Origin of the sequence: Phenylobacterium sp. (assembly GCF_030680185.1) — a bacterium.
In the GTDB taxonomy this organism is placed as follows: domain Bacteria; phylum Pseudomonadota; class Alphaproteobacteria; order Caulobacterales; family Caulobacteraceae; genus Phenylobacterium.
Map to the genome: position 1 here is coordinate 221,728 of NZ_JAUXVZ010000055.1, position 57,671 is coordinate 279,398.

General features: G+C 68.6%; 48 protein-coding genes (2 of these 48 only partly in view). 20 read left to right on the plus strand and 28 right to left on the minus strand.

Annotated elements, in window-relative coordinates:
* The 4 genes from cysW to Q8L83_RS15545 all read left to right on the plus strand — a co-directional run.
* Positions 1-23, plus strand: partial view of a sulfate ABC transporter permease subunit CysW gene (gene cysW / locus Q8L83_RS15530; RefSeq protein ID WP_305288483.1) — the 3' portion only. It extends 811 nt beyond the left edge of the window; the window shows 23 of its 834 coding nt (coding positions 812-834); its start codon lies off the left edge, out of view; the stop codon is at positions 21-23.
* A gap of 7 nt (positions 24-30) precedes the next feature.
* Positions 31-1,056 carry a sulfate/molybdate ABC transporter ATP-binding protein gene (locus Q8L83_RS15535; protein ID WP_305288485.1) on the plus strand — a complete coding sequence of 342 codons (1,026 nt, stop codon included), beginning with the start codon at positions 31-33 and terminating at the stop codon, positions 1,054-1,056.
* A gap of 90 nt (positions 1,057-1,146) precedes the next feature.
* Positions 1,147-2,547, plus strand: coding sequence for an alginate export family protein (locus tag Q8L83_RS15540; protein WP_305288487.1), 1,401 nt, complete (start codon positions 1,147-1,149; stop codon positions 2,545-2,547).
* A 161-nt stretch (positions 2,548-2,708) separates the two neighbouring features.
* Positions 2,709-3,221 (plus strand): DUF1993 family protein, encoded by a 513-nt coding sequence (locus Q8L83_RS15545; protein WP_305288489.1) that lies wholly within the window; start codon positions 2,709-2,711, stop codon positions 3,219-3,221.
* 24 nt (positions 3,222-3,245) lie between these two features.
* Here Q8L83_RS15545 and Q8L83_RS15550 read toward each other — a convergent pair whose 3' ends face one another.
* The 4 genes from Q8L83_RS15550 to gltB form a co-directional block, all read right to left on the minus strand.
* Entirely contained in the window at positions 3,246-3,929 is a 684-nt protein-coding gene (locus Q8L83_RS15550; RefSeq protein WP_305288491.1) for a Fe2+-dependent dioxygenase, read from the minus strand.
* 91 nt (positions 3,930-4,020) lie between these two features.
* Positions 4,021-6,258 carry a TonB-dependent siderophore receptor gene (locus Q8L83_RS15555; protein WP_305288493.1) on the minus strand — a complete coding sequence of 746 codons (2,238 nt, stop codon included), beginning with the start codon at positions 6,256-6,258 and terminating at the stop codon, positions 4,021-4,023.
* A 197-nt stretch (positions 6,259-6,455) separates the two neighbouring features.
* The gene (locus Q8L83_RS15560; protein WP_305288495.1) at positions 6,456-7,907 is read right to left on the minus strand and encodes a glutamate synthase subunit beta; all 1,452 of its coding nucleotides are present in this window, start codon (positions 7,905-7,907) and stop codon (positions 6,456-6,458) included.
* A gap of 22 nt (positions 7,908-7,929) precedes the next feature.
* Complete coding sequence (gltB, locus tag Q8L83_RS15565; RefSeq protein ID WP_305288497.1) at positions 7,930-12,573, minus strand: glutamate synthase large subunit; 4,644 nt, start codon at positions 12,571-12,573, stop codon at positions 7,930-7,932.
* 379 nt (positions 12,574-12,952) lie between these two features.
* Here gltB and Q8L83_RS15570 point away from each other — a divergent pair, with 379 nt between their 5' ends.
* A complete protein-coding gene (locus tag Q8L83_RS15570; protein ID WP_300573079.1) occupies positions 12,953-13,291 on the plus strand; it encodes a hypothetical protein in 339 nt (112 codons plus the stop codon).
* Positions 13,292-13,365: 74 nt separating this feature from the next.
* On the opposite strand, the gene Q8L83_RS15575 is transcribed toward Q8L83_RS15570, so the two are convergent.
* The 5 genes from Q8L83_RS15575 to rlmJ form a co-directional block, all read right to left on the minus strand.
* The gene (locus Q8L83_RS15575; protein ID WP_305288500.1) at positions 13,366-13,845 is read right to left on the minus strand and encodes a cytochrome c; all 480 of its coding nucleotides are present in this window, start codon (positions 13,843-13,845) and stop codon (positions 13,366-13,368) included.
* A 58-nt stretch (positions 13,846-13,903) separates the two neighbouring features.
* A complete protein-coding gene (locus tag Q8L83_RS15580) occupies positions 13,904-16,000 on the minus strand; it encodes an AsmA family protein (RefSeq protein WP_305288503.1) in 2,097 nt (698 codons plus the stop codon).
* Between the two features lie 54 nt (positions 16,001-16,054).
* Positions 16,055-16,615, minus strand: a complete 561-nt coding sequence (locus tag Q8L83_RS15585) for a sugar transferase (protein ID WP_305288593.1) — start codon at positions 16,613-16,615, stop codon at positions 16,055-16,057.
* A gap of 134 nt (positions 16,616-16,749) precedes the next feature.
* On the minus strand, positions 16,750-17,787 hold the full coding sequence (locus Q8L83_RS15590) for a MerR family transcriptional regulator (protein WP_305288505.1): 1,038 nt from the start codon (positions 17,785-17,787) through the stop codon (positions 16,750-16,752).
* 89 nt (positions 17,788-17,876) lie between these two features.
* Positions 17,877-18,698, minus strand: a complete 822-nt coding sequence (gene rlmJ, locus Q8L83_RS15595) for a 23S rRNA (adenine(2030)-N(6))-methyltransferase RlmJ (RefSeq protein WP_305288507.1) — start codon at positions 18,696-18,698, stop codon at positions 17,877-17,879.
* Between the two features lie 96 nt (positions 18,699-18,794).
* On the opposite strand from rlmJ, the gene Q8L83_RS15600 reads away from it, so the two are divergent.
* From Q8L83_RS15600 to Q8L83_RS15610, 3 genes are all read left to right on the plus strand, one after another.
* Entirely contained in the window at positions 18,795-19,829 is a 1,035-nt protein-coding gene (locus Q8L83_RS15600; protein ID WP_305288509.1) for a DNA topoisomerase IB, read from the plus strand.
* 194 nt (positions 19,830-20,023) lie between these two features.
* Positions 20,024-20,422 (plus strand): DUF4168 domain-containing protein, encoded by a 399-nt coding sequence (locus Q8L83_RS15605; RefSeq protein WP_305288511.1) that lies wholly within the window; start codon positions 20,024-20,026, stop codon positions 20,420-20,422.
* Positions 20,423-20,575: 153 nt separating this feature from the next.
* Positions 20,576-21,298: a glutathione S-transferase family protein gene (locus Q8L83_RS15610; RefSeq protein ID WP_305288513.1), complete on the plus strand. Its 723-nt coding sequence runs from the start codon at positions 20,576-20,578 to the stop codon at positions 21,296-21,298.
* 19 nt (positions 21,299-21,317) lie between these two features.
* Here Q8L83_RS15610 and Q8L83_RS15615 read toward each other — a convergent pair whose 3' ends face one another.
* Entirely contained in the window at positions 21,318-23,309 is a 1,992-nt protein-coding gene (locus Q8L83_RS15615; RefSeq protein WP_305288514.1) for a TonB-dependent receptor, read from the minus strand.
* 135 nt (positions 23,310-23,444) lie between these two features.
* Between Q8L83_RS15615 and Q8L83_RS15620 the strand changes: the two genes are divergently transcribed.
* From Q8L83_RS15620 to Q8L83_RS15630, 3 genes are read left to right on the plus strand one after another with little or no spacing between them, the layout of a single operon-like run.
* Positions 23,445-25,025: a M10 family metallopeptidase gene (locus tag Q8L83_RS15620; protein WP_305288516.1), complete on the plus strand. Its 1,581-nt coding sequence runs from the start codon at positions 23,445-23,447 to the stop codon at positions 25,023-25,025.
* A gap of 52 nt (positions 25,026-25,077) precedes the next feature.
* Positions 25,078-25,782: an SOS response-associated peptidase gene (locus tag Q8L83_RS15625; RefSeq protein WP_305288518.1), complete on the plus strand. Its 705-nt coding sequence runs from the start codon at positions 25,078-25,080 to the stop codon at positions 25,780-25,782.
* Positions 25,783-25,833: 51 nt separating this feature from the next.
* On the plus strand, positions 25,834-28,197 hold the full coding sequence (locus Q8L83_RS15630) for a UvrD-helicase domain-containing protein (protein WP_305288520.1): 2,364 nt from the start codon (positions 25,834-25,836) through the stop codon (positions 28,195-28,197).
* On the opposite strand, the gene Q8L83_RS15635 is transcribed toward Q8L83_RS15630, so the two are convergent.
* Positions 28,194-28,619: a hypothetical protein gene (locus tag Q8L83_RS15635; protein WP_305288522.1), complete on the minus strand. Its 426-nt coding sequence runs from the start codon at positions 28,617-28,619 to the stop codon at positions 28,194-28,196. The two genes, Q8L83_RS15630 and Q8L83_RS15635, sit on opposite strands and share 4 nt — an antisense overlap.
* 146 nt (positions 28,620-28,765) lie before the next feature.
* On the opposite strand from Q8L83_RS15635, the gene Q8L83_RS15640 reads away from it, so the two are divergent.
* The 7 genes from Q8L83_RS15640 to Q8L83_RS15670 all read left to right on the plus strand — a co-directional run bounded on the left by Q8L83_RS15640 (position 28,766) and on the right by Q8L83_RS15670 (position 34,248).
* Positions 28,766-29,266, plus strand: coding sequence for a hypothetical protein (locus Q8L83_RS15640; RefSeq protein WP_305288524.1), 501 nt, complete (start codon positions 28,766-28,768; stop codon positions 29,264-29,266).
* Between the two features lie 46 nt (positions 29,267-29,312).
* On the plus strand, positions 29,313-30,179 hold the full coding sequence (locus Q8L83_RS15645) for a 50S ribosomal protein L11 methyltransferase (RefSeq protein WP_305288526.1): 867 nt from the start codon (positions 29,313-29,315) through the stop codon (positions 30,177-30,179).
* A gap of 82 nt (positions 30,180-30,261) precedes the next feature.
* The gene (locus Q8L83_RS15650) at positions 30,262-30,654 is read left to right on the plus strand and encodes a hypothetical protein (RefSeq protein WP_305288528.1); all 393 of its coding nucleotides are present in this window, start codon (positions 30,262-30,264) and stop codon (positions 30,652-30,654) included.
* A gap of 156 nt (positions 30,655-30,810) precedes the next feature.
* Complete coding sequence (locus Q8L83_RS15655) at positions 30,811-31,473, plus strand: DUF6134 family protein (RefSeq protein ID WP_305288529.1); 663 nt, start codon at positions 30,811-30,813, stop codon at positions 31,471-31,473.
* A 73-nt stretch (positions 31,474-31,546) separates the two neighbouring features.
* The gene (locus Q8L83_RS15660) at positions 31,547-31,903 is read left to right on the plus strand and encodes a DUF6152 family protein (RefSeq protein WP_305288531.1); all 357 of its coding nucleotides are present in this window, start codon (positions 31,547-31,549) and stop codon (positions 31,901-31,903) included.
* Positions 31,904-31,906: 3 nt separating this feature from the next.
* Positions 31,907-32,380, plus strand: coding sequence for a DUF6644 family protein (locus Q8L83_RS15665; protein ID WP_305288533.1), 474 nt, complete (start codon positions 31,907-31,909; stop codon positions 32,378-32,380).
* Between the two features lie 53 nt (positions 32,381-32,433).
* A complete protein-coding gene (locus Q8L83_RS15670; protein WP_305288535.1) occupies positions 32,434-34,248 on the plus strand; it encodes an aminopeptidase P family protein in 1,815 nt (604 codons plus the stop codon).
* 125 nt (positions 34,249-34,373) lie between these two features.
* Here Q8L83_RS15670 and ligA read toward each other — a convergent pair whose 3' ends face one another.
* The 12 genes from ligA to Q8L83_RS15730 form a co-directional block, all read right to left on the minus strand.
* Positions 34,374-36,728, minus strand: a complete 2,355-nt coding sequence (gene ligA, locus Q8L83_RS15675; protein ID WP_305288537.1) for an NAD-dependent DNA ligase LigA — start codon at positions 36,726-36,728, stop codon at positions 34,374-34,376.
* Positions 36,721-38,418, minus strand: a complete 1,698-nt coding sequence (recN, locus tag Q8L83_RS15680; protein ID WP_305288539.1) for a DNA repair protein RecN — start codon at positions 38,416-38,418, stop codon at positions 36,721-36,723. The genes ligA and recN overlap by 8 nt, the downstream gene beginning before the upstream one ends.
* Before the next feature lie 58 nt (positions 38,419-38,476).
* Complete coding sequence (locus Q8L83_RS15685; protein WP_305288595.1) at positions 38,477-39,382, minus strand: outer membrane protein assembly factor BamD; 906 nt, start codon at positions 39,380-39,382, stop codon at positions 38,477-38,479.
* Positions 39,383-39,468: 86 nt separating this feature from the next.
* Positions 39,469-40,368 (minus strand): UDP-3-O-acyl-N-acetylglucosamine deacetylase, encoded by a 900-nt coding sequence (gene lpxC / locus Q8L83_RS15690; RefSeq protein WP_305288596.1) that lies wholly within the window; start codon positions 40,366-40,368, stop codon positions 39,469-39,471.
* Between the two features lie 270 nt (positions 40,369-40,638).
* Positions 40,639-42,237, minus strand: a complete 1,599-nt coding sequence (gene ftsZ / locus Q8L83_RS15695) for a cell division protein FtsZ (protein WP_305288541.1) — start codon at positions 42,235-42,237, stop codon at positions 40,639-40,641.
* A 300-nt stretch (positions 42,238-42,537) separates the two neighbouring features.
* Positions 42,538-43,872, minus strand: coding sequence for a cell division protein FtsA (gene ftsA, locus Q8L83_RS15700; protein WP_305288543.1), 1,335 nt, complete (start codon positions 43,870-43,872; stop codon positions 42,538-42,540).
* An 18-nt stretch (positions 43,873-43,890) separates the two neighbouring features.
* On the minus strand, positions 43,891-44,805 hold the full coding sequence (locus Q8L83_RS15705) for a cell division protein FtsQ/DivIB (protein ID WP_305288545.1): 915 nt from the start codon (positions 44,803-44,805) through the stop codon (positions 43,891-43,893).
* A complete protein-coding gene (locus Q8L83_RS15710; protein WP_305288548.1) occupies positions 44,771-45,718 on the minus strand; it encodes a D-alanine--D-alanine ligase in 948 nt (315 codons plus the stop codon). Before Q8L83_RS15710 ends, Q8L83_RS15705 begins: the two co-directional genes overlap by 35 nt.
* A gap of 76 nt (positions 45,719-45,794) precedes the next feature.
* Positions 45,795-48,890, minus strand: coding sequence for an efflux RND transporter permease subunit (locus Q8L83_RS15715; protein WP_305288550.1), 3,096 nt, complete (start codon positions 48,888-48,890; stop codon positions 45,795-45,797).
* Positions 48,887-49,942, minus strand: coding sequence for an efflux RND transporter periplasmic adaptor subunit (locus Q8L83_RS15720; RefSeq protein WP_305288553.1), 1,056 nt, complete (start codon positions 49,940-49,942; stop codon positions 48,887-48,889). Before Q8L83_RS15720 ends, Q8L83_RS15715 begins: the two co-directional genes overlap by 4 nt.
* Positions 49,943-50,141: 199 nt before the next feature.
* Complete coding sequence (locus Q8L83_RS15725) at positions 50,142-50,540, minus strand: hypothetical protein (RefSeq protein ID WP_305288555.1); 399 nt, start codon at positions 50,538-50,540, stop codon at positions 50,142-50,144.
* A gap of 21 nt (positions 50,541-50,561) precedes the next feature.
* Positions 50,562-50,861, minus strand: a complete 300-nt coding sequence (locus Q8L83_RS15730; RefSeq protein ID WP_305288557.1) for a class I SAM-dependent methyltransferase — start codon at positions 50,859-50,861, stop codon at positions 50,562-50,564.
* Positions 50,862-51,079: 218 nt separating this feature from the next.
* Between Q8L83_RS15730 and Q8L83_RS15735 the strand changes: the two genes are divergently transcribed.
* Together Q8L83_RS15735 and Q8L83_RS15740 are read left to right on the plus strand one after the other, a co-directional pair.
* Positions 51,080-51,334: a plasmid stabilization protein gene (locus tag Q8L83_RS15735; protein WP_304714519.1), complete on the plus strand. Its 255-nt coding sequence runs from the start codon at positions 51,080-51,082 to the stop codon at positions 51,332-51,334.
* Positions 51,331-51,768 carry a type II toxin-antitoxin system VapC family toxin gene (locus tag Q8L83_RS15740; RefSeq protein WP_305288560.1) on the plus strand — a complete coding sequence of 146 codons (438 nt, stop codon included), beginning with the start codon at positions 51,331-51,333 and terminating at the stop codon, positions 51,766-51,768. Before Q8L83_RS15735 ends, Q8L83_RS15740 begins: the two co-directional genes overlap by 4 nt.
* Positions 51,769-51,771: 3 nt before the next feature.
* Here Q8L83_RS15740 and murB read toward each other — a convergent pair whose 3' ends face one another.
* The 5 genes in view from murB to murD are tightly spaced (at most 30 nt apart) and all read right to left on the minus strand, a layout consistent with a single transcriptional unit that may run on beyond the window.
* On the minus strand, positions 51,772-52,671 hold the full coding sequence (murB, locus tag Q8L83_RS15745; RefSeq protein WP_305288561.1) for a UDP-N-acetylmuramate dehydrogenase: 900 nt from the start codon (positions 52,669-52,671) through the stop codon (positions 51,772-51,774).
* A complete protein-coding gene (gene murC, locus Q8L83_RS15750; RefSeq protein ID WP_305288563.1) occupies positions 52,668-54,092 on the minus strand; it encodes a UDP-N-acetylmuramate--L-alanine ligase in 1,425 nt (474 codons plus the stop codon). Before murC ends, murB begins: the two co-directional genes overlap by 4 nt.
* A 30-nt stretch (positions 54,093-54,122) precedes the next feature.
* Positions 54,123-55,223: an undecaprenyldiphospho-muramoylpentapeptide beta-N-acetylglucosaminyltransferase gene (gene murG, locus Q8L83_RS15755; RefSeq protein WP_305288565.1), complete on the minus strand. Its 1,101-nt coding sequence runs from the start codon at positions 55,221-55,223 to the stop codon at positions 54,123-54,125.
* A 9-nt stretch (positions 55,224-55,232) separates the two neighbouring features.
* On the minus strand, positions 55,233-56,426 hold the full coding sequence (gene ftsW, locus Q8L83_RS15760) for a putative lipid II flippase FtsW (RefSeq protein ID WP_305288567.1): 1,194 nt from the start codon (positions 56,424-56,426) through the stop codon (positions 55,233-55,235).
* Positions 56,423-57,671 carry the 3' portion of a UDP-N-acetylmuramoyl-L-alanine--D-glutamate ligase gene (gene murD, locus Q8L83_RS15765; protein ID WP_305288569.1) on the minus strand. 167 nt of this gene lie beyond the right edge of the window, so the window shows 1,249 of its 1,416 coding nt (coding positions 168-1,416); its start codon lies off the right edge, out of view; its stop codon occupies positions 56,423-56,425. Before murD ends, ftsW begins: the two co-directional genes overlap by 4 nt.

Consider the following 57,671-nt stretch of genomic DNA (forward strand, 5'->3'; position numbering starts at 1 on the left):
TTGCGGCCGTCCGGCGCCACTGAGCCGGGCATGCCGCTGATCGTCGCAAACATCGCCAAGCGCTTCGGCGACCACATCGCCCTGGATGGGGTTTCCCTCGAAGCCCGCCAGGGCGAGTTCCTGGCCCTGCTTGGGCCGTCCGGCTCCGGCAAGACCACCCTGCTTCGCGTCCTGGCGGGCCTGGAGCGACCAGACGAGGGCGCGGTCAGCTTTGGCGGCGAGGACCTCCTGGCCATGGACGCCCGGGCCCGGCGGATCGGCATGGTCTTCCAGCACTACGCCCTCTTCCGCCACATGAGCGTGGCGCAGAATATCGCCTTTGGCCTGGAGGTGAGACCGGCCAGGGCCCGGCCCTCGCCGGCGGAAATCCGCAAGCGCGTCGACCGCCTTCTGGAACTGGTCCAGCTCGAGGGCCTGGGCGGGCGCTATCCGGCCCAGCTTTCCGGCGGCCAGCGGCAGAGGGTCGCCCTGGCCCGCGCCCTGGCCATCGAGCCGCGCATGCTGCTGCTGGATGAGCCCTTTGGCGCGCTCGACGCCCGGGTCCGCCGCGACCTGCGCGCCTGGCTGCGGCAGATCCACGACGAGACCGGCCTGACCACCATCTTCGTCACTCACGACCAGGAAGAGGCCATGGACCTCGCCGACCGGGTCGCCATCCTGCGCGATGGCCGCCTGGAACAGGTCGACACCCCCGAGAAAATCTATGAATCGCCAGCCTCGGCCTTCGTTTTCAGCTTCGTGGGCGAAGGGGTACAACTCACCGGCGACGTGGCCGATGGCGTCCTCTCTGTGGCCGGCTGGCGCACCCCTGCCCCGGCTGGAACACCCGCCGGCCCGGTCATGGTCAGCTTCCGGGGGGAATGCGCCGACATGCTTCCGGCGGCCGCAGATGGCCTGCCAGCACGCATCCTGACCGTGTCACGACGCGGCGGATCGTCGCGCGTGACCTGTGAGATCGGGGGTCAGATCTTCACCCTGGAGGCCCCAAAATCCCTTACCACGCCAGGGGTTGAGGTCCGTCTCGCCCCCCACGCCGTTATCCTTCACCCACGGTGAAGCTTAAGCCTCAAGCAATCTTTGCGCTCTAGCTCGCTCCTTGCGGAACGACATCGAACGTCGTTGTCCGAACAGAGAGAATTCTGAACCATGACGCTGAAGACCTCGCGCGCCATCGGCGCTTCCCTGATCGTGCTGGCGAGCGCTATCGCCGCCAGCCCGGCCGCCGCCCAGGCAGCGCCCTGGACCCTTCACGAGGCGATCGGCGCGCCGGACAACCTCAAGCTCTCCGGCACGGTGCGGGCGCGCTATGAGACCCTGGAAGGCCAGTACCGTCCCGCCTACGGGGACGGCTCGGACCAGGGCCTGGTTCTGCGCTCCAACCTGTTCGCCGAACTCGATCTGGCGCCGATCCGCATCGGCGGCGAGATCATCGACGCCCGGGTCTATCTGAACGACAGCGGCTCGCCGACGGGCACAGGGGACGTCAACGCCCTGGAGCTGATCCAGGCCTATGTGGCGCTCGACGCCAATGATCTGTTCCTGACCGGCTCCGAGGCTTCGGTCACCGCCGGCCGTTTCACCATGGACCTCGGCTCGCGTCGCCTGGTGGGGCGTTCGTCCTACGGTAACGCCACCAACGCCTTCGCGGGTCTGCGCGCCGACTGGAGCGCCGATGCGGCGGGCGATGTGACGCTGTTCTACACCTACCCGCTTCAGAAGCTGCCCAGCGACCGGGCGGGCATTCTGGACAACGAGATCGAGGCCGACCGCCAGAATGACGACCTGATCTTCTGGGGCGGCATCTACACCACGCCCAAGTTCGCCGGCGGAAGCAAGCTGGAGACCTTCGTCTTCCGCCTGGAAGAAGAAGACTCCCCCCGGCTCGCCACCCGCAATCGCCGCCTGACCACAGTGGGGGGCCGCTTCTTCCGAAACCCGGCCGCCGGCAAGTGGGACTATGAGATGGAGGGCGGCTGGCAGACCGGCGAGGCCCGCAACTCCACCAGCGCCGCCGACCGGCGCGACCTGGATGTCGACGCCCAGTATCTGCACCTGGAAGTGGGCAAGACCTTCGCCGCGGCCTGGTCGCCGCGGGTGTCGTTCGAATACGACTTCGCCAGCGGCGACAAGAGTTCGACCGACGGTGAATACAACCGCTTCGACGGCCTGTTCGGCCCCCGCCGTCCCGACTTCGGCCCGCCTGGCGCCTATGGCCCGCTGGGCCGCTCCAACCTCAACTCGCCAGGCGTCCGCCTGGAGGTTGCGCCCAACAAGCGCTGGGACGCCATGGCCTTCTACCGCGCCCTCTATCTGGATGAAGCGACCGACTCCTTCGCCAGCACCGGCGTGCGCGACGCCACCGGCCGCTCGGGCGACTTCGCCGGCCATCAGCTGGAGGCCCGCGCCCGCTACTGGATCGTGCCCAAGGCCACCCGCCTGGAGTTCGGCGTGGCCAAGCTCTTCAACGGCGAGTTCCTGGAGGACGCGCCCAACGCCACCGGCGCCGAAACCCTGTTCGGCTATGTCGAGCTGAGCCAGACCTTCTAAGGCGTCCCCCAACCCCACGCCTCAGATGGGCGGGGTCGGCGGTTCTCGTGGAACCGGTCGACCCCGCCATTTTGTTATGCGGCGCCTATTGTGGCTCCGCCGCTGGCGCGCCGGCCCAGGCCTCCCCATCTGCCAACAAGCCTGACCATTTGGAGAGACCCGTGCCCCTCACCCTCTATGACGCCTCGATCCCGGTCTATGCGCAGATGCTGCGCAACCTGGCGGCCCTGCTGGACAAGGCTGAGGCCCACGCCAAGGCCACCGGCCTGCCGCTCTCGGACCTGACCGAAGCGCGTCTGGCGCCGGACATGCATTCCCTGATCGGCCAGGTTCAGTTGGCCAGCGATGCGGCCAAGGGCGGCGCGGCCCGTCTGGCTGGCGTCACTCCGCCCAGCATGCCCGACACCGAGGCCACCTATGAGGACCTGAAGGCCCGCATCGCCAAGACCCTGGCCTTCGTCGAAAGCATCACCCCCGACCAGATCAGCGAGGACCTGGAGCGCACCATCGAGCTGCCCATGCCCAAGGGCGCGATGACCTTCACGGCCAAGGACTTTCTGCTCACCTTCTCGCTGCCGAACTTCATGTTCCACGTCACCACGGCCTACGCCCTGCTGCGCCACAAGGGCGCGCCGATCGGCAAACGGGACTTCCTGGCCGGCGCTCGCGGCTGAGGATTGCGTAATCGGGGCGGCCGGCTAAAGGTCGCCCCACATCCGCAGCAGATTGTGATAGGCGCCGGTGAGCGAAACCAGCTCCGGCGCGCCCGCCCCCACCTTGCCGGCCAATTGCTGGATGGCGATGTCCATCTGGAACAGCAGGCTGCGCTGGGCGTCGTCGCGCACCATGCTTTGGATCCAGAAAAAGCTGGAGACCCGCGCGCCGCGGGTCACCGCGCTCACCTGATGCAGGCTTGAGGCCGGATAGAGGATCATGTCGCCAGCCGGCAGCTTGACCTCGTGGACCCCATAGGTGTCCTCCACCAGCAGCTCCCCGCCCTCATAGTCGTCCGGCTCGGTCAGAAAGACGGTGGCCGACAGGTCGCTGCGGATACGCACCCGGCCATCGGGACTTTGCCGCACGGCGTTGTCCACATGCAGGCCAAAGGTCTGGCCGCCCCCGTAGCGGTTGAACAGCGGCGGAAACACCGTCTGCGGCAAGGCCGCGGTGACGAACAGCGGGTTGCGCGACAGAGCGTCCAGGATGCGCTCGCCGGCCTCGCGGGCCTGGGGCGAAGCTTCCGGCAACTGCTCATTGCGCTTGGCCAGCGCCGACTGCGTGCCCGAGGTGACATTGCCATCGACCCAGGATCCGCCGTCGATCAGACGCCGCAGGTCGGCGACCTCGGCCTTGGTCAGCACCTCTGGGATATGCAGCATCATGGCGAAGCTCCTGGCCAGCCCCTTTTAAGCCGAACAGGCCCTGCGAGCGAACTCGCAGGGCCTGACGTCGAATGCTTCGTTCCGTGTGGCGCTAGAACTTGGCGTTCAGCGTCAGCATGGCTTGGCGCGCCGGGCCGTAGTCGGCGTGGTGAACCCCATTGGTCCGGGCGATGTAGTCCTCGTCCGTCACGTTCTGCACGTTGAGCTGCAGGTTCAGGCGCGGATTGATCTGGTAGCTGGCGAAGGCGTCGAAGCGCCAGTATTCCGGGGCGTAGACCCCATTGGCGCCGCCGCCGGCGCCGCCCTGATTGCCGCCAAAGCTGTCGGAGACATAGTAGGCGCCGCCGCCCAGGCTGATCGCCTGGGTGACCTGGTAGGTCGAGAACAGGCTGAAGCTGTGCTCTGGCGTATTGGCCAGGGGATCGCCCACATTGACGTTGTTGTAGGCGCCCTTGGTGAGCTCGCTGTCCATATAGGTGTAGCCGCCGAACACCGACCAGGCCGGGGTCACCTGACCCGCGACCGAGAGTTCGAGGCCGCGGACCTCGGTCTCGCCAGCCTGGGCGTAGACGCCAGGCTCGATCTGGATCTGGGCGTTCTCGCGGACCACCTGGAAGATCGCCGCCGAGGTCGTCAGACGCTCGCCGAAGAAGGCCCACTTCACACCGATCTCGGCCGAGGTGGTCTCCTCAGGGTCCAGCACGTCGTTGGCGAGGTTGCCCGTCCCCGGCGCCGGGGCTGCGTTCTGGTCGCCGCCGGCAATGGTCGGCGGGGTGGAGGCCGTGCCGTACGACACATAGATGCTGCCATTGGCCGTCGGCTTGTAGACCAGGCCGGCCTGGTAGTTGGTGAAGCTCCAGTCGCCTTCGGTGGCGGTGATGGCGGTGGCCGTCACGTTGCGGCCCGTGACCGAATACTCGTCGTGCCGCAGGCCGAGATTCAGCATCCAGCGCTCGCCGAAGGACAGGGTGTCGAAGGCGTAGAAGCCGGCCGTCTTGGAGACGGTCGAGGAGACCGGGCCCTTGACGATCGTGCCCTCCCACGGATCGGAGGGATTGGGCGCATAGACCAGGGTGCAGTCGCCCGTGCCGGCGCCGGTGAAGCCCGTCGGACAGGGCGAGCCGGCGATCGTCGTGACCGTATAGGAGGCGTTCTCGTTCTTCTCCCGGGAGAGTTCGAGCCCGACATCATAGCTGTGCTCGATCGCGCCAGTGGTGAACCGGCCATAGATGTCGGCCACCGCCGCCACGGTCGTGGCCGGATTCCAGCGGGACTTGAGCCCGCGCTTCATCCACCACTGGCCATCCACGAACTGAGCGTTTCCGCCGTCGCCGGGATTGGTGACCACATAGTCGTTGACCGTCTTCGAATAGCGGAAGACGCCGCGGAAGGTCATGGCCTGGTTGATGTCGTGCTCGCCGGTCAGGGTGGCGATGTCGGCCGTGGTTTCCTGGTAGTCCCGGGCGGTGAGCCCGTAGAAGGAGTCCCGCGGCACATCGAGGACTCCCGTCTCCGTCGGGGTGACGCCCGGCAGCTTGCGCGACAGGGGCACGCCATAGTCGGGCATGTCGTTGCGGGTCAGGTGATAGTAGCTGAACGTCATGCGGCTGTCGGTCCCGAGACCGAGGGCGGCCGCAACGGCTGCGCCCCAGGTGTCGAAGTCCACTGCGTCGCGCTGAGGGACGTCGCCCTGCGCGCCCATCAAATTGATCCGCACCGCGCTGGTGTCGCCCAGCACATAGTTGGCGTCCGCAGCGGCCCGGACGTAGGAGTCGGTCCCGACGCGAAGGCTGGCGCTGGTGGCGTCCACGAGCTTGGGCTGCTTGCTCGTCAGGTTGATGCTGCCGCCGCCCGAGCCGCGGCCGTTATAGGCGGAGTCCGGGCCCTTGATGACCTCGACCTGCTCCAGATTGAAGATATCGCGGACCTGACCGCCACTGTCGCGGATGCCATCGACGAAGACGTTGTTGCCCGAAGCTTGGCCGCGGATGAAAGGACGGTCGGCCAGGGGCTGACCACCCTCGCCTGCCCCGAAGGTGATGCCCGGCGAGGTGCGCAGGATGTCCTGCAGCGAGGTCGCCGCCGTCTGCTCGATGACCACCTGCGGAATGACCGTCACGCTGCGCGGCGTGTCGATCAGATCCGTGGTGAACTTGGGCGACATGGGCTCGGGCGTCAGGTGGCCTTCCACCTCGACACCCGCCACCTCGTGGGGGGCGTCGTCGGCCAGGACCTGCGGCGCCAGGGCCAGCCCGGCCAGACCGGCGACCGCCGCCGGCGTCCAAGCACGTCGTGAATAGGCGCGTACGCCGGATGTCCGCTTCAGCATTTTTGGAGCCCCCAAGACTCGGGTGAGATTGCGAGGCATTCCTAGGTCCGAAGTTTGCAAACGACAATGCGAATCTTTCGCATTTTTGTTGCAATCTTCGTAACGTCGTTTCGCGAACGCTTGGGCAGGCTCTCAAGGTCGGCCCGTTTGGGGGCGACGGCGGCCGGCCTGGACCGACCGCCGCCGACACCAATCCCCTACCGAGGCAGCTTGCTCGCGCCCATCAGATAGGCGTCCACCGCCTGCGCGGCCTGACGGCCTTCGCGGATCGCCCAGACCACCAGGGACTGACCCCGGCGCATGTCGCCGCAGGCGAAGATGCGGGGCTCGGTGGTGCGATAGTCGTCCACCGACGCCTTCACATTGCCGCGGGGGTCGAGGTCGACCTTGGCCTGATCCACGAAGCCCTCGCGGCGGGGGCTGACAAAGCCCATGGCCAGCAGGACCAGGTCGGCCTTGAGCTGGAAGGTGCTGCCTTCGATCTCGCGCATCACCATGCGGCCGTCGTCGCCCTTGACCCACTCCAGGCGGGCGCATTCCAGGGCTTCGATCTTGCCGTCCTTGCCGATGGCCCGCTTGGTGGCGACGGCGAAGTCGCGCTCGCAGCCTTCCTCGTGGCTCGACGAGGTGCGCAACTTCAGCGGCCAGTCCGGCCAGGTCATCAGCTTGTTCTCGCGGGCCGGCGGCTGGGGCATGATTTCCAGCTGGGTGACCGAGGCCGCGCCATGGCGGTTCGAGGTGCCGATGCAGTCCGAGCCGGTGTCCCCGCCCCCGATGACCACCACATGCTTGCCCTTGGCCGACAGGGTGCCGTTCGGGGCGGCGACCTCTTCGGGATCCCCGGCCACGCGGCGGTTCTGCTGGGTGAGGAAGTCCATCGCGAAATGGATGCCCTCCAGATCGCGGTTCTCAACCTCGAGGTCGCGGGGCTTCTCGGCGCCGCCGGCCATGACCAGGACGTCGTAATCATCCAGCAGGCGCTGGACCGAGACGTTCACACCCACCTCGAAATTGGTGCGGAAGATGACGCCTTCGGCCTCCATCTGGCGCACCCGACGATCGATCAGGTGCTTCTCCATCTTGAAGTCCGGAATGCCGTAGCGCAGCAGGCCGCCGATCCGGTCGCTCTTCTCGAACACGGTCGGCGCATGGCCGGCGCGGGCCAGCTGCTGGGCGCAGGCCAGCCCGGCCGGGCCAGAGCCCACCACGGCCACACGCTTGCCGGTGCCCCGCGGCGAGGGCTGCGGCGTGATCCAGCCTTCATCCCACCCCTTGTCGACGATCTGGCATTCGATCGTCTTGATGGTGACCGGGGTGTCGACGATGTTCAGGGTGCAAGCCGCTTCGCAGGGCGCGGGGCAGACCCGACCGGTGAACTCGGGGAAGTTGTTGGTCGACTGCAGGTTCTCGAGCGCCGCCAGCCACTGCTCGCGATAGACGAGATTGTTGAAGTCCGGGATCTGGTTGTTCACCGGACAGCCGTTGTGACAGTACGGAATCCCGCAATCCATGCAACGGGAGGCCTGTTTGGTCAGGTCCGGCTGCGCCAGCGGGCGCACGAACTCGTTCCAGGTCTTCAGGCGCGACTCGGGCTTTTCGTAGCCGCGGTCCTGACGTTCGATCTCAAGGAAGCCTGTGGGCTTTCCCATGGCGGTGCTCCGATCTTCAGTCTTATTCGGCGGCGACGGCGGCGGCGGCCTTGCGTTCCTGGGCCAGGTCCAGCAGGGCGCGACGGTAGTCGGTCGGCATCACCTTGCGGAAATTGGCCAGCTCGGCGTCCCAGTTTTCCAGGATCATCCGGGCGCGCGCGCTGCCGGTATAGAGCAGGTGGCGCTCGATCAGGATACGCAGCCGTTCGGCGTCATGGGCGAGCACGTCGCCCATGCCGTTGTCGTCCACCGACGGCGACTTCTGCCGCGGGCGCTGAGCCTCGTCGGCCGGGTCCACGACGCCGGCTGGCGCAACGGAGTCCAGTTCGACCATGGCCATATTGCACAGGGGCGCGAAGCGGTTCTTGGGGTCATAGACATAGGCGACCCCGCCGGACATGCCGGCCGCAAAGTTGCGCCCGGTATCGCCCAGCACCACCACCACGCCGCCGGTCATGTATTCGCAGCCGTGGTCGCCCAGGCCCTCGACCACCGCCACGGCGCCGGAGTTGCGGACGGCGAAACGTTCGCCAGCCACCCCTTCGAAATAGGCCTCGCCGGCGATGGCGCCATAGAGGACCGTATTGCCGACGATGATGTTCTGGGTCGGCTCACGCTTGGAGTTCGGCGGCTGGCGCACGATGACGCGACCGCCCGACAGGCCTTTGCCCACATAGTCGTTGCTGTCGCCGATCAGCTCCAGGGTCACGCCCCGGGCCGCAAACGCGCCGAAGCTCTGGCCGCCGGTGCCGCGGAAGGTCAGCGAGATCGTGCCGTCCGGAAGGCCGGCATGGCCATGGGCCATGGCCACCTCGCCCGACAGCATGGCGCCGACCGTGCGGTTGATGTTGCGGATCTCGAACTCGCCGCGGACAGCTTCGCCCTTTTCGATGGCGGGCTTGGCCACGGCGATCAGCTGGTGATCGAGCGCGGCGTCCAGACCATGATCCTGACGCTCGGTGTTCCACAGACCCTTCGGGTTCTCCAGCGGGGCTTGGTAGAGCAGGCGCGAGAGATCGACGCCGCGGGCCTTCCAGTGATCCACCGCGGGCGCGGCGTCCAGCAGGTCGACCCGACCGACCATCTCGTCCACCGTCCTGAAGCCGAGCTGGGCCATGATCTCCCGCAGCTCTTCGGCCACGAAGAAGAAGTAGTTGATCACGTGCTCGGGCTGGCCGTTGAACCGGGCCCTAAGGACAGGGTCCTGGGTGGCCACGCCCACCGGGCAGGTGTTGAGGTGGCACTTGCGCATCATGATGCAGCCGGCCGCGATCAGCGGCGCGGTGGCGAAGCCGAACTCCTCGGCGCCCAGCAGAGCGCCGATGGCCACGTCGCGGCCGGTGCGCAGGCCGCCGTCCACCTGCACGGCGATGCGGGTACGCAGACCATTCAGCAGTAGGGTCTGCTGGGTCTCGGCCAGGCCGATCTCCCAGGGCGAGCCGGCATGCGTCAGCGAGGTCAGCGGCGAGGCGCCGGTGCCGCCCTCGAAGCCCGAAATGGTCACATGGTCGGCACGGGCCTTGGAGACCCCGGCGGCGACCGTGCCCACGCCGACTTCCGAGACCAGCTTCACCGAGATGCGGGCCTTGGGATTGACGTTCTTCAGGTCGTGGATCAGCTGGGCCAGATCCTCGATCGAATAGATGTCGTGGTGCGGCGGCGGGCTGATCAGGCCCACGCCCGGCGTCGAGTGACGCACCTTGGCGATGTTCTTGTCGACCTTGTGCCCGGGCAGCTGGCCGCCCTCGCCGGGCTTTGCGCCCTGGGCCATCTTGATCTGGATGTCGTCGGCGTTGACCAGATACTCCGCCGTGACCCCGAAGCGGCCCGAGGCCACCTGCTTGATCTTGGAGCGCATGGAATCGCCGTTCGGCAGGGGCGTGAAGCGATCGGGCTCCTCGCCGCCTTCGCCGGTGTTCGACCGGCCGCCGATGCGGTTCATGGCCATGGCCAGCGTGGTATGCGCCTCACGGCTGATGGAGCCGAAGCTCATCGCGCCGGTGGAGAAGCGCTTGACGATCTCGCTGGCCGGTTCGACCTCGTCCAGCGGGATAGCCTTGTCGGCCAGCTTGAAGCGCATCAGGCCACGGATGGTCAGCAGCCGCTCGCTCTGCTCGTTGATGCTGGCGGCGAAGGCCTTGTACTCGTCAGGCAGGTTGCCGCGCACGGCGTGCTGCAGCCGAGCCACCGAATCCGGCGTCCAGGCATGGGCCTCGCCTCGCAGGCGATAGGCGTATGAGCCGCCGACATCGAGCATGTGGCGATAGATCGGGTTGTCGCCATAGGCGTCGCGGTGACGCCGCACGGCTTCCTCGGCGATCTCGCCCAGGCCGACGCCTTCGATGGTCGAGGCGGTGCCGGTGAAGTACTTCTCGATCAGTTCGGAGTTCAGGCCGACCGCGTCGAAGATCTGCGCGCCGCAATAGGACTGGTAGGTCGAGATGCCCATCTTGGACATGACCTTCAGAATGCCCTTGCCGACAGCCTTGATGTAGTTCTTGCGGGCCTGCTTGGCTGTGATGTCGAGCTTGTTCTGCACCCGCAGCTGCTCGATGGTCTCGAACGCCAGATAGGGGTTCACCGCCTCAGCGCCATAGCCGGCCAGGACGCAGAAGTGGTGCACTTCGCGGGCTTCGCCGGTCTCGATGACGAGGCCGGTCTGCATGCGCAGGCCCTGGCGGATCAGGTGGTGGTGCACCGCCGCGGTGGCGAGCGCCGCGGGGATCGGGATCCGGTCGGCGCTGACGGCCCGATCCGACAGGATCAGAATGTTCATGCCGGCCAGGACCTCGTCGGTGGCCTCACGGCACAGACGCTCCAGCGCGCGCTCCAATCCGCCCGCGCCCTCGTCGGCCGCCCAGGTGGCGTCCAGCGTGGCGGTGCGGAAGGCGCCGTCCAGCAGCTCGTTGATCGAGCGGATCTTGGCCAGGGCCTCGTTGGTGAGGATCGGCTGGGCGACTTCCAGGCGCTTGTGCGAGCCGGCCTGACGACCGAGCAGGTTCGGGCGCGGCCCGATCATCGACACCAGGCTCATGACCAGCTCCTCGCGGATCGGGTCGATCGGCGGGTTGGTGACCTGGGCGAAGTTCTGCTTGAAGTATTCGTAGATCAGTTTCGAGCGCTGGGAGAGCACGGCGATCGGCGTATCGACGCCCATGGAGCCGATGGGATCATCCCCCATGCGAGCCATCGGCTCGAGGAAGAACTGCTGGTCTTCCTGCGTGTAGCCAAAGGCCTGCTGGCGGTCGAGCAGCACCGGATCGTCGGCCAGGACGGGCTCGACCTCTTCGGCGTCGTCGAGATCTTCCAGCTTGAACTGGGTCTCGGCCAGCCACTCCTCATAGGGCTTGGCGCCGGCGAGAGAGGCCTTGATCTCCTCGTCCTCGATGATGCGCCCCTCCTCCATGTCGATGAGGAGCATCTTGCCCGGCTGCAGCCGCCACTTGCGGACGATGCGCTCGTCCTCGACCGGCAGCACGCCGACCTCCGAGGCCATGATCACATGGTCCTGGTCGGTGATGACGAAGCGGGCCGGGCGCAGGCCGTTGCGGTCCAGGGTGGCGCCGATCTGGCGGCCATCGGTGAAGGCCACGGCGGCGGGGCCGTCCCACGGCTCCATCAGGGCCGCGTGATATTCGTAGAAAGCCTTGCGCTTGGAATCCATCAGCGGATTGCCGGCCCAGGCTTCGGGGATCAGCATCATCACCGCATGGGCCAGCGAATAGCCGCCGGCGATCAGCAGTTCGAGGGCGTTGTCCAGGCAGGCGGTGTCCGACTGGCCGTGCGGAATCAGCGGCCACATCTTGTCGAGGTCGGCGCCCAGCAGGTCGGATTCCATCCCGCGACGCCGCGCGTTCATCCAGTTCACATTGCCGCGGACGGTGTTGATCTCACCGTTGTGGGCCATGAACCGATAGGGGTGGGCCAGCCGCCAGGACGGGAAGGTGTTGGTCGAGAACCGCTGGTGGACCAGGGCCAGGGCGGATTCCGCCAGGGGATTGGCCAGGTCTTCGTAGAAGGTCCCCACCTGTCCGGCCAGCAGCAGGCCCTTATAGACCACGGTGCGGGTCGACAGGGACGGCAGATAGAGGTCCTTCAGGCCCGGCAGGCCCTTCTTCTCGGCCAGCTGGGCGATCGGGTTCTGGATCTGCTTGCGCACGGCCAGCAGCTTCCGTTCGTGGGCGTCCTGGTCCTTGATGGTCGGGCCGCGGCCGATGAAGGCCTGGCGGATCATCGGCATGGCTTCGAGCACGGCCTGGCCGATGCCGTCCAGGTTCACCGGCACGTCGCGCCAGCCGAGGACCGGCTGCTTCTCGACCTTCATGAAGTGTTCGAACTGGGCCACGGCGACCTCGCGCGCAGCCTCATCGGCCGGCAGGAAGCACATGGCCACGGCGTACTCGCCGGCCGGCGGTAGGTCGACGCCGTTATCCTTGGCCCAGGCGCGATAGAGCGCATCGGGAATCTGAATCAGAATCCCGGCTCCGTCGCCGACCAGCGGGTCGGCCCCCACCGCGCCGCGGTGGTCCAGATTGACCAGAATCTGCAGACCCGCCTGCACGACCTCGTGCGATTTGCGGCCTTTGATATTGGCTACAAACCCAACGCCGCATGCATCATGCTCGTTACGCGGATCATACAATCCCTGCCGCTCTGGCGCCCCCATATGGACTCCCTTCCACTCGCTACGGGCGTGCGTTGACGCGGCCCCGAGGGGCCGTTCCGGACGCACGTTTGAACCGCGCATTTACCCGGCAAGAACATCCCTTGTCGATGGGGCAGAAGCGGCTGAATTGAAATGATCTTCCAATTTGCGGCTCCCAAAGGCGCGAGATCGCCCTTGAACGACCCATCAGGCTGGATTGCGGCCACTTTTTTGGCGGTTCCGACCGCATGGGCGCAGCGATCACGATCTGGCGACATCGCTCCCGAAGGCCCATCGATCACACGGACGCGCCGAGCGCCTTGCAATTCATCTGCGGATGCGATTGGAGACCGGCGCGTTACTGCGCTATTTTCCCGCCACCGGATTCGAGGAGAGCCTGATGACCGACCAGATCGAACGGCCCTGGGCCCTGATGCGCCATCACGCCGGATGGGCCGACGTCTTCCACATCGAGAAGGAAGCGGGTGACTCCGTGACGGGCTTCTATCCCGACCGTGAAACGGTCGGCCCGCCCGTCAGCTATTCCGTGCGCGCAGTCCTGGCCCGTTTCCCGACCATGGAAGCCGCCCGCGCCGCCCGCGAAGGCGCGGTGGCCGAATGGCGCAAGCACGACGCTGGCGTCCAGGAAGCTGAAGAAAAGCTCCGCGCCGCCGAAAAGGCCCGCGAGGACGCCTGGCTGGGTTGCCTGCGCGAGGCGGCCGACCGCTCGGTCGGCTGAAGCCCACGCAAATCTATTGGAAATGACCCCGTCGCCCTCAGGCGGCGGGGTTTTTCTTTGAGCCGCGCCCGCGTCTAGTCGGCTTCGCGATATTTGGTGTGGCAGGTCTTGCACGCCGCGCCGACCTGCGTCGCCTGCTTGCGGACCGCCGCAACGTCGCCTTCGGCCGCCAGGGCGGCAAGCCGATCGGTCTGCGCCCGCAGATTGGCCGCCGCATCGGCGAAGCCGGCGGCGTCGCTCCAGACTTCGGCCCTGGCTGCGGTCTTGGCGCCCGACTCCACGCCGCTGCCACGGGGGAACCAGGTGGGGACCTGTCCGGCATGGGTCTTCAGCCGGTTGGCGGCGGTCGCGACGGCGGCCATGTCCGGCTTGCCGCGCTTGAGCTCGTCATTGACCGCCTTGAAGCTGGCGCCGATCTGCTTGAACCCGGCCTGGCGGGCGCTGACGGCCTTTTCGGCGGCGCCGCCTTGCGCAACGGCTGCGCCCGAAAGGGTCAAGCTGGCGCATAGCGCGAGGCCCAGGGCCAGGCTTCGCCGGGTGTTTCGCAACATCATCTGGTCAATCCCCGACCGTGAACTCTGAACCGACATTGGAGGGCATGGCGGCCTGTCGTCAATTGGCCGGCGCGCCACGACGCTGCGCCTCAGCGATCAGCGCGCCACAGGCGGCGTCTTCCCCCAGGCCCGGATCGACGAAGGGCAGCAAGGCGGCCAGGGGCGCCGCGATGGCCGCCAGGGCGATGGCGACGCCCCCTTGGGCGATGGCGCCGCCTGCCTCCACTCCGACCTTGGGCGACAGCATGGGGCCGCTGACCGTCACCGGCGCCATGAGGCGGACCAGCCGCGGCTCCTTGGCCTGGCCGTCGAGGCGCAGGTCGAGGCGCTCGCGGCCCAGATCGATCTCCGCTTCGCCGTGGCCGATCACGGGCTCGGTGTCGAAGACGATCTGATTGGATCTCAACACCCCATCGCTGGCCCGGAAGTGGGCGACCGCGCAGCGGACCGGCGTGCGGGTCTGGTCATCGGCCAGCAGGAGCCCCAGGCCCCGCGTCACATTGATGCCGATCAGTTCGGCGAAGGCTTCGCGGATCTCGCCCCGGGGGACCACCAGCAGCAATTCGCCGTCGGCGTCGGCCATGGTCCGGTGCACCGAGGCCCCTGCGCCGCGCAGCTTGACCCGGCCAACGAGATCGCCGCTCAGGGGCGCGATCCCGCCGTCGGCGACCGGCAGCAGTTGTTCCAGGCGCGCGCCGCTGAGGCGCATGTCTAGTTCCGTCACCGGCGTGTCGTTCCGGGCGTCGAGCTTGATCTGACCAGCGAAGGTTCCCTGCGGCAGGGAGAAGACCACCTCGTCGGCGTCCAGCACCCCGTCCTTCAAGGTAAGGTGCACCCGTGCGCCGCGCAGAGGCAGGTGCGGCGCCTCGATGGCCGCCGCCCGATAGGTGAGCTCGGCGTCCATGGCCCGGATACGCTCGACCTGCAGGGTGGAGTCCGGGAAGATGCGTTGCTGTGCGCGAAGCTGCTGCGCGACAGCCAGCTGGCGCTCCGAAACCGTCTCGCCCTGGGCCGTGGACGGGGCGCCGCCGAACACCGTGGCGAGGTCGTCGAAGTCCAGCATTTCCGAGCGCAGGTCGGCGGACAGGAACGGGCGCTCGTTACTTACATCCACGCGGATGTCGCCGGCCAGATCGCTGTCGCCAAGGCGTCCGCCCAGGCCATCCAGCCGATAGATCTGTCCCTCGCGCACCAGGCGCCCCGACAGACGGTAGGGTGGCGTATTGGGCAGGGCCAGACCCGTCAGGCCATAGAGGTCCGAGAGATCGGGCCCCTCCGCCGTCAGGTCGAGGCCAAAGCGGCCCAGGTCGAAGGGCTCCGGCAAGGCGCCCTTGGCGGTGACGTGCGTGGCGCCGGCCCGGATATCGGCGTCGAAGGGATAGGGCTCGCCGGGATCGATATTGATCAAGGGGCCGCCCTCGACCCGCAGGCGGAAGGTCTCGCCGTTCAGATCGCCGTCCCCGGCCAGACGAAATCCGCCATCGCCGCCGCGGATTTCCCGGGCCGAGACCTGTCCGGCGAACTGGATACCCCGCTGCTCATCGCGCATCTCGATCCGGCCATCCTCGATGATGAACCGGCGGATGGCGGGCAGGTCCAGGGGCTCGCTCGGGCGGCCGTCGTCCTTCGAAAAGTCCCAGGTGGCCCTGCCCTCGGCGTCGCGGCGCAGACGCACCACCGGCCGCGTGGCCTCCAGGCGGCTGAGGATGGTGCGACCGCGAAACAGCGGCAGGATTTCCATCTGGATGGTCAGCCGTTCAATCTCGACCGTCTTGCCGTCGCCGGCCCACTCGGGATCGCCGATACTGAGGCCATTGACCGTCGCCGTGGGCTTCAGGGACCAGGGCTTGGCCTCGAGGTCCCCGGCCAGGATAACCTCGCGACCGGTCCGCGCCGAGGCGAAGGCGCCGATGGGACCGCGCAGCATGTTCCAGTCGAACAACAGCAGGAACAGCGCCATCACCAGCACCAGCCCCCCGATCACCCCGCCGAAGATGGCCAGGCCACGCTTCTGGCTCCGGCGCGCCTCAGGCGTCGAATGGCGTCGGCGAGCCTCGGCGGCCCAGGCGCGCAGGGCCGCCGTGCGCGCCGCGGACCGCTCGCGAAGACGAGCCAGCCGGGGGCCGAGCGGATGATTGGGGTTCGGTCGGGGCAATGGGGGCTCCAGGGGGCGTCAGCAACAACGCGCCAGATCCCCTTCGGTCTCCCCTCAGTGCGAAACCCCCCGCGCTGCAACCGCGGCGCGCAGGGTGATCAGGATGATCCGGATGTCGAGGATCAGGCTTCGCCGGGCCATGTAGTCGGCGTCGAACCGCACCTTCTCGGCGATCGGCAGGTCGTCGCGGCCATTGATCTGCGCCCATCCCGTCACGCCAGGGCGCAAGCGGTGCACGCCGGCCTGCGTGCGCAACGCCACCAGATCGTCCTGGTTGAACAGGGCCGGGCGCGGCCCCACCAGGCTCATATGACCGACGAGCACGCTCCAGAGCTGGGGAAACTCATCGAGGCTGGTCCGCCGCAGCAGGCGACCCAGCGGCGTGATCCACTGTTGCGGATTCTCCAGCAGGTGCGTGGCGACATCAGGGGTGTCGATCCGCATGGAGCGGAACTTGGGCATCAGGAAAATCTCATTGCCCCGCCCCACCCGCCGCGACCAGTGGATCGCTGGCCCCGGCGAATCCAGACGCACGGCCACGGCGATGACCAGCAGCACGGGCCACAGGACCAACAGCCCCGCCAGCGCCGCCGTGATGTCGAAGAGCCGCTTGATCAAGGCGGTGGTCCCTCAGGCTTTCGAATTGGAAGGCCGCCCGCGCCCAGGCGCCCCGATGCGCGGGCGGCCAAGACGCGCGGGGGGCTAAAATGTCCGATCCGCGCGCCGGGACCAATGCGTATCTTCGTGGCTCAGCCTTGAGCTTCACGGCGCGTGGCGACCATCCCTTCGGTCCGGGCGCGGACGGCGGGCGACGCCAGGCATGTCGCGACCGCCTCGAAGCCCGGCGCGCCGGGGATGGGCGTCACCACCATCGGCGGATTGTGATTGGCGGGGCAGAGCAGGATCTGCTCGTCAGGGCCCACCGCGCTCAGGTCCAGCAAGGCGCTCGATCGGGTCATCGCAAAGACAGGGCGAGCCAGGGCGCCGCGCCGACGAAGGTGCGCGATCACCGCGCGCTGGGCCGTCTCATCCAGACCCTGTTCGATCATGTCGATCACCAGAGGTCCTGAGCCCTCCTGCTCCAAGGCGATCACCAGGGCCGTCAGGGCGTCGGACGGGGCGGCGCCGTCTTCCTCCAGCCAGGCGATGGTGGTCGCAACCCGGCCGCCAAGGCCGGCGTCATCATTGATCTGCTGCGCCATCGCGCCAGGGGGCGCCTGTAGTCGCTCAAGGTCGACAAACACACCGCCAGGCAGCGCCTCAGCCAGCTGCTTCGCCAGTCGGGTCTTGCCGCTGCCAAGCGACCCGATGATGTAGTTGAGCGCTCGAACCTCCCGCAGCTCGAAGCGCTCTCCGCCCCACGGCCATGGCAGGTCGAAGGCGACCACCGGCTCCAGACTGGGCAGGCTCAGCCGGCCGAGCTCGGCGGCGCTCGGGGCCCTCCCCTGGGCGAGATCACCCCGCATCGTCCGGATCTGGGCGACGATCTCGCCGAGCTGGCCCAGTTGCGCCTCGATCCGCGCCTGATGAGCGGCGAGGGCTGGCTCAAGCCCCCGGGGATCGCCAGCCAGCACCCGCTGGACCTGCGCCAGGCTAAACCCGAGATGGCGCAACGCGACGATCTCGGCTGCGCGCCTCATGGCTTCAGGCCCATAGGCCCGCCATCCGACGTCGGTCCGATGGGGCGAAAGCAGGCCGCGCTCCTCGTAGAGACGCAAAGCCTTGGTCGAAACCCCCAGACGCCGCGCGGCTTCGGAAGCATTCAGAAATTGATCGGGAGCGGTCACGAATCACCTCGTTGCTGGCTGACCGCTTGGCTTGTGAGCGCGGCCCCAGGGGCCGGGTCAACAGGCCCTCGGAGGGGAAATTCCAGGCCTCAGCCGAGGGACCAGACGCGGGCCTCGGCGCCGGGTTTGCCAGCTGTCACCCAGTCGGCGGCGGCCTGCAGCGGCGCCTCCAGGCCCTCTGGCGAATTGATCAGCACCAGGGCGCAGCCGTTCATCTTCATGGGGTCGCCGAGGGGGCGCATCCTGGCCTCCACCACCAGCAGGGGCGCCGGCTCGCAGGCGTCCTCCAGGTCGCGCAGGAAGGCGTCGAAGGTCTCCAGGTCTTTCAGCGGCAGCCAGATCAGAAAGGCGGTCCGGGGCGCCCGGGCCAGGACCTCGCCCGCCAGAATGGCGATCCGATCGTAGTCATCTGCCTTCTCGAACGGCGGATCGATCACCACAAGATTTCGCCCCTTGGGGTCCAGGGCCCTGGCCGCCTCGGCGAAACCATCGCCGCAGAGCGATCTGACCCCGGGCCTGCCGCCCAGGACCTCGGCCAGCCGCGCGTGCTCGTCGGCCTGCATCTCGCAGGCCAGATAGGTGTCCCCCGGCCGCAGCGCCCGGGCGATCAGCCACGGCGAGCCAGGATAGAGCCAGGGCTCGGCCGCACCGTCATTGGCCGTCGCCACGGCCTGGGTCAGGTCGTTCAGGGCGTCCGGTCGAGCGGCCATCATCCGCACCACCCCGGCCTGCGCCTCTCCCGAGCGCTGGGCCTGAGGGCCGTGCAGGTCATAGAGGCCAGAGCCGGCATGGGTGTCGATGACCCGAAGCGGCGCCTGGTCGGCCTGCAGGGCGTCCAGCAGCCGCAGCAGGGCGGCGTGCTTGACCAGGTCGGCGAAGTTTCCGGCATGGAAGGCGTGGCGATAGTTCAAGGCGGCCTCGGCGGCAGGATTCAGGAACTTGCGGCTCTCCTAGCACGTTGCTCGCCCGCTCCGGACCCGCCGGCGCACAGGCTTTGAAGACCAGCCATGCCCAAAGACGTCGCCCACCCGCCCGAACGCCTGGAGTTCGGCCTGATCTATGTGAACGCCGACGATCAGGGCATCGCCCGCAAGGGAGGCCCCAGCGGCTTCCGCTATGTCGACGCCAAGGGCAAGCCCGTCACCGACAAGACGACCCTGGCCAGGATCGAGGCGCTCGTCATCCCGCCGGCCTGGACGCAGGTGTGGATCTGCGCGAGCCCCCGGGGCCACATCCAGGCGGTGGGCCGCGACCAGCGGGGCCGGCGGCAGTACCGCTATCACGACAAGTGGCGGGTCGCCCGGGACCTGGCCAAGTTCGAACGCCTCACAGCCTTTGGGCGCGCCCTGCCCCGGCTGCGTCGCCGGGTCGAGGCCGATCTCGGCCGTCGCGGGCTGCCGCGGGAAAAGGTGCTGGCCGCCGTCGTGCGCCTGCTGGAAACCACCCTGATCCGGGTGGGCAATGACGAATACGCCCGCACCAACAAGAGCTACGGCCTGACCACCCTGCGCGACCGGCATGCGAGCATCAACAGCCGCGGCGCGGTTTTCACCTTCCGCGGCAAGAGCGGCAAGGACCACGAGACCGGCTTTCAGGACCGTCGCCTCGCCCGGGTGGTCAAGTCTTGCCAGGACCTGCCCGGCCAGCGCCTGTTCCAATATGTCGATGAGGACGGCGTCCGCCATGCGGTCGAATCGGCTGACGTAAACGCCTATCTGCGGGAGGCGACCGGGCTGGACATCTCAGCCAAGGACTTCCGCACCTGGGCTGCGACGGTGTCGGCCGCCCGCGCCCTGGCGGGCGACACGCCGGGCTCCGCCACAGCCACCAAGAGGACCCTCGGCGTGTGCATAAAGGCGGTTTCGCAACTGCTGGGCAATACGCCGGCCGTCTGTCGCAAAGCCTATATCCATCCCTGGGTGATTGAAGCCTTCGAGGCCGGAACCCTGCCGCTCAAGGCGACGGCCGACACCCGCAAGTTCGAGCTGGCGGTGATCAAGTTCCTGGAGGGCGCGCCGCGGCCCAAGGGGACGCCCCGGTAGCGATAGTTTTGAATACAAATTTTTTCAGTCCACCCTCGGCCCTGACGACGCAGTTTGGGCGCTAAAACAAGACGTATCATCGCCACGTCATCGACAAACTCCTTCGATATATGAATTATATAGCGCGGCGCGGCGCAGCTTCCGGAATGCGGAAACGGTCGCGCCGGACTTGAATTCCAAGGAAGGACTCCGACATGCGCAATCGCCTCCCCGCTCTCGCCGCCGGCGCCGCCCTCGCCTTTGGGGCCGCGGGCCTCGTCCAGGCTCAGACCGCCGAAGCCCCGGCGGCGACCCAGCAGGCCCCGGCAGCCGCCAACATCACCGACGAGCAGGTCAACAGCTTCGCCCTGGCGATGAACGAGGTCAGCAGCCTTAATCAGAAGTTCAGCGCCGAGCTTCAGGCGGCTCCGGACGACGCGACCCGCACGCAGATCCAGCAACAGGCCGCCACCGAGATGACCCAGGCGGTCGAAAAGAGCGGCATCACGCCCACCGAATACAACCAGATCGCCCAGGCGGCCCAGGCTGACGCCGAACTCCGCGCCCGCATCGGCCAGGCCATGCAGGACAACGGCGTCGCCCCGCCGAACTAACCTGCCCCCAACTTCTGCCCCCAGACGGCCGCCGGCGTCCTCGCCGGCGGCCGTTTTGTTGCGCCGATTGAGGACAACCGGGTGGTGGTTGCGTCAGGCGTGCGGCAGGATGGGCGATCAGCCTTGTTTCCCTGCCGCCATGAGGACCCCCAGATGTCGCTGACGCTCTATTCCGGAGACCTGAGCCCCTACTCCGCGCGTGTCCGGATGCAGATCTACGCCAAGGGCATCACCGACATCGAAATCGCCCGTCCGGCCACCTTCGGCACGCCGCAGTTCCGCAAGGACTTTCCTATCGGCCGCATTCCGGTGCTGGAGGGGGACGGCGAGCCGATGGCGGAGTCCGAGGTCATCGCCGAGTATCTGGAAGAACGCTATCCCGAGCCCTCGATGCTGGGATCGACGCCGCGGGAGACCGCCCAGATCCGGACCCTCGCCCGCATCGGCGACATCTACATCATGAACAACATGTTCATGCTCTCGCCCCAGTCGAGGGCCGACACCCGCAATCAGGGGATTGTCGATCTGCTGGGCGGCCAGGTGGTGCGCAACATCAAGGCCCTGGACAAGCTGATCGGCGAGGATGGCTTCGCCTGCAGCGGCCGCCTGACTCTGGCCGACTGCGCCATCGTGCCGGGCCTGTTCCTGGTGGAGAACGTCCTGCCGTCAGTCGGCATGGATAATCCCATCCCGACCACGCCCAAGGTCGCCGCCTACTGGACGGCGATCCAGAGCCAAGCGCCGGCCGCCAAGGTGCTGGAGGAGCTTCACCGCGGTCTGGAAGAACGCCGCGAACTGATCCGCAGCGGCGTGTTCCAGAAGATGATGGCCAAGGCCGCCGCCGACATGGCCGCGGCGGAAAGCGGATCGGCTTAGCCAAGAGCCGGCGTCGCCGTCACCGACGCAGGCTGTAGCCGACCCGAATGGTGCGCGGCGCTCCCAGGGTGAGCAGGCCATCGCCAGCTCGTCCGGCCTCGATGTCGGCGTCCAGGACATTGTCGGCCGCCAGATAGATCTCAGCGTCTGGCCCCGTGCGCCAGGCGCTGCGGAGATCCAGGGTGGTGGCTGCGCCAAGGCTGCGGGTGTTCAGATCATCCTCATAGCGCTGCCCCTCATGACGCGCCTCTGCGCTCAGGCGCAGGCGCGCATTGGCGCGCCAATCCAGCCCGAGGGTGGCGGCGAACTCCGGGGTCTGGGCCGGGCGCAGGCCCGTCAGCTGCGGCGCGGCGCTTCCGCCATCCACCTCGGCCCGGGTGGCGACAGCGGCCGCGCGCAGGTCCAAGGCGCCCCAGCTCCGCTGAGCTGAAACCTCGAGGCCGAGGGCGTCGATGGCCCCGACATTCTGGCGCTGTCGCAGGACGCCGCCGGCCGGGATGAAGCCGGCGATCGGGAAGGTCCCGGGGCCTTCGCCAATCGTCACATTGGTGATCGGATCCTCCAGCCGGTTGTAGAACAACCCAGCCGACCAGCGCAGAGACCCCTCCCCGCCGATGGCCGCCTCGACCCCATAGAGGCGTTCAGGCTCCAGATCGGGATTGGCCTCGGTGATGTCGTTGCCGACACGGAACGGCCGGTGAAGCTCATTGAGGCTCGGCGGGCGGAAGCCCGAATAGGCCGCGCCGCGCAGGTGCATCGTGTCGGTCAGGGCCAGGCGGGCGCCCAGGCGCCCCGTGGGGGTCGCGCCGCTGGAGTCCTCGGCCCGCGAGTCCAGCAGAATGGCCCCGCCGTTCAGATCACGCTCGATCCGGCGGGCGTCGCGGGCAGACCAGCCGTCCAGACGCAGGCCGCCGGTCAGCAGCAGGCGCTCGGCCTCATAGGTGGTCTCGCCATAGACGCCGCCCACCAGGGTGCGGCCGCCGGCCACCCGTCCGCGGGTGAAGCCATCGCCCAGATCCCGGAAGAATTCGCGGGTTTCGCCGTCGGCCACGCGGACGTCGCCGCCGATCTCCCAGGTCCAGGCGCCGGCCACCTGACGCCAGGCTGCGTTGGCGCCATAGCCCAGCGCCGGCGTGGCCAGTTGCTCGGCCGCCGGGCGACTGGCTGAGCGGTCGGGCTCCACGGCGGCGAAGCGGTTCTTCAGGTCGCTGGTCCGCAGCCAGGCCTGGACCCGCCAGCCGCCGGCGTCGGTCTGCGAGGGCTGAGCCAGGGACAGGGTCGCCGATCCGCCGCTGGCCTCGGAATTGACGCCCTGAACGCCCCCGCCCCGGCGCTCCTCGAAGGCGTCCAGGCGGAAGGCGGCCTGCATCCCGGCCACCTCGCCCTGCAGCCGTGCGGCGGCCGAGACTTGGTTGAGGCCGGCGGGCTGGTCGACCTGGCCACGGCCGACGCCTCGGATCGGGGTGTAGCCCTCGGTGGTCGAGCCCGACACCACGGCCAGCAGATGGTCGCTCCCGAGGGCGGCGGCGGCGCGATAGGTCCCCCGCGAGCCGGCGGATACATCCAGCGCCGAGAGCCCGTCGGCCGGCGCGCGTTCGCTGAGCGCCACCACGCCGGTCAGGGCCCCGGCCCCATAGGGGCCCGCGCCTGCGCCCTTGATGATCTGGGCGCTCGCCAGGCCTTCCGGCGGCAGGGCCGACCAGATCACCCAGCCGCCAAAGGGATCGTTCTGCGGCGCGCCGTCCAGGGTCACCAGGGTGCGGCCGGCGCCGGACGGCGCAATGGCTCGCAGGGACAAACCCTGGATGGTGGGATTGGCCACCTCGCTGCCCGTTCGACGAAACAGCGCCACGCCCGGCTCGCTGCGCAGGGCCTCGTCCAGACGCGGCGAGGTCGCCAGGGCTTCAACCCGTAGCGTGGTGATGGCGAAGGCGCCGTCGCCTGGGCTGGGGGCCAGGCGCGGCGCGGTGACCTGAAGCTCGGAGACCAGGGGGGGCGGCATGTCGGGCATAGCGGCGGCTCCGGAACGGCAAGGTCGGGGTCACTTGTGGGTGACCTGGGGCGCGGTCTTAGGAATTTGGACAGGCTACGGCCTGCAACCTGCGATACTGGCGCTCACCGTCCGCGCGAAGCTTCGAGTTCACCCATGGCTGTTCCCGACACCAGCGTCATTATCTCCAGCCTGCTCGCGGCCAGCCGCTGGTGGAGCGGATCGACGATCACCTATAGCGTCCCGCGCGAAGGCTCAACCTGGCCCGCCTATGGGCCAGGCGAGGAACCGACCATTGCGGGTTACGGCGTCTTGAACGCCGCGCAGGCCCAGCAGTTCAGCGCGGCCATCGCAGCCTGGGACAAGGTCGTCGCCGTCAACTTCGTTCAGACCGACGATTTGGCCTCGCCAGGCCAGATCCGCGCCGCCTTCACCGATGTCGACGCCCTCAGCGAAGAAGACCTTTGGGGCTATGCCTACTACCCGCCAAGCTTTGGCGGCGCCGGAAGCCCCGTTTCCGGAGATATCTGGATCGACCAGGGGCATCTCACCTCTGACTTTGCGCTGGGCGGCAACGATTTCAGTTCGCTGGTCCATGAGATCGGCCACGCCATCGGCCTGAAGCACCCTTTCGAGGACGGCGCGGTCCTGCCGGCGGAATATGACACCAGCCGCTACACGTTGATGTCGTACACCGACGCCGCCGACAGTCTTCACTGGCGGGTTGAGTCGACCGCTACGGGCGTCCGCATCATTCCCACCCGGGTCGCGCCTGAGACGCCGATGGTGTTCGACGTGCTCGCCGCCCAGGCCCGCTATGGCGCCGACCCGACCACGGCGGCCGGGAACACCGTCTATAGCTGGGACCAGAACCGGCCCTTCTTCCAGACCATCTATGACGCCGGCGGCGTCGACACCTTCGATCTCTCCAACCACAGCCGCGGCTCGATCATCGACATGTCGCCCGGCGGCTATTCCTCCATCGCCCAGTTCTCGGCCCAGGCCCAGATCGCCGAAATGCTGGCCCGCTTTCCGTGGGCGAGGGACTTCTTCAACGAGCACATCCAGACCCCCGAGACCTACACCTGGTCCGACAATCTCGGCATCGCCTACAATACGGTGATCGAGAACGTCATCGGCGGGCCGGGCGCCGACACCATCCTGGGCAACGCCGCGGCCAACGAGATTCGCGGCGGCGATGGGACCAGCTATCTGCGCGGCTTCGACGGGAACGACAGGATCTGGGGCGGATCGGCCTTCGACGACCTGCACGGTAATGTGGGCGACGACACCCTCTGGGGCGCCGGCGGCGACGACTGGGTGGTGGGCGGCAAGGACGACGATGTGCTCTATGGCGATGCCGGGAACGACATCGTCTATGGCAATATCGGCAACGACACGGGCTATGGCGGGGACGGAAACGACCAGATCCGCGGCGGCCAGAACAACGACCTCCTTTATGGGGGCGCCGGGAACGACTGGATGTCCGGCGACAAGGGCGACGACACCCTCATCGGCGGGGCCGGGGCCGACATCTTCAACACCTTCGGCGAGGCCGGCCTGGACCGGGTGATGGACTTCAACAGCGCCGAAGGCGATCGGGTGCGGGTCGAGCCGGGCACGGTGTGGGAGCTCGGCTTTTCTGGCTCCGACGCCGTCATCACCATGGTCGGCGGCGCCCAGATGATCCTGGTCGGCGTGACCGCCGCCACCCTCGGGGACTGGCTCATCGCCTGAGCCCTTCGAAGGCCGGTGGACTCTGGCCGGCGCCTATGGCTGTCCTTTCGCCATGTGCAACGAGTATCTGAAGCGGGCCGCGGCGACCAATCTGGCCGAGCTGTTCTCCGAATACGGCATTCCGCTACGGATCGACGAGGCGGCGCCGAACCGCGCCCTGGATGAGCCTATCCGGCCCACCGAGCGGGCGACCGTCCTGCGCCCCCTCGATCCCGCCCGGCCGACCGCCGGCCTGGAGATGGTCGACCTGCGCTGGTGGCTGGTTCCGGCCTTCCACCGGGGGCCGGTGAAGGACTGGCGGGCCATGAGCACCAACGCCAGGATCGAGACGGTGGCCACCGCCCCCACCTTCAAGGACGCCTATCGCCATCGGCGGTGTCTCGTGCCCCTGACCAGCTTCATCGAATATTCCGAGCCAGCGGGCTGGAAGAAGGGCCAACCCAAGCAGCGCAACGAGATCAGTTGGGCGGGCGGCGATATCCGCTTCTTCGCCGGGCTATGGGAGCGCGCGACGCCGGCCGACTTTCCCGAGGGCCTGGAAAGCTTCACCTTCATCACCGGGCCGGCTGCGCCCGACGTGCGCCCCATCCACGATCGCTGCCCCCCGATTCTGACCCTGGATCAGGGCCTGGCCTGGCTGGACCTGGAGGGTCCGGGCAAGACCGCTTTCGAGACCCTGCCGCCGGCCGGGACCTTCGACATCCAGGTCAGCCCCCGCGAGCAGTTGATGTCGGCCGAGATGCGCCGCCTGCTGTGAGACGCCACCGCGCCTTGGGCGCCGACGCCGATCTGTTCTATATAAGTTCCAATGTCCTTTCCTGAATCAGTTCCCCCGGCCCCGACGCCGAAGATCAGCGACCTCGCCCGCGTGGGAGGGCCCGGCCATCAGCCCGACTATCTGCAGGGCCTGAACCCCGAGCAGCGGGAGGCGGTCGAAACCGTCGATGGCCCGGTCCTGGTGCTGGCTGGCGCCGGCACCGGCAAGACCCGGGTGCTGACCACGCGACTGGCCCATATTCTGACCACCGGCCGCGCCAAGCCCTGGGAGCTGCTGGCGGTCACCTTCACCAACAAGGCCGCGCGGGAGATGCGCGAGCGGATCTCCGCCATCATCGGCCCCCAGGCCGAGGGCCTGCGCTGGCTGGGTACCTTCCACTCGGTCGCCGCCCAGATCCTGCGCCGGCATGCCGAGCTGGTGGGCCTCAAGTCCAGCTACACCATCCTCGACACCGACGATCAGGAGCGGCTGCTCAAGCAACTGCTGGAAGCCGAGAACATCGATTCCAAGCGCTGGACGGCCAAGGCCCTGGCCGGTCTGATCGACCACTGGAAGAACCGTGGCTGGACGCCCGACCGCCTGCCCCCGGCCGAGGGCGCGGCCTTCGCCAACAACCGCGGCCAGGCCCTCTACCGGCTCTATCAGGAGCGGCTGCGGGTGCTGAACGCCTGCGACTTCGGCGACCTGCTGTTACACAACATCACCATCTTCACCTCGCAGCCCGACGTGCTGGCCGAGTTTCACGACCGCTTCAAATTCATCCTGGTGGACGAGTACCAGGACACCAATGTCGCCCAGTATCTGTGGCTGCGGCTGCTGGCCCAGAAGCGACAGAACGTCTGCTGCGTCGGCGATGACGACCAGTCGATCTATGGTTGGCGCGGCGCCGAGGTGGACAACATCCTGCGTTTCGAGCGGGACTTCCCCGGCGCGAAAGTCATCCGCCTGGAGCGCAACTACCGGTCCACCAGCCATATCCTGGGGGCCGCCTCCGGCCTGATCGCCACCAACAAGTCCCGCCTGGGCAAGACGCTGTGGACCGAGGCCGACGGTGGCGACAAGGTTGTGGTCCGCGGGGTCTGGGATGGCGAGGCCGAGAGCCGGCTGATCGCCGACGAGATCGAGCGGGCCCGCAAGGGAACCACCGAGCGCGATCCGCGGCCCTATAAGGACATGGCCATCCTCGTGCGCGCCTCGTTCCAGATGCGCGCCTTCGAGGAGCGGTTCGTGCTGCTCCAGATTCCGTACACCGTGGTGGGGGGGCCGCGCTTCTTCGAGCGGGCCGAGATCCGCGATGCGCACGCCTATCTGCGGCTGATCCAGTCCGAGGACGACGACCTGGCCTTCGAGCGGATCGTCAATGTGCCCAAGCGCGGCATCGGCGAGACTACGGTCCAGAAGCTGCTGCAGATCGCCCGGCTGAACGGCGTCTCGGCCGCCACCGCCGCCCGCCAGATCGTGCTGACCGATGAACTGGCCGCCCGCACCCGCACCTCGCTGGCCAACTTCCTGCGCGATCTCGATCGCTGGCGAGCGCAGGGCGAAACCCAGCACCACAGCCGCCTGACCGAGATGGTGCTGGAGGAAAGCGGCTATACCGACGCGCTTCGTCTGGACAAGACGCCGATGGCCCAGACGCGGCTGGAGAACCTCAAGGAACTGGTCCAGTCCATGGGGAACTTCGAGACCCTGGGCGCCTATCTGGAGCACGTCTCCCTGGTGATGGATCTCGACCGCGGGGCCGGCGAGGACGCCGTCCAGATCATGACCCTGCACTCGGCCAAGGGCTTGGAGTTTCCGCTCGTCTTTCTGCCGGGCTGGGAGGAAGGCGTGTTTCCCTCGCAGCGCTCCATGGACGAGAGCGGCGAGAAGGGTCTCGAGGAGGAACGGCGCCTGGCCTATGTGGGCATTACGCGGGCCCGTGAGCAGGCCCACGTCTCGTTCGCCGCCAACCGCCAGGTCTATGGCCGCTGGACCAGCCAACTGCCGTCGCGCTTCGTCGATGAACTGCCGATCGCCCATGTGGAGGCCGCCTCCGACACCGGCTATTACGGCGGCGGTCCGGGCATGCAGCAGCACGGCAGCCGCTGGGACGAGAGCCCCAGCTTCGGCTCAGGCTATTCGTCGCCCGGCTGGCGTCGCGCCCAGGACCGCGGCTATCAGGGCAGCCATCCGGGCCGGCAGCAGGTGATCGAGGGCGAAGGCCGCCTCGTCGCCGTGTCGGACCCGTCGGCCTCCAGCAGCGCGTTTACCCGCGGCGACCGGGTGTTCCATCAGAAGTTCGGCTACGGCCAGGTGCGCAATATCGACGGCAACAAGCTGACCGTCGCCTTCGAAAAGGCCGGCGAGAAAAAGGTGATCGACTCCTTCGTGGAGAAGTCCGAGGCGTCCTAACGCCAGGGCTCGCCTTTGCGCTTGGCCAGGAAGCTCGCCAGCACCGACACGCCGCCGGCCAGCAGCGCCGCAGCGCCCCCCGCCACAGCGGCGGTGACCACGCCCTTGCGCGCGGTGGGTGTCTCGGCGGCGGTGGGCGCTTCCATCGCCGCCTCCATAGGCGTCGGCTCGCTCATCTCGGCGGCCTGATAGCGGCGAAAGACGACGGTCTGGGCGTTGCGATCGACCGTCTCGACCCGCCAGCCCTGGGCTTTCCAGGTGTCGTGATGCGGCTTTTCACCCCCCAACCACCAGGCGTTCTGATCCCGAGCGGCCTTGGGCAAAGGGAAGCCCAGCACGTCTTCCAACTCGGCGAAGCTCACGCTCCAGTCGTCGGCCTCGTGCTGCGAAAGACGATCGGACAGGGGTTTGTACTTGCTCATCAGTCTCCTCCTTCATTCGAAGCCTAACATGCAACGGCCCCAGTGGGGGGCAGGATAGGTCCCTCGCCGAACCGCGCGCCAAAGCAGGGGAACGCGCAAGGAAACCCAGAGGAGATTCGTGCGCTTACCGATACAAGGAGGCGGACATGCAGGCTCTATTTCATGGGATCACAGTGGCGGCGGCGACCGGGCTCTTGCTGGGCGCGAGCTTCAAGCCCGACCTGACCTATGACGAGGCCATGTTGGGGCCGCAGATTCACCTGCCCGCCGCGGGCGACCGTGCCGACTGGCCAGAGCCACAGGCCTATGCCAGCGCCCAGGCCGGTCAGGTCCCCGACTATGTGATCGGCTATGACTGGACCCATCGGGACGACCCGGCGGTTGTGGCCGTGGATTATGGCCCGGCCCCCCTGGCTGAGCCGGCTTACGAACCCGTGGTCTATATCGAACCGGTCCGCCAGCATCGTCCCATGAACGTCGCCCGCGTCGAGCCTCCGAGGGCCGAGATCATCGTCTCCTACCCCTCCATAGATGGGAATATCGCTCCCCGCCGCATGACCGAAGCGCCCGAGCCCGCGTCCGCTGTCTTTGCGGATGAAACGGCCCCGGTTCGCCCCACCCACGTGGCGTTCGCCCCTTCAGAATAGGCGCTTGCCTCTCGCCTAACGGGCCTGGTCCCTCTAGAGGAGGCGCATGACGCAAGACGCCTTCCAGATCATCGCCCGCGGCCCCCGCGCCATCGCCGAGACCGCCGCCCTCGCCATCGATGAACACCCGCTGCTGGAAAGCGTCACCTATTCCATCCTGGAGGAGGATGAAGATCGCGAGATCTGGCGCATCGACGCCTTCCCCACCACCGATGAGGAAGCCGACGCCCTGCGCGAGGTGCTGGGGGGCCATGCAGGCCTGACCACGAGCACCGAGGTCCTGGCCGATGCCGACTGGCTGGCCATGGCCCTGTCGGGGCTGCCGCCGGTGCGCGCCGGCCGCTTCTTCATCTATGGCGCCCACGATCGAGGTCTGGCGCCGGTCAATGCGGTGAACCTGCGCATCGAGGCGGGCGCCGCCTTTGGCACCGGCCATCACGGGACCACGGTCGGCTGTCTGCTGGCCTACGACGCCCTGCTGAAGCAGCGCCGGTTCGCCCGGGTGCTGGACGTGGGCGCGGGCACCGGCGTGCTGGCTATCGCCGCGGCCAAGACCGGATCTCCCGTGGCCGTGGGCACCGACATCGATCGGCCGTCGGTCCGGATTTCCCGCGAGAACGCCATCCTCAACCAGGCCAACGCCCGCTTCGTGCACGCTTCCGGCCTCGGCCACCGCCTGGTGCGCGCCCATGCGCCCTACGACCTGGTCTTCGCCAATATCCTCGCTGCGCCGCTGGTCATGCTGGCCCAGGACATCAAGGGCGCCCTGCGGCCAGGCGGCACGGCGATCCTCTCCGGCCTGCTGCGTTCCCAGGCCCGCCGGGTGCTGGCGGCCTATCGCAGCCGCGGCTTTGTGCTGGTTCGTCGGTTGAACCGCGACGCCTGGACGACCCTGGTCCTCCGCCGCAGTTAAGCTCGCCGGAACCCACTCCAGGCGAACCACGTTCTCAAGCGCGACAGGAAGCGGCCAACCGCTCCGTCCGAGGAGAACGACAATGACCTATGACCCCAACACCCCCCGTACCGATCCCCCGCCGGTGCAGCGTGAAGTCGTCCACAAGAGTGGCGGCTCGGCTGGCTGGTGGGTGGCCGGCATCGTCGCCATCGTCGCCCTGGTGGGCATGTTCTTCGTCTTCGGCAACAGCGGAACCGACGACGCCGACCTGGAGATGGCCCGTGACACCGGCCGCGCCGAGGCCATGATCGAGAACGCCGCCGACAGCGCCCAGCGGGCCGCCTCCGACGCCGCCGAAAGCTCGCGCCAGGCGGCTGACAGCATCGCCCAGAGCACCGAGGCCGCGGCCGACAACGCCGCCGCCGCGACCCAGAACGCCGCCGACAGCGCGTCCGACGCCGCCGAGAACGCGGCCGACCGTACCGGCATGTAAGGCCTGGCCCTCCGAGGCCCCGGTCTGGCTAAGGGCGGTTCCGAAAGGAGCCGCCCTTTTCGCATCGGCTCCTCAAGGGCGCCCACGAGGCATCTTTGGGCGTTGGCCAACCGTAGATACTTCAAGCCCTCCGGGGCGCCGTATGGAGTAGACGACGTGATCGCCAGCCCAGTCCCCGCCCTGACCCGCCGAAGCCTGATCGTTACTGGCGCCAGCGCCCTGGCCGCCCCTGGCGCCTTCGCCGCGGCGCCGGCCAATGGCCGGCTCGGCTTTGCGGTGTTCCGTGGCAAGGACAAGGTCGGCGAGCACCTCATGCGCTTCACCCGCAACGGGTCTGGCCTGATGGTGAACACCGAGGTCGAAATGCGCGTCAGGCTCGGCCCCATCCCCGTCTTTCGCTACGCCCACACCGCCACGGAGCGCTGGCGTGACGACAGCTTCGCCAGCCTGACCACCCGCACCGACACCAATGGCAAGATCGAACAGGTCAAGGCCGAGGCCACCGGCGCCGGCATCGCCATCGAAGGCCCCGGCGGGCGCCTGACCGCGCCGGCCTCGGCCGCGCCCCTCACCCATTGGAACGCCTTGGCTCTCGAAGGCCCCCTGTTCAATCCGCAACTGGGCAAGATCATGAAGATACGCACCGCCCGCGCCGGCCGCGAGAGCGTGCAGCTGGCCGATGGCCGATCGGTTCCTGCGACCCGCTGGACCATCCGTGGCGAGGCCGAAATCGACAACTGGTACGACACAGCCGGAGCCTGGGCTGGCCTGCGGGGCAAGCTCGAGGACGGCTCGACCATGATCTATCGCCGGATCTGAGGCCTCACGCCGGGTTGAACCCCCGCCGGCCCGAAGGACGTTAACCTCTCACCAGAGAAGACCGGAGGATGCCATGCGCAAGACCCTGATGATCGCCGCCCTCACCCTTGGCCTGGCCGCCGCGCCGGGGGCCAGCCTCGCCCACCACGGCTGGAGCTCCTATGACGCGACCGAACTGGTCCGTGTGACCGCGCCCCTGACCGACGTCTCCTGGGGCAATCCCCACGGTGCGGCCAAGGTCGTTCACGACGGCAAGACCTGGGATGTGATCCTGGCGCCTGTCTCGCGGATGGAGGCCCGCGGCCTGACCCGCGAGATGCTGGGCCCCGGCAAGCGCGTCACCCTGGAGGGCTATGCCCGCCGCGACGGCACGGCCGAACTGCGGCTTGAGCGGGTGATCGCCGAGGGCAAGACCGTCGAGCTCCGCTAGGCCATGGACGCGCTGGCCGCCCTGCTGGAAGCCTCGGCCCTGGGCCAATGGGCGCGAGGATCGGCCATCGCCTATCCCGTCGCCAATGTCGCCCACCTGCTGGGCCTGATTCTGCTGGTCGGCGGGATCGGAGTCGTGGATCTGCGGCTGGCGGGCCTCTTCCGCCAGTTGCCGGTTGACCCCTTGGCCCGCGCCCTGACGCCCTTCGCCCTGGCTGGCCTCGCCTTGCTGGCGGTCAGCGGCTTGGTCATGTTCTCTGCTGACGCCGGCCCCATGGCCGCATCAAATGTGTTTCGCGCCAAGATCGCGCTGATCGCCCTGGGGCTCGCTCACGCCATTCTCTTCCGAGCGCTCTGGCGGACACGAATGGCGGGCTGGGACGCCTCGCCGCCGCCCTTGGGCCGGCTGATGGCGGCAGGCTCGCTGGGCATCTGGCTGATGGTCGGGGCGCTGGGACGTCTGATCGCCTACGCCTGAGGCTCTGCACGATCCCCATGGCGCTCGGGCGCGGCCGGGCTTATTTCTAGGCCATGCGCCAGACCTTTGATGAGACCACCGAGCGCGCCTTTGGCGCCCGCCACCTGCCCCTGATCCGCCAGGCCATGGCCGACCAGAAGCTGGACGGCTTCCTTGTCCCTCATGAGGACGAGCACCAGAACGAATACCTGCCCGAGGCCAATGACCGGCTGGCCTGGGCCACCGGGTTCACCGGTTCGGCCGGGGCCGCGGTGATCCTGAAGGACAAGGCCGCCGTCTTCGTCGATGGCCGCTACACCTTGCAGGTCCGCGACCAGGTCGATGAGAGCCTGTTCGAAATCCGGGATCTCGTGGACGGCGGCGTGCCGGCCTATCTGGAGACCGCCGCGGCCAAGGGACAGGCCATCGGCTACGATCCCCGCCTGCACAGCCCTGACGGCCTCGCCCGCGTCCGCGCAGCGGTGGAAAAGGCCGGCGCCGAGCTGAAGCCCGTGGCGCAGAACCCCCTGGACGCCGCCTGGGGCGCCGAGCGCCCGGCCCAGCCCCAGGCGCCGGTGGTCCCCCACCCGCTGGACTATGCGGGCGAAGATTCGGCGGCCAAGCGCGCCCGGGTCGGCCAAGCCCTGGCGGCCAAGGGCGCCCAGGCCGCCGTCATCACCGCGCCGGCCTCGATCGCCTGGCTGTTCAACATCCGCGGCGGCGACGTGATCCGCAGCCCGCTGCCGCTCGCCCAGGCGATCCTGGGCGCCGACGGCCGCGCCCGACTGTTCCTGGACCCCGCCAAGGTCAGCCAGGACCTGCCGGCCTGGTTGGGCAATGAGGTGAGCCTGGAGACCTCTGAGGCCCTGGCCGGCGCCCTCGCAGACCTGAAGGGCCAGAAGGTGATGATCGATCCGGGCCAGTCCTCGGCCTGGTATTTCGACACGCTGGAGGCGGCCGGCGCCGAGCCCCTGCGGGCCGACGACCCCTGCGCCCTGCCCCGCGCCTGCAAGAACGCCGTGGAGATCGAGGGCGCCCGCAAGGCCCATGTGCGCGATGGCGCAGCCCTCGCCCACTTCCTCCACTGGCTGGCCACCGAGGCCCAGACCAGCCTGCCCGACGAGAAGACCGTGGTGCAGACCCTGGAAGGCTTCCGCGAGGCTACCGGCGCGCTCAAGGACCTGTCCTTCGACACTATCGCCGGCGCGGCGTCGAACGGCGCCATCGTCCACTATCGGCCGACCGAACGGCTGAACAAGCGTACGGAAGCCGGCTCCCTGCTGCTGGTGGATTCCGGCGGCCAGTACCTGGACGGCACCACCGACGTCACCCGCACCGTGGCCATCGGCGAGCCGAGCCGCGAGATGGCCGAGCGCTTCACCCTGGTGCTCAAGGGGCATCTGGCGCTGGCCCACATCCGCTTCCCGGCCGGAACCACCGGCTCGGCCCTGGACGCCCTGGCCCGCGCGCCGCTGTGGATGGCCGGCCTCGACTATGACCACGGCACCGGACACGGGGTGGGCAGCTATCTCGGCGTCCACGAAGGCCCGCAGCGGATTTCGAAGGCCCCCAGCAGCGTCGCACTGCAGCCCGCCATGATCGTCTCCAATGAGCCCGGCTACTACAAGACCGGCGCCTATGGCATCCGCATCGAGAACCTGCAGTTCGTCACCGCCGCCGACGAGATCGAGGGCGGCGAGCGGCCGATGCTCGGCTTCGAGACCCTGACGCTCGCGCCCATCGATCGCCGGCTGATCGTGGTCGACATGCTGACGGCTCAGGAACGCGCCCAGATGGACGCCTATCACGCCCGGGTGCTGCGCGAGATCGGGCCGCTGGTGGGCGGTGAGGTCCGAGCCTGGCTGGAAGAGGCCTGCGCGCCGCTTTAGGCGCTCCCCTAGAACGCCGTCATCCTGGGCCTTGTGCCCAGGATCCCTCTCGACGCCGGCGCCCGCCCTCGACAACCCTCGGGACAAGCCCAGGGGTGACGCGGTGAGGTGTAGCTCGCGCGCGCCTACCCCTGCCCCACCAGCGCCAGCCAATCATCCTCGCTGATCACCTCGATACCGAGGTCGGTGGCGGTCTTGAGCTTTGAGCCCGCGCCGGGGCCCGCCACCACCAGGTTGGTCTTCTTCGAGACCGAGCCCGAGACCTTGGCGCCCAGGGCCTCGGCCTGGGCCTTGGCCTCGTCGCGGGTCATCTTTTCCAAAGCGCCGGTGAAGACGATGGTCTTGCCGGCCACGGCGGTGTCGGTCTTGGGGCGCTCAGCAGCCTGCACCTGAAGCTCGGCCAGCAGATGATCGACCATGGCCCGGTTGTGATCCTCGCCGAAGAACTCGGCGATCATGCGGGCGGCCACCGGCCCCACCCCATCCACCGCCGCCAGCTCGCCGAAATCCTCGCCGGGCCGCTGGGCGGACGCCGCCGAGGCGGCCGCCGCAAAGGTCGCCCAGTCGCCGAAGCGCCGCTCCAGCGCCTCCCTGGCCGTCTTGTTGAGCTTGGGAATGCTGGCCTTCAGCCGGGTGTCGAACCCGGCGTCCGCAGGGACCAGCACCTCATGCGGGGCTGTCGCCCAGGCCAGGATCGCCTCCAGGGCCGTGGGGCCGACCCCGTCCAGTTGGGCGAAGATCTCGTGGCCATCGCCGGGGCGCTGGGCGGCGGCGGCGCGGGCGGCGGCCAGGAAGGCGTCCACGGTCTCGAAGTGGCGCGCCAGGGCCAGGGACGTGGTCTCCCCGATGTGGCGCACGCCAAGCCCATAGATGAAACGGTCCAGCGGGATGTTCCGCTTGGCGTCGATGCCGGCCTTCAGATTGGTGACGCTGGTCTCGCCATAGCCCTCGGTGGCCCGCAGCTCATCCAGCTTGGCCTCATCCCGGGCCAGGCGGAAGATGTCGGCCGGCGCCTTGACCCAGCCCTTGTCGAAGAAGGCCTGGAGCTGCTTTTCCCCCAGCCCCTCGATGTCGAAGGCCCGGCGGGAGACAAAGTGCTTCAGGTGCTCGATGCGCTGGAACGGGCAGGCCAGCTCGCCGGTGCAGCGACGGACCACCGTCTCGGCGCCCGAGGCCGTGGTCTCCCGGGCCAGCGGCGTCTTCAGCGGACAGGGACAGGTATCGGGGAAGACGTAGGGCTCGGCGCCCTTGGGCCGTTCCTCCAGCACCGGTCCCACCACCTGGGGAATCACGTCGCCGGCGCGCTGGACGATGACCGTGTCGCCGATGCGCACGTCCTTGCGGGCGATCTCGTCGGCATTGTGCAGGGTGGCGTTCTCCACAACCACGCCGCCTACGGTCACGGGCGCAAGCCGCGCCACCGGCGTCACAGCGCCGGTGCGCCCCACCTGCAGGTCGATGGCGTTCAGCACCGTACGCGCCTGCTCGGCCGGAAACTTGCGGGCGATGGCCCAGCGGGGCGAACGCGAGACGAAGCCCAGCCGCTGCTGCCAGTCCAGCCGATCGACCTTGTAGACCACGCCGTCGATGTCGAAGCCCAGGCGGGGCCGCAGCCCCTCCATCTCGCGATAGGCGTCGAGCAGACCCTGCGCCCCCTCGACCCGGCGCGACTGGGGATTGGTCTGAAAGCCCCAGGCCTTCAGGGCCTCCAGCGCCGCCCACTGGGTTTCGGCGAAGGGCGCGCTGACCAGACCCCAGGCATAGGCGAAGAAGCGCAAGGGCCGCTGGGCGCTGATCTTGGGGTCGATCTGCCTCAGCGATCCGGCCGCGGCGTTGCGAGGATTGGCGTAGGTCTTCTGGCCCGCCGCCTCGGCTGCGGCGTTCAGGGCCTTGAAGCCCTCATGCTCCAGATAGACCTCGCCGCGAACCTCGATGACCTCGGGCCAGCCTGAACCGGCCAGGCGCTCGGGGATGTCGGCGAGCGTCCGTAGATTGGCGGTGACATCCTCGCCCACCTTGCCGTCGCCGCGGGTGGCGCCGCGGACGAGCCGGCCCTTCTCGTAGCGGATCGAGGCCGACAGGCCGTCGATCTTGGGCTCGGCGGTATAGGCGATCGGGCTGTCGTCCAGACGCAGGAACCGGCGCACCCGCCCCTCGAACTCGACGGCCTCCTCATCGGAAAAGGCGTTGTCGAGGCTGAGCATGGGTACGCCATGCTCGACCGGCGAGAACTGGGCCGAGGCCGCCGCGCCCACCTTCAGGCTGGGGGAGTTCTCACGGACCAGGTCGGGAAACACCGCCTCGATCTCGGCGTTTCGGCGTTTCAGCCGGTCATATTCGGCGTCGGAGACGCTCGGCGCATCGTCCTGATAATAGGCGATATCGTGGGCGGCCATGGTGTCGGCCAGCCAGGTCAGCTCTTCGGCGGCCTCGGCCTCGGTGAGGTCGGCGGCCGGCTTGGAGGCGGGAAACTCAGGCATCCATCAAGGCCCTGGCGGCGGCGCGCGCCGCATCGGTGATCTGGGCGCCGGCCAGCATGCGGGCGATCTCTTCTTCACGGTCGGTCAGGGACAGCACCTCGACGGCGGTCCGGACCGTCTCGGCGCTCGTGGCCTTGGAGATCCGCCAGTGGGCGTCGGCGCGGGCGGCCACCTGCGGGCTGTGGGTGACCACCAGAACCTGGGCGTCGGCAGCCAGGCGCCGCAGGCGCAGCCCCACCGCGTCGGCCACCGCGCCGCCCACCCCCTGGTCGACCTCATCGAAGATCATCAGCGGCTGGGCGCCCGTCGCCCGGCCGGCCAGGGCCGCCTTGAGCGCGAGCGCCAGACGGGCAAGCTCGCCGCCCGAGGCGATCTGGCCCAGCTCCCCGAACGGCGCCCCGGGATTGGTGGAGATTTCGAAGGCCACCCGGTCCTGCCCCTGGGGGCCGGCCTTTTCCGGCGCCAAGGCCTCGACCGTGGCGCGGAAGCGGGCCTTGTCCAGCTTCAGCGGGCCAAGCTCCGACATCACCGCCTGGGCCAGGCGCTCGCCGGCCGCGCGACGCTGGTCGCTGAGATCTTCCGCGGCGGCGAGATAGTCGGCGCGGGCCGCGGCCAGGGCGGCTTCAGCCGCCTTCAGGTCCTCGCCAGAGGTCTCGGCGGCCCGCAGCCGTTCGGCGAAGCGGACCCGTAGAATGGGCAGCTCCTCGACGCTGACATTGAGCTTGCGCGCCATGCCGCGCAGTTCGAACAGCCGCTCCTCGGTCTTTTCCAGCCGGTCGGGATCGAAGTCGAAGGCCTCGGCCGCGCCGTCGATGGCGGCCTCGGCCTCCTGGGCCTCCACCAGGGCGCGGTCGATGGCGCTGGTGGCCGCGGCCAGCCGCGTCACTGTGGGGCCGGTTTCCGCCGCGCCCGCATGGACGGCGCGCTCGCGGGCGCGATCCAGGGCGCGGACGGCCTGGGCCATGCGGGGCGACAGACCGTCAAAGGCTTCGCGGGCCGAGGCGATGTCGGAGAGCGCCTTCTCGGCGGCGCCCAGCATGGCGCGGCTTTCGGCGAGGTCAGCCTCCTCCCCTTCCCGGGGTTCGAGGCGGTCGAGCTCGGCCAGACGGAGCGTAAGCTCCTCCATCTCGGCGGCGGCCTGATCGGCGGCGGCGGCGAGGTCGTCACGGTGGGCCTGGGCCGCGCGCCAGGCCTTCCACAGCGTCGCGACCTTGGCCAGGGGGCCGCCAAGCTGGCCGAAGGCGTCCAGCAGGCCTCGATGGGTGCGGGTGTCGAGCAGGCCGACCGTCTCGTGCTGGCCGTGGACCTCCATCAGGAGGGCGCCCAGTTCCCGCAGCACCCCGACGCTGGTGGCCTGGTCATTGACGAAGGCGCGGCTGCGGCCGTCGGCGCTGACCGTGCGGCGCAGGACGAGATCTTCGCTGGGATCGTAGGCGAGGCCTTTTTCGTCCAGCAGCGCCCAGGCGGGGTGCTCGGGGGCTGGCGCGAACAGGGCCGTGGCCTGGGCCAGGGACGCGCCCTGGCGCACGAGCGCAGCCTCGGCCCGCGCGCCGGTGGCCAAGCCCAGGGCGTCGAGGATGATCGACTTGCCCGCCCCCGTCTCCCCGGTCAGGGCGGTAAGCCCCGGCCCGATGGGCAGGTCGAGCGCCTCGATCAACACCACGTCGCGGATCCACAGTCCGATCAGCATGGGGCGCAAGATTGCTTGGAATCGCCGCGGGCGAAAGCCCGTTCGTTCGCCTTAGGTTCTATTGGCTTTCCGGAGGACGCAGGGTGGCGTCCTTGTCACGCTCCAGATCCTCTGAATCGCTACCGCCGCCGACGAAGGGCAGCCGCGACCACAGGCTACGCTGTTCGGACGACGCCGGGGCATTGGCCGGGCGAAGGCCGCGGCTGGTCAGCAGGTTATAGGCGTCGCGATACCAGACCGAGCCGGGATAGTTGAAGCCGAGGACCGCGCCGTTGCGCTTGGCCTCCTCGTTGAGGCCGAGCGTCAGATAGGCCTCGACCAGGCGATAGAGGGCTTCCGGCGTGTGGCTGGTGGTCTCATAGCGCTCGACCACCGTATTGAACCGGCCAATGCCGGCCAGGGTGTCGTTGTTGCGCAGATAGTAGCGGCCGACCGTCATTTCCTTGCCGGCCAGCTGGTCGCGGACCATGTCGATCTTCAGGCGGGCGTCCTTGGCGTACTCGCTGTCAGGGTAGCGCTGGACCACCTCCTGCAGGGCGTTCAGCGCCTGGCCGGTGGCGGCCTGGTCACGGCCGACGTCGACGATCTGTTCGAAGTAGCAGATGGCCTTCAGGTAATAGGCGTAGACCGCCGCCGGATTGCCCGGCGCCTGCGACAGGAAACGGTCGGCGCTGGAGATCGCCTCGGCGTAGTCATTGGCCTGATACTGCGCATAGGCGGTCATCAGGATCGAACGACGGGCCCAGACCGAATAGGGGTGCTGGCGCTCCACTTCGGCGAAATAGTCCACGGCCTGGTTCCACAGACCACGATCCAGCCGGTTGGCGCCGGTGTTGTAGAGCAGCTCGACCGGGCGCTCTTCATAGGCCAGCTGAGGCCGATCTTCACGTCCAGCACAGGCCCCAAGGACCAGGGTGGCGAGAACCGTCGCAACGGCAGGACCCCGAAGGGAATTGTGAAGCAGAGACACCTTCACCTCAAAAGGACCAAGCGCGCCCCCGCGCCGAGCCACCGCTTCTACACCACGCGGGCGATGGCGCAAACGGAAGGTCAGACCGCCAGGGCCAGCTCCGGGGCGAAGGTGCGGATGCGCCAGGCGTTCGGCTGTTCGGTCAGGGCGCGAACGAGCTGGTTGTTGATGCCATGGCCAGCCAGACGGCCTTCGAAACGGCCAATGATCGGGGCGCCGAGCACATAGAGGTCGCCGATGGCGTCCAGCGCCTTGTGGCGCACGAATTCGTCCGGCCGGCGCAGGCCTTCGGGATTGAGAATGCGGTCGCCTTCGATGACCACGGCGTTCTCCAGCGAGCCGCCGCGGGCCAGGCCCATGGCGCGCAGGGCCTCGACCTCGTGGGCGAAGCCGAAGGTCCGGCAATTGGCGAGCTCGGTCCGGAAGGCGGCTTCGTCCATCACCAGATCCACCGCCTGACGGCCGATGACCGGCGAATCGAACGCGATCTCAAAGGCCACTTCGAACTGGTCGCAAGGCAGCAGGCGCGCGCTCTTGTCGCCGTCGATCACCTCGATGGGCGCCAGGATTTCGATATAGCGGCGCGGCGCTTCCTGCTGGCGGCGGCCAGCCTGGTCGAGGATCTGGACGAAGGGCTCGGACGAGCCGTCCATGATCGGCATCTCGGGGCCGTCCAGTTCGACCACGGCGTTGTCCACGCCCAGGGTGGCGAAGGCGGCCATCAGGTGCTCGATGGTCGAGACGGTGACGCCGGCGGCGTTGCCGATGACGGTGCCCAACTGGGTCTTGCAGACAGCCTCGGCCGACGCCGCGATGCGGTTGTCCTGGTCAGCGACATCGGTGCGAACAAAGACAATGCCCGTATCGACCGGCGCAGGCCGGACCGCCACGCGGACATGGGCGCCGGTATGCACGCCGATCCCGGCGAAGATGGCCGGGCCCAGCACGGTGTGCTGGAGCGCGTGAGCGGAATTGGCGATGGCTGCGGACACGAACTGAAACCTTCCTGGCCAGACTTTGACGAGCGGCTCACACAACCGCGAATGGCCCCATTGACCGGATAGTTCCTGTGCTGCGGCGCCGCAAGACAAGTCCTGTTTCCGAATGTTTCGCCTTAAGATCGAGGCGAATTCTTGTTCTAATTCCGGCGCTTATCTTGTCGCCGCCGGACGTCGGCATGGCTCAATAAAAGACGGCCGGCTCCGTGGGGAGCCGGCCGTCCGCCGATGGTCTGCGATGAGCTCGCTGGGCTAGTTGGCCAGGCGACGCAGGAAGGATGGGATTTCCAGGTCTTCGCCCGCGTCACGATCGGGATCGACGGCCTCGGCCGGCTGGGCGCCGCCACGGCTGGCGGGAGCCTGGCGGCTGATCGGGGCCGGCGTCGGCGCCGGGGCCGGGGCGTCATAGCGGGGACGGCCGCCGAACAGGCTCAGAAAGCCGCTCTTCTGCCGGCGATCATCAGCGAAGCTGTGGTCGGCGAACAGGGGCTCGTCACCCTCTTCGGCCGCCATGGGATCGACGATGCGGGTGATCGGGCGCTGAACGGGCGGCGGCTCGGGCGCGGCGTAAAGATCGGCCTGCTCGGTCTCGTCCTCATAGGCGCGGGCCTGCGGCTCAGGGGCGCGGGCCTGCGGCTCAGGGGCGCGGACCTGAGGCGCGGGCTGCGCCGGGGCCACATAGACCTGGGGCGCAGGTTCGGCCGCCCGCGGCGCGGGCGCGGGTTCGGGCGCATAGGCGGCCGGCGCGGGGCGCGGCTCATAGGTCGGCTGCGGCGCGGCCTGACGGACCGGCTCGGCCTGACGGACGGGCTCGGGCTGCCGGGCGACCGGCGGCGGAGGCGGCGCACGGCGGGTTTCGATCTTGGGCTCGATGGCGGCGATGGAGGCGCCGTCCATGCCGGTGGCCACCACCGAGACGCGGATCATGCCGTCCAGCGACGGATCGAAGGCCGCGCCGAAGATGATGTTGGCCTCGGGGTCGACCTGCTCGGAAATGGCGTTGGCGGCCTCGTCGACCTCCAGCAGCGTCATGTCCAGGCCGCCGGTGACATTGACCAGCACTGCCTTGGCGCCCTTGAGCGACACCTCGTCCAGCAGCGGGTTCTGGATGGCGTTCTGGGCGGCCATCAGGGCGCGGTCGTCGCCGGAGGCTTCGCCGGTGCCCATCATCGCCTTGCCCATCTCGGTCATCACCGTGCGGACGTCGGCGAAGTCGAGATTGATCAGGCCCGGCAGCACCATCAGGTCGGTGATGGAGCGGACGCCGGAATGCAGCACCTGGTCGGCCATGCCGAAGGCTTCGGAGAAGGTGGTGCGCTCGTTGGCGACCCGGAACAGATTCTGGTTCGGGATGACGATCAGGGTGTCCACATAGCGCTGCAGCTCGGCGATGCCGGAGTCGGCCAGGCGCATGCGGTGGCGGCCTTCGAAGTGGAAGGGCTTGGTGACCACGCCGACGGTCAGGATGCCGCGCTCACGGGCGCACTTGGCGATGATCGGCGCAGCCCCGGTGCCGGTGCCGCCGCCCATGCCGGCGGTGATGAAGATCATGTGGGCGCCGTCGAGGTGCTCGCCGATCTCGGGGATGGATTCCTCGGCCGCGCTCATGCCGACCTCAGGGTGGGCGCCAGCGCCCAAGCCTTGCGTGACCGTGGCCCCCAGCTGGATGCGGCGGTCGGTCTTGGAGAAGGCCAACTGCTGAGCGTCGGTGTTGGCGACCACGAACTCCACGCCTTCGAGATGGGCCTCGATCATGTTGTTCACGGCGTTTCCGCCAGCGCCGCCGACTCCAAACACCACAATACGCGGCTTCAGCTCGGTCTCGCGCGGCGCCGTCAGTGCAATAGCCATAGGACCCTGTGTCCTCCGCAAATCTGTTGAAGCGCACGCGACCCGCCCGCGAAGCGCTCCGATTGGGATGCGGTTAACTAAGCGACCATCATCCTTAATCGAACGTAAACCGCTTACATTGAGTCGGTGATACGTCGACCTACACGACCCGCATTTTTTGGTTGTGGAATAAGGCTTAAGGCCAAAATCTGGCCATCGGTCACGGGGACGCCGCCGCAGGGCTGCGACGGCGTGGCGCATGCATTAGCCAAGATTCCGTCGCTGCGCCTAACCTTGACCGCAGCGAATCTAGTCTTGGCCCTAAAGATTTTCCCGCAGCCAGGCCGCGGCCTTGGTCACAGGATTGGCGCGAGGGTCCAGACTTTCCCGGCGATTGCGGGCGCCGGAGGCGTTTTTCGCCGAGACGGCTTCCCGCGGACCGAAGGCTGCGCGGTGCAGCACGCCGGCCGCCGCGCAGAAGGCCGGACCCGAGGCCGCGTCGGCCAGGTGCGGCACCCGGCGCGGACGACCCAGGCGCACCGGGCGGTCGAACACGCGCACGGCCACTTCGCGCACGCCGGCCAACTGGCTGGCGCCGCCGGTCAGGACCAGGCTCGCCCCGGCCTCCACCGGCGCGCCCGAGGCCTTGAGGCGGTCGCGGAGCAGTTCCAGGGTCTCTTCCACCCGCGGGGCGATGATGCCCTTGAGCAGGGAGCGCGGGGCGATGACCGGGCCTGCGCCGGGGTCGTCGCCCCGAGGCGGCGCCTCGATCATCTCGCGGTCTTCGTTGGCCGAGGCGATGGCCGAGCCGTGCAGGGTCTTGATGCGTTCGGCCCCGGCCATGGAGGTCGAAAGCCCCCGGGCGATGTCGGCCGTCACGTGCTGGCCGCCCACGGGCAGGGTTTCGACATGCACGAGGCTGCCGGCGGTGAACACCGCCGCCGAGGTCGAACCGCCGCCCATGTCGATGCACACGGCGCCCAGGTCCATCTCGTCCTCCTCCAGGGCCGCCAGGGCCGAGGCGAAGGGCGCGGCGACGACGCCTTCAAACTGCAGGTGCGCCCGCTCCACGCAGGCGCCGAGGGTCTGGTAGGCGGTCTCGCTCACCGAGACCACCAGCAGCTCCACCGCCAGGCTGCGGCCGAACATGGCGCGGGGATCGCGCACGCCGCTCTGGCCATCCACACGCCAGGCGATGGGCAGGATATGAGCCGCCCGGCGGTCGGGCAGCTTGACCTGCGCCAGGGCCGCATGAATGGCCCGCACCAGGTCATGGTCGGAGATCGGCCGGGCGCCGAGGGAGACGCGGCCGGAGATGCGGTGGCTCTTGAGCTGGCCGCCGGCCATGGCCACGGTCACGCCCTGGACGTTGACCCCAGCCACGTTCTCGGCCCGCTCCACAGCCTGGGCGATGGCGTCAGAGGCCTCGTCCAGATTGACGATGGCCCCGCCGCGAATGCCGCGGGACTGGACATAGCCGACCCCCGCCGCCGTCAGCGTCCGATCAGCCCGACGCACCCCTTCCGGCTTCATGATGAAGCAGGAGACCTTGGAAGCGCCCAGGTCCACAGCCGCCACCAGAGGCTGACGCCCCAGCGCCGCCTTCAGGCTGTCGCGACTGCTGTTCTTTTCGACCGTTTTGGTCCCGAACGGCACGGTTCTTCCTTCCACCACCTAGGCGCCGTCAGCGACCAGACCGCCGGAGCGGACCTGGTCGCGCGGACGCACCGCCACCATCGTCGGATCGCGCAGGTCGATCCGTGCAAAGCCCAGCTCGAGTATCCGAGAGCGCTGGTCGAGCTGTTCCAGCTGAATAAGGGCCGCTTCTTCGTCGACCGCCGGAAGTTGAACGAGAGATCCGTCCTTGAGCCGCAGGTCCCAGCGCCGGTCGTCGACCCGCACCAGGGCCTCCACCCGGCTCATCAGCCGCGGGCGCGCCGCGATCCTCGGCAGGATCGCCGCCGCGTGCTGATCGGCGCCCTGGCCGACCACCAGGGGCAGGTTGGCCGCTCGCAAGGGATTGGCCTCAGGGATGACCTGGCCCTCGGCGTCGATGACCCGGCTGGACCCATTGTGCTGCCAGACCGCCAGTTGCCGACGCTCGGAAATGGCGATGATCAGGGTGTCGGGCAGAAGCCGCACGATGCGGGCCTCCTCGACCCAGCCCACGGCTTCGACCCGGGCGCGCAGCGCCTCCAGGTCCAGGCCGAGAACCGGCTGATCCTTGTAGACGCCGGCCGCGGCCAGGATGTCGGCGGTGGCGGCCGGCGAGGCGCCCTGGACGTGGACGGCGTTGAGGCGGAAGCCGAGGCCGGCGAACTGCCGGCCAAGGGCGGCCTGGGTTCCCTGGCCGATCTTCTCGGCGCGATCGCCGGTGGACAGGGCCACGACCAGGGTCAGGGCCAGCACGCCGCCAGCCGCGATCAAGGCGTGCCCGGGGGACAGGCCAAGGCCGCGGACCGCGCCCAGCTTGCCCGGCGCGTAGGCCGGCTGAGCCTTGGACGCGCCGCGGGTCTTTCGGGGACTGGAGGGCGCTTTGGCCCGGGGCTTCGCCTTAGTCTGCGCTCCCCCCCGCAATGCCGCGGGCATAGGCGTCCTCCGTAATCCAATGCACCAGTTGGTCGAAATCCACCCCGAGCTTGGCCGCCTGCTCTGGCACGAGCGAAGTGGGCGTCATCCCGGGCTGGGTATTGACCTCCAAGAGGACCAGAATGTCGTTAATGTCGTCATAACGAAGATCAGACCGGGTCACCCCGCGACAACCCAGGGCTGCGTGCGCCCGCTCACTCAGTTCCATCGCCTTTTCAAATACATGCGGTGGAATCTGGGCGGGGATCACGTGGTCTGAGCCCCCCTCCCCGTACTTGGCCTCATAGTCATAGAACCCCGTCCTGGGCACGATGTCGGTCACCGTCATCGCCTTTCCGGCCATTACGCCGCAGGCGAGCTCTTTTCCCCGGATATAGGGCTCGATCATCACCTCCTCGCCGAAGGTCCAGCTCGGCGCCACGAGCTCCTGCGGCGGCCGATTCGCACCTTCGAAGACCAGGAAGACGCCGACGGACGATCCCTGGGCGTTGGGCTTGACCACATAGGGGGGCGCCATGACGTGGTCGGCGGCGGCCTCGAACCGGTTGAACAGCCCGCCGCCCGGCACGGTCACGCCGGCCGCAGCCAGGACGGCCTTGGCCTTGGCCTTGTCCATGGCGAGCGCCGAGGCCAGGACGCCGGAATGGGTGTAGGGCAGGCCCAGGGTTTCGAGCACGCCCTGGACGCAGCCGTCCTCGCCCCACTCTCCGTGCAGGGCGTTGAAACAGACATCGGGCTTCAGCTCGGCCAGCCGCTGGGCCACGTCGCGGCCGGCGTCCACGCGGGTCACCCGGGCGCCCAGGCGCTCCAGGGCGTCAGCGCAGGCCGCGCCGGAAACCAGGCTGACCTCCCGCTCGGGCGAGAGGCCGCCCAGCAGGACAGCGACGTGTTTACCGGCGACGGAAAAGGCCATGGGCGTCTCGTATTACGGAAGGTCCAGGCCTCCCCCTTCGGCGGCCAGGGCCGGCGCGTCAAGCGCCCTCGCCTCCTCAGATCACCGGCGACGGGGCGGTCAGTACGGCGTCCGAGGCCGCCTCTGCCTCCCGCTCTCCCCGCGACAGCAGCCAGTACATGACCGGCGTCGCCACCCGCGACAGGAAGGTCGAGGTGACCAGTCCGCCCATGATGGCGATGGCCAGCGGCGAGTAGAGGCCTGAGCCTTCCAGGGCCAGCGGCGTCAGGCCCGCAATGGCCGTCACCGAGGTCAGCAGCACCGGCAGGAATCGCACCTCGCCGGCCCGTTCGATGGCGGCGCGCAGGGGTACGCCGGTGCGGCGGAGCTGTTCGGTGAAGTCCACCAGCAGGATGGAGTTTTTGATCTCGATCCCGATCAGGGCGATCATGCCGATGGTGGCCGTGAACGACATGGAGTTGCCTGTCAGCCAGAGGGCCGCGACGGCGCCGAACAGGCCGAGCGGGATGATACCGGCCACCACCAGGGCGGTCTTGAACTTGCCGAACTCCAGCACGAGCACGGCCAGGATGCCGAAGACGGCGATCATCACCGCAGCCCCCAGACCTGCAAAGCTCTCCGACTGGGCCTCGGCCTGGCCGCCCAGGGACAGGCCGTAGCCCGGCGGCAGGGCGATCGCCTCATCCAGCCGCGCCTGGACATCGGCGGTCACCTTCGAGGTCAGATAGCCCGTGCTGACATAGGCGGTGACGGTGACCGTCCGCAGCCGGTCCACCCGGTCGATCCGCGCCGGGCTGGAGGTGAGCGCCGGGCTCGCCACCGCGCCCATGGGCACGTTCTGGCCCGTGGTGGTGGGCAGGTAGATCCCGTCCAGGGCCGCCAGTTCGTTGCGCCCCTCCATGGGCAGGCGGACATTGACCGCATAGTCGTCGCCGTCGGCGTCGCGATAGCGGGCCACAGGCTCGCCCGACAGGGCCAGGCGGGTGATGCGGCGGCCTGCGCCGGCGGGCACGCCCAGCGCCGCCGCCTTCGCCTCGTCCAGGCCAAGATCGAGGTCGGTGCGGTCCAGGCGCATGGGATTGGCGACGTCGCGGGCGCCGGGCGTCGCCTTCAGCACCGCCTCGGTCTGGGCCGCCAGGGCCTTGAGAACGCTGAGGTCCTGGCCCTGCAGGCGAACGGCGATGGGCGCCTCGATGGGCGGGCCGTTCTCGAACACGATTACGCGGATCTTCGCGCCCGGATAGAGGTCGAAGTCCTGGCGCAGACGATCCAGCAGCTCGGGGCTCTCCCCCGGCTCCCAGGCGCCCAGCGAGGCGTAGACCTCGGCATAGTTGGGCTGCGGCTCGGCCTGGTTCACATTGTAGAAGATCTGGGGATTGCCGCGGCCGAGGTTGCCCGCGCGCCAGACGACAGCCTCTTCCTGGGCCAGGCGGGCCTCCACATAGCGCAGGGCCTCATCGGTCTTGGCCATCGAGGTCCCCTGCTGGGTTTCGATGCGGACGATGAACTGCGGCGTCTCGGCGGCCGGGAACAGGGATGAGCCGATGGCCCCCAGCATCGGGATGGTGGTGGCGCAGATGGCCAGGATGATCGCCAGCGCCGCCCACGGCCGCGCCAGGGCCCGGTGCAGGATCGGCGTATAGAAGCGGTGGATCGCCCCATTGATCGTCCGCAGGATCGCATTGCCTTCCGGGTCCTCGTGCCGCGACAGGATGCGGCTGGCCAGGAAGGGGATCACCGTCAGCGAGACCAGGAGCGAGGCGCCCACCGTCGTCAGCACCGCCACGGGCAATGAGCGGATATAGGCGCCCGCCCCTTCCGGCAGGAACATCAGCGGCAGGAAGGCCAGCATCAGGGTGGCGGTGCAGCCCAGCACGGCCATGGAAATCTGCCGCGTGCCGTTGATCGCCGCGGTAGTCCGGTCCTCGCCGGCCCTGAGGCGCCGCGCGATATTCTCGGTCACCACGATGGAGTCATCCACCAGCAGGCCAAGGCTGAGCACGAAGCCGGCGATGGCCAGCTGGTTCAGAGTGAAGCCCAGCCCCTGCATCACCGACAGGCCGATCAGCAGCGACAGCGGGATCGACATCATCACCACTACGCCGGCCCGGAAGCCCAGGGGCAGCAGGGTGATCAGCACCAGGGTCAGCGCCAGGCCGAAGTCGCGGAACAGGCGGTTAAGCCGGTGCTTCACATTCTCCGACTGCTGGAAGCCGCGCTCCAGCTTCACCCCCGACGGCAGGGTCTTTTCGAACTCGTCCAGGGCGGCGTTGACGCCTGCGGTCAGCTTGGCGACATCGGCGCCGTCCTTCTGCTTGACGGTGACGAACAGGGCGCGCGCGCCATTGAAGCGCGTCAGATGGGTGGCCTCGGCCTGGGACCAGTCCACCTGGGCCACGTCCTGCACCCGCACGACCCTGCCATCCACCGAGCGCACCGGCGTCTGGCGGATGGCGTCCAGGTCGCGGAAGGCGCCGCCGGCCTTGACGTTGAACCGGCGGTCGCCCGCATGGACCGCGCCGATGGGCGCCTCGGCCCCAGCCGCGGCCAGGGCGTCGGCGACGGCGGTGGCTGGCAATTGAAGGGCTGCAAGCCTGGGCAGGTCCAGGGCCACCTGAACCTCGGACGGCGGCGCGCCCCAGTACTCGGCCTGGCGCACCCCCGGCGCCCGGGCCAGGCGTTCGCGCAGACGCTCGGCCACCTTTTCCAGGCGGCGCATGGGCAGGTGCTCGCTGACCAGGGCCACCTGGACCACCGCGACCTCGGTGGTGCGCGCACGGCGCACCTCCAGCAGGGCGAGTCCGTCCGGCAGGGTCGGGCGCAGGGCGTTCACCTCGCGCACCACCTCGTCATACTTGCGATCGGTGTCGACGCTCCAGTCGAACTCCACCTGGACCACGGCCGAGCCGTCCTGGCTGGTGGAGCGGATCTCGCCCACATCGTCGAGGCCGTCGAGGGCGTCCTCCAGCGGGTCGGCGATGAGCTGCTCCATCTCGGTGGGCTCGGCGCCGGGCAGGACGGCGCGGACCACCATCACCGGGATCGGAAAGTGGGGATCCTCGGACCGGGGCGTGCTGAAGAAGGCGTTCAGGCCCAGCATGGTCAGCAGCGCAAACGCCACCAGGGTGAACTGCCAGCGGCGGACGGCGAAGCCGGCGGGATCGAAGGTCATTGGCCGAAACTCTTGGGCGCCGCGCTCCGGGGCGCCGTCTTTTGAGCGCTGGCCACCAGGGCGGTGGGGTCGACCACCTGCACCTTGTCGCCGTCGCCGACGAAGCCGCCGCCTGCGGTGATCACCCGCGCCCCCGGCGCCAGGCCGCGGATCAGGGCGTCGTCCCCGTCAAAGCCGCCGAACTCCACCGCCGTGCGCCGCGCCACGCCATTATCCAGGCGCAGGACGAAGGCGCGGCCATTGTCGGCCTCCTGGATCGCCTCGGCCGGGGCGCGGGAATAGCCGGCGTCGCCACCCTGACTGGCTGCGCCGGCGATCATAGCGGTGGCCACCTGGCCGCTGCGCAGACCTGGCGCTGCGGCGATCTCGATCTCGACATCCACCGTGCCGGTGGACGCCCCGCTCTCGCCGCCGATCAGGATCACCCGGCCCGGCAGGGTCTGGCCGCCCACGCGCACCTCGGCCGAGGCGCCCATGACGATGCGGCTCGCCTGACTGTCGGGAACCGGCGCGCGCAGCACGAGAGGCGAGCCGGCGTCAGCGACGGTGACCACCGCCTGGCCGGCCTGGACCACCTGCCCCGCCGCCATGGTGCGCGACAGGACGACGCCCGCGGCCGGCGCCGTCAGGGTCGCCCAGCGGCGGTCGAAGGCGGCCGACGCATAGGCCGCCTCAGCGGCGGCCAGCGCGCTCTGGCGGTCGTCGACCCGCTGGCGGCTGACAAAGCCCTTGTCGAACAGGGCCTGGTCACGCTCCAGGTCCCGGCGGGCGCGATCGAGCTCCACCTGGGCCCGCTGGCGTCCGGCCTCCACCGTCGTCGGATCCAGGCGCGCAATGACTTGGCCGGCGCGGACGATGTCCCCCTCGTCCACGGTGAGTTCGGTGATGACGCCAGGCACACGGAACGACAACTGCGCCTCCCGCTGCCGGGCCAGGGCGCCGGTGGCGGTGATCTGCGACGCCCCGCTGGGATCGCGCACCGCCACCGCCTCCACCGCCGGCAAGGGCGCCGTCGCCGCCTCAGGATCGGCGCCCCCGCAGGCGGCGAGCAATCCTGCGACCCCCAGCCCCAAATACGCCCTCGCCCAAGTCACGCGCATGGCTCACCCCATCCCTTTGGAGGGGCGATCTAAACAGTGTTAGCTTACGATGTAAACAGGAACGGCATTTGAGGAGAGCAACCGGCCAAGGTCGCCTTTGAGTTGATTCCATAGAGGCAATTCTGAGTCGCGAGACATCATCAGCGGGACCTCAACTGACTTGCGCAGAAACAATCCAGGTTGAGGCGCGCAACCCTGGACCGCCCGGCCCATCCCGGGCGGCCAGGGCCTCCCTCAGCGCCGACGTCGCGTTCGGGACAAGATGGGTATGCTCACGCAGGATGGCGCCGAGCGCGCCAACCCGAGAACAGACCTCGACCATCGAGTCCAGGTCTCCACTGCTGACAAGCTCGTCATGAGCATCGATCCTGATCGCGCCGAAGCCGGCCGCCTGCATGAGGTTCAATAGGTGGTCAGGATCTGAGAACGAGAACGAGGCGGCCTTCGGGGCTTGGGTCACGAGCTCGGCCGGTAGATGCGGCGCGGCGGCGTCTAGCGAGAAGCGATCGAGTTCGTTCTCCGACAGCGCCCTCCAGCAAACGAAACTCATCCGCCCCCCAGGACGCAACGCCTACCTCAGGTTGCTCAGGGCGTCCGCCGGGCGGGCGAAGAACATCATCCCAAACCGGGAGAAAATCGCGTCGAACGCGCCCGGGTTGAGCGGGAATGTTTGTGCGTCGCCGCATTCGAACGAGACATTCGCTGGCAGGCCCTCGGTCCGCCTCGCCGCCTCGACGGCTGCGGGCAGAAGCTCCAGCCCCATGACCCGCCCGCTCGGCCCGACAGCCTGGGCGAGAGCTGTAGGCGTGCCTCCAACCCCACACCCGACGTCCAGGACGCGTTCGCCTCCGGCCAGCCCCAAGGTCTGCATGGCCGCTCGTCCCAGGGGAGACAGCTGTCGCTCAAGCGGCTCGCGGATTTCCAGCCAGGCTCGTACTCGAGGATGATCAATGGCGAGCGGTTCTGTGTGCACGCCCAACCCTAGGGGCGCTAACCGAAGATGTCGAAGTTTGGACGCGGGCGCCCTTGAGCTGTGATGGCATATTTAGTAAATTGCTATCAACGCTATCAACGTGAGTCTTAGCCATCATGGCCGCCGTCACCATTCGCAACCTTTCAGATGAGGCCCATCGCGCCCTGAAGGTGCGGGCTGCGCAGCATGGTCGCAGCACCGAGGCTGAGATGCGCGTCATACTAGAGGCGGCCGTGCGGCCGGCGAGCCGGGTTCGTCTTGGCACAGCGCTGGCTGAGATGAGTCGGAACATCGGGCTCACCAATGCAGACGTTGAAGCGCTCGACGAAACCCGCGATAGGACGCCTGCCGAACCCCTGCGGTTCGAATGATCCTGCTCGACACCAATGTCGTCTCGGAGGCGATGAAGCCTGAGCCGCATCCGGCGGTTCTTCGCTGGCTTGACGCACAGGCGGCCGAGACGCTGTTCATCTCCAGCGTCACCGTCGCTGAACTCCTGTTCGGCGTCGGCGTGCTCCCGGCGGGGGCACGGAAGGACCGGCTGCATGATATGGTGGATGGCGTTCTGACCCTGTTTGCCGACCGCGTACTGCCCTTCGACATAGGGGCGGCGCAGCGCTACGCCGGTCTGGCCGTCATGGCTCGTTTGGCCGGCAAGGGCTTTCCCACGCCAGATGGCTACATCGCCGCGATCGCTGCGGTCCACGGGTTCACCGTGGCGTCCCGCGACGTGAGCGCCTTTATGGCCGGCGGCCTGAAGGTGATTGATCCCTGGCGCTTTGGGGAAGACATCCCCGCGACCTGAGCCTCAGATCTTCCGACCGATCCGCTTGATTTCCCAGTCCAGGGTGACGCCCAGTTTCTGGGCTACGTCAGCCCGCACCGCTTCGCCCAGGCCCTCCAGGTCGGCGGCGGTGGCTTCGCCGGTGTTGATCATGAAGTTGGAATGCAGGGGGGAAAACATGGCGCCGCCGTGGGGCTTGCCGCGCCAGCCGGCCTCGTCCACCAGCTTCCAGGCCGAGTGGCCCGGTGGGTTCTTGAAGGTGGAGCCGCCGGTCTTTTCGCGGATCGGCTGGGTCGTCTCCCGCCGGGCGGTGATCTCATCGATGCGGGCGGTGATGGCGGCCGGATCGTCGGCCTGGCCCTCATAGACCGCCTCGATCCAGATGATGTCGGCCGGCGCCTGACTGTGGCGATAGGTGTAGCCGAAGTCGGTCAGGGCGAAGTCCCGGCGAGCGCCAGTGCGGTCGATCCCCCAGGCGGAGACCAGGACGTCCTTGGTCTCGGCGCCGTAGCAGCCGGCGTTCATGGTCAGCGCGCCGCCGATGGAGCCCGGAATGCCAGCATAGAATTCCAGGCCGGCCACCCCGGCCTTGGCCGCCGCTCGGGCGACCATGGCGTCGAGGGCTGCAGCGCCGGCGGTGACCCTCAGGCCGTCGGTCGTCACCTGGCCAAAGGCCTTGCCGGCGAGACGGACGACGACGCCCTCGATCCCACCGTCACGGATGATGACGTTCGAGCCGACCCCCAGGACGGTGACGGGGACCTCGGGCTCAAGGTCACCCAGGAAGCTCGCCAGGTCGTCGCTGTCGGCGGGCAGGAAGAGCACGTCGGCGCGGCCGCCGACCCGGAACCAGGTGTAGGGCGAGAGCGGCTCGTCCCGCAGGACCTTGCCGCGGGCCGCCGGCAGGCGGTCACGCCAGCTCATGTGGCCTGGCTGCGCAGGGCGTCGAGCTCGCCCGGCAGGGCGTAGGCCCAGGTCGTGATGTCGCCGGCGCCCAGGCAGACCACCAGGTCGCCGTCCTTGGCCTCCTGCAGCACCATGCGCGCCAGGTCTTCGGGACCCGACAGCGGCAGGGCGCGGCGGTGGCCATAGCGGCGCAGGCCGTCGACCAGGGCCTCGCGGCTGGCGCCGTCCAGGGGCGCTTCGCCGGCGGCGTAGACATCGGCAACGATCACCACATCGGCGTCGCTGAAGCAGGCGCAGAAGTCCTCGAACAGGTCCTTGAGCCGCGAATAGCGGTGAGGCTGGACCACGGCCAGAACCCGCCCGTTGGTCACCGCGCGGGCGGCCTTGAGCACCGAGCTGATCTCGACGGGATGGTGGCCATAGTCGTCGATCACCCGCACCCCGCCGGACGTCCCGGTGGTGGTGAAGCGACGCTTCACCCCCCCAAAGCCGGTGAGGCCGGCTCGGATCGACTCGGCGTCCACCGACAACTCGCGCGCCACGGCCACGGCGGCCAGGGCGTTCAGCACATTGTGCATGCCGGCCATGGGCATGTGCAGGTCTTCCATGCGGATCGGCTCGCCCTGCAGGGGTCGGATCACCACGTCGAAATGGGCGCCGTCGGGACCCATGGAGATCTTCTCGGCGCGGACCTCGGCCTGGGGGTTGACCCCATAGGTCACCAGCCGGCGGTTCTCGACCCGCGAGGTCAGGGCCAGCACCTCGGGATGGTCGGTGCAGACCGCGGCGAAGCCATAGAAGGGAATGTTCTCGATGAAGTCCTGGAAGGCCTTCTTCACCGCTTCGAAGTCGCCGTAATGGTCCAGGTGCTCGGGGTCGATATTGGTCACCACGGCGACCGTCGACTTCAGCTTCAGGAAGGTGCCGTCGCTCTCATCGGCCTCGACGACGATCCAGTCGCCCTCCCCAACCTTGGCGTTGGTGCCATAGGCGTTGATGATGCCGCCGTTGACCACGGTGGGGTCCAGACCGCCGGCGTCCAGCAGCGAGGCGATCATCGAGGTGGTGGTGGTCTTGCCGTGCGTGCCGCCGACAGCCACCGAGAACTGCAGGCGCATCAGCTCGGCCAGCATCTCGGCGCGGCGCACCAGGGGCAGGCGTCGCTCGCGGGCGGCCTGCATCTCGGGATTGTCCTGCTTGACCGCCGTGGAATAGACGACCGCCGAGGCGCCTTCGACCTGGCTCTGCTCATGGCCGATGAAGATCTTGGCCCCTAGCTTCTCCAGCCGCTCGGTGTTGGCGCCGGCCTTGGAGTCTGAGCCCTGCACCGTATAGCCGATGCGCAGCATGATCTCGGCGATACCGCTCATGCCGATGCCGCCAATGCCGATGAAGTGGACAGGGCCGAGTTCGAAGGGGACGGGACGGCGACGGTTCATGGGGCGGCGGGGCCTTGGCTTTAGAGGGACCTAGCGGCCCTGGGCGGCGGTCTGTTCGACCAGGTCGGCCAGGCGCTCGGCGGCGTCCGGCTTGGCGATGGAGCGGGCGCCGGCCGACATGCGGGCCAGGCGCTCAGGGTTGGTCAGCAACTTTTCCAGCGCGTTGGACATGGAGTCGACCGTCAGCTGGCTTTCCCGGGCGATCACCGCGCCGCCCGCATCGGCCATGACCTGGGCGTTCTGGCCCTGGTCATCATCCAGGGCGATGGCCAGGGGCACCAGGATCGCGGGCCGTCCGGCGATGGCGAACTCGCAGACCGTCCCGGCGCCGGCGCGGCCGACCACCAGGTGGGCCTGGCGCAGGCGGGTGGCCATGTCGCGGAAGAAGGGGGCGATCTCGGCCTCGACCATGGCGTCGGCATAGATGCGGCGGGCGCCGTCCATGGATTCCTTGCGGGTCTGCTGCTGCACCCGCAGGCGCACCCGCAGCTCTTCCGGCAGGGCGCGGATGGCCTCGGGCATCAGCTCCGACAGCAGGCGCGCGCCCTGGCTGCCGCCGGTGACCAGCAGGCGCAGGGTGCCGCCGTCCTCGGGCGGCAGATAGGGCTTGTCGGCCAGGTCGCGGATCTCCTGGCGCACCGGATTGCCCACCACCACGGCCTTTTCCGCCACCTTGGGCGGCGCCTTCTGCAGGCTCGGAAAAGCGCAGGCGACGGTGGTCACATGGCTGGCCATGCGGCGGTTGGCCCGGCCCATGACGGCGTTCTGCTCGTGGATGACGGTCGGCCGGCCCTGGGTGATCCCGGCCAGCAGGCCCGGCACCGAGGGATAGCCGCCAAAGCCCACGACGACGGCGGGGTCCAGGCGTCGGAAGGCGGCGCGGGCCTGCAGGACGCCCTGAATGATCGCCAGGCCCGCCTGGGCCATGCCGATGGGATCGCCGGACTTGAAGGTGCGGGCCGACAGGCCGATCCGCTGCTCGGCCGGAAAATTCTCGGCGAAGGCGGCGACGCGCTCGTCCGAGGCCAGCACCACCCGCCAGCCGCGAGCGATCAGCGTCTCTGCGAGCGCCTGAGCGGGAAAGAGATGGCCTCCGGTTCCCCCGGCGGCGACCACGGCGAGCTTGCGCATGGCTTGCGTTTAGGCGAAGGCGCCGGCCTTGGCGAGCCCTTCGGACGGGGCATAGGCGCCCGGCCGGCGACGGGTCAGGGCCAAGGCGAGGCCAAGGGTGAGGCCCGAGGCGATCAGGGACGAGCCGCCATAGGACAGGAAGGGCAAGGTCATGCCCTTGGTGGGGATCAGGTTCAGGTTCACCGCCACATTGATGATCGCCTGCTGGCCCACCAGGACGAACAGGCCCGCGGCCGCCACCTGTTCGAAGGCGTTGCTGAGCTTCATGGCCTTGTACAGGCCGCGGATGACGATGACGGAAAACAGCGCCAGGATGATCAGGCTGAAGATGAGGCCGTACTCCTCGGCCCCCACCGAATAGATGAAGTCGTTATGCAGGTCGGGCACGTGGCGCTTCATCACGCCTTCGCCGGGCCCGCGGCCGAACAGGCCGCCCGCCGCAATGGCCTCGGCCGCCCGGTCCACCTGATGGGTGTCTGCCGCCTCGGGTCGGAAGAAGCGGTTCACCCGGTCGGCCACGTGGGGAAAGACGAAATAGGTGCTGAACAGCCCCGCCATCGCCGCGCCAGCCAGCAGCATGACCCAGGACAAAGGCACGCCCGCCATCCAGAAGGCCGCCCCGAAGGCGACGGTGATCAGCACGGTCTGGCCGAGGTCAGGCTGCATGAGCAGGAGGCCCACGGCGAGGATATAGAGGCCAAAGGCGATGCTGACGCCGGGCACGCCCTGCCCCTTCTGGCCCTCGGAGAACATCCAGGCGACCAGGACGATCAGGGCCGGTTTCATGAATTCCGACGGCTGCAGGGTGAAGCCGGCGAACTGGACCCAGCGTGTCGCGCCCTTGGCGTTGTGCCCCAGGAACGGCAGGGCGATCATCAGCAGGATCGCGCCGACGAAGATAAAAAACGCCGCCCGCCGCACCGACTTGATGTCGAGCATCGAGGTCCCGATCAGCACGGCGGCGCCGATCACGGCGAAGACGCACTGCCGGATCGCGAAGTGGAAGGGGTCGCCGACATTCATCCGCGCCGCCGCCGCCGGGCTGGCGGAGAAGGCGAGCAGGATGCCGAGGGCGATCAGCACCGCCACCGCGCCCAGCAGCCAGCGATCGATGGTCCACCACCAGACGCCAAGGGCCGAGCGATCGCTGCGGGCGAAGGCATGGGCCTGATTGGGTCGGCTCGCGGGATCGGCGGCGCTCATGCTCGCGCGCCTTGTTGGGCCGGAGCTTCAAGGGCCTGGACCGCATGGCGGAAGGCGTCGCCGCGGGCTTCGAAGTCGGCGAACTGATCGAACGAGGCGCAGGCTGGCGACAGCAGGACCACGGCCTCCTGGCCGGAAGCCGCGGCGTCGGCATAGGCCCGCGAGACGGCCCGCTCCAGGGTGCCGCATTCGGCGACGGGGGCCTTGCCCGTGAGGACGTCGGCGAAGGTGTGGGAGGCCTCGCCGATCAGATAGGCCTTTTCGATGCGGGGAAAGAGATCCGACAGGCTTTCGATGCCGCCGGCTTTCGCCTGGCCGCCGGCGATCCAGTAGATCTTGGGATAGCTGGACATGGCTTGGCGGGCGGCGTCGGCGTTGGTGGCCTTGGAGTCGTTGACGAAACGCACGCGGCCGAGTTGGCCGACCGTTTCCATGCGATGGGCGAGGCCAGGGAAGGTCATCAGGCCTTCGGCCGCCTCTTCCGGCGTCAGTCCCAGGCCCCGGGCCGCGGCATAGGCGGCCGCGGCGTTCTGCCAGTTGTGCCGGCCCGGCAGGGAGCGGGCGCGCAGCAGGTCGGCGATCTCGACGGCGCGCTCACCGGTGGCGTCATAGAGCAGGCCCTGAAGCACATAGACGCCCCGGCCGATGGCCTTGCTGGACGAGATCGGCACGATGGTCCGGCGGTTGGCGGCCACCACTTCGGTGCAGATGCGCTGACCGTAGGGATCGTCCACGCCGATGATGGCGGTGTCGCCCTTGCCCTGGTTCAGCAGCACCCGGCGCTTGGCCGCCACATAACCGTCCATGCCGCCATGGCGGTCCAGGTGGTCGGGGGTGATGTTGAGCAGCAGAGAAACGTCGGGCTTCAGGCTCGAGGTCAGGTCGAGCTGGTAGGACGACATCTCCAGCACATAGACCGCGCCGCCGTGCATATCCTCAAGCCCCAGCACGCCGACGCCGATATTGCCGCCCATCCGGGTGTCGCGGCCGGCGCTGGCGCAGATGTGGGCGATCAGGGCCGTCGTGGTGGACTTGCCGTTGGTGCCGGTGATGGCCACGACCTTGGGCCGCTTGTGCTCGGGCGCAGCGTTCACGGCGCGGGCGAAAAGCTCGATGTCGCCGACGATCTCCACGCCGGCGGCCTTGGCCCGCTCGACGGTCCAGTGCGGCGCAGGATGGGTCAGCGGCACCCCGGGCGACAGCAGCAGGGCGGAAAAGCCCCACCAGTCGGCGGAATTCAGGTCG

Excerpts from the sequence above, each read along its gene's own strand:
- Q8L83_RS15715 (WP_305288550.1), bottom strand. The coding sequence starts at position 48,890 with ATGACCTTCGATCCCGCCGGCTTCGCCGTCCGCCGCTGGCAGTTCACC.
- Q8L83_RS15550 (WP_305288491.1), bottom strand. The coding sequence starts at position 3,929 with ATGATGCTGCATATCCCAGAGGTGCTGACCAAGGCCGAGGTCGCCGAC.
- Q8L83_RS15555 (WP_305288493.1), bottom strand. The coding sequence starts at position 6,258 with ATGCTGAAGCGGACATCCGGCGTACGCGCCTATTCACGACGTGCTTGG.
- Q8L83_RS15570 (WP_300573079.1), top strand. The coding sequence starts at position 12,953 with ATGACCGACCAGATCGAACGGCCCTGGGCCCTGATGCGCCATCACGCC.
- Q8L83_RS15625 (WP_305288518.1), top strand. The coding sequence starts at position 25,078 with ATGTGCAACGAGTATCTGAAGCGGGCCGCGGCGACCAATCTGGCCGAG.
- murC (WP_305288563.1), bottom strand. The coding sequence starts at position 54,092 with ATGAACCGTCGCCGTCCCGTCCCCTTCGAACTCGGCCCTGTCCACTTC.
- Q8L83_RS15610 (WP_305288513.1), top strand. The coding sequence starts at position 20,576 with ATGTCGCTGACGCTCTATTCCGGAGACCTGAGCCCCTACTCCGCGCGT.
- recN (WP_305288539.1), bottom strand. The coding sequence starts at position 38,418 with ATGCTGATCGGACTGTGGATCCGCGACGTGGTGTTGATCGAGGCGCTC.
- gltB (WP_305288497.1), bottom strand. The coding sequence starts at position 12,573 with ATGGGGGCGCCAGAGCGGCAGGGATTGTATGATCCGCGTAACGAGCAT.
- Q8L83_RS15730 (WP_305288557.1), bottom strand. The coding sequence starts at position 50,861 with ATGCAGACCTTGGGGCTGGCCGGAGGCGAACGCGTCCTGGACGTCGGG.
- Q8L83_RS15670 (WP_305288535.1), top strand. The coding sequence starts at position 32,434 with ATGCGCCAGACCTTTGATGAGACCACCGAGCGCGCCTTTGGCGCCCGC.
- Q8L83_RS15540 (WP_305288487.1), top strand. The coding sequence starts at position 1,147 with ATGACGCTGAAGACCTCGCGCGCCATCGGCGCTTCCCTGATCGTGCTG.
- Q8L83_RS15645 (WP_305288526.1), top strand. The coding sequence starts at position 29,313 with ATGACGCAAGACGCCTTCCAGATCATCGCCCGCGGCCCCCGCGCCATC.
- Q8L83_RS15735 (WP_304714519.1), top strand. The coding sequence starts at position 51,080 with ATGGCCGCCGTCACCATTCGCAACCTTTCAGATGAGGCCCATCGCGCC.
- ligA (WP_305288537.1), bottom strand. The coding sequence starts at position 36,728 with ATGCCTGAGTTTCCCGCCTCCAAGCCGGCCGCCGACCTCACCGAGGCC.
- Q8L83_RS15740 (WP_305288560.1), top strand. The coding sequence starts at position 51,331 with ATGATCCTGCTCGACACCAATGTCGTCTCGGAGGCGATGAAGCCTGAG.
- Q8L83_RS15535 (WP_305288485.1), top strand. The coding sequence starts at position 31 with ATGCCGCTGATCGTCGCAAACATCGCCAAGCGCTTCGGCGACCACATC.
- Q8L83_RS15660 (WP_305288531.1), top strand. The coding sequence starts at position 31,547 with ATGCGCAAGACCCTGATGATCGCCGCCCTCACCCTTGGCCTGGCCGCC.
- Q8L83_RS15560 (WP_305288495.1), bottom strand. The coding sequence starts at position 7,907 with ATGGGAAAGCCCACAGGCTTCCTTGAGATCGAACGTCAGGACCGCGGC.
- Q8L83_RS15615 (WP_305288514.1), bottom strand. The coding sequence starts at position 23,309 with ATGCCCGACATGCCGCCCCCCCTGGTCTCCGAGCTTCAGGTCACCGCG.
- murB (WP_305288561.1), bottom strand. The coding sequence starts at position 52,671 with ATGAGCTGGCGTGACCGCCTGCCGGCGGCCCGCGGCAAGGTCCTGCGG.
- Q8L83_RS15600 (WP_305288509.1), top strand. The coding sequence starts at position 18,795 with ATGCCCAAAGACGTCGCCCACCCGCCCGAACGCCTGGAGTTCGGCCTG.
- Q8L83_RS15665 (WP_305288533.1), top strand. The coding sequence starts at position 31,907 with ATGGACGCGCTGGCCGCCCTGCTGGAAGCCTCGGCCCTGGGCCAATGG.
- Q8L83_RS15575 (WP_305288500.1), bottom strand. The coding sequence starts at position 13,845 with ATGATGTTGCGAAACACCCGGCGAAGCCTGGCCCTGGGCCTCGCGCTA.
- ftsZ (WP_305288541.1), bottom strand. The coding sequence starts at position 42,237 with ATGGCTATTGCACTGACGGCGCCGCGCGAGACCGAGCTGAAGCCGCGT.
- Q8L83_RS15710 (WP_305288548.1), bottom strand. The coding sequence starts at position 45,718 with ATGGCCTTTTCCGTCGCCGGTAAACACGTCGCTGTCCTGCTGGGCGGC.
- Q8L83_RS15725 (WP_305288555.1), bottom strand. The coding sequence starts at position 50,540 with ATGAGTTTCGTTTGCTGGAGGGCGCTGTCGGAGAACGAACTCGATCGC.
- ftsW (WP_305288567.1), bottom strand. The coding sequence starts at position 56,426 with ATGAGCGCCGCCGATCCCGCGAGCCGACCCAATCAGGCCCATGCCTTC.
- Q8L83_RS15650 (WP_305288528.1), top strand. The coding sequence starts at position 30,262 with ATGACCTATGACCCCAACACCCCCCGTACCGATCCCCCGCCGGTGCAG.
- Q8L83_RS15620 (WP_305288516.1), top strand. The coding sequence starts at position 23,445 with ATGGCTGTTCCCGACACCAGCGTCATTATCTCCAGCCTGCTCGCGGCC.
- Q8L83_RS15630 (WP_305288520.1), top strand. The coding sequence starts at position 25,834 with ATGTCCTTTCCTGAATCAGTTCCCCCGGCCCCGACGCCGAAGATCAGC.
- Q8L83_RS15640 (WP_305288524.1), top strand. The coding sequence starts at position 28,766 with ATGCAGGCTCTATTTCATGGGATCACAGTGGCGGCGGCGACCGGGCTC.
- Q8L83_RS15705 (WP_305288545.1), bottom strand. The coding sequence starts at position 44,805 with ATGCCCGCGGCATTGCGGGGGGGAGCGCAGACTAAGGCGAAGCCCCGG.
- murG (WP_305288565.1), bottom strand. The coding sequence starts at position 55,223 with ATGCGCAAGCTCGCCGTGGTCGCCGCCGGGGGAACCGGAGGCCATCTC.
- Q8L83_RS15605 (WP_305288511.1), top strand. The coding sequence starts at position 20,024 with ATGCGCAATCGCCTCCCCGCTCTCGCCGCCGGCGCCGCCCTCGCCTTT.
- Q8L83_RS15635 (WP_305288522.1), bottom strand. The coding sequence starts at position 28,619 with ATGAGCAAGTACAAACCCCTGTCCGATCGTCTTTCGCAGCACGAGGCC.